The following is a 54,699-nucleotide window of genomic DNA, read 5'->3' on the forward strand; positions in this document are numbered from 1 at the left end:
CAGGCATGGTTGGTCCTTTCCCACGCCTGTGAGGTGAGCTGTCGGGCTAGGGCTGGAAGGTGCCCCGCCACCTCGCTCCCGTCGTGTGACGAGAACTGGGCGGCTTCGCCCCGAGCCGGTCGAGGACCGGCGGTGGAACCTGTGGGTCCCCCACTCCTGCCCCGGTGTGTCTCGGGGGTCGTCCCGGCCGGGCAGGACTCGGCGTAGTCCGGGACGGTTCGGTCTCTCGACCGCTCACCAAGGTGACAGACGACCCACGCACACGCAAGCCGGCCACGGACCCGAGCGTGGGGCCGTGGCCCGGGATCACGTCCGGAGCGGGCTCAGCCCAGCTTGCGCCCGCCGTCGACGTAGAGCGTCTGACCGGTGATGAACGACGCCTCGTCGCTGCACAGGAACGCCGCCGCGGCGGCGATGTCCTCGGGCTGGCCGACGCGCCGCACGGGGGTCGCCTCGGCGTTGAGCCGCTGCAGCTCCTCGGGCTCCATCTTGAGCCGGCGCGCCGTCGCGTCGGTCATCTCGGTGACGATGAACCCCGGGGCGATGGCGTTGGCGGTGATGCCGAAGGGTCCGAGCTCGATGCCGAGCGTCCGGGTGAGGCCCTGGATGCCCATCTTGGCCGCGGAGTAGTTGGCCTGCCCGCGGTTGCCGAGCGCGGAGACGCTGGAGAGGTTGAGGATCTTGCCGTACTTCTGCTCCACGAAGCGGGACTGGGCCGCCTTGGTCATGTTGAAGACGCCCTTGAGGTGGACGTTCATCACCAGGTCCCAGTCCTCCTCGGTCATCTTGAAGAGCAGGTTGTCGCGGGTGATGCCGGCGTTGTTGACCAGCACGTGGATCCCGCCGAGCTCGTCGACCACCCGCTGCACGGCGGCCTCGGCTGCCGCGGAGTCGACGACGTCGCACCCGATGCCCACGGCGCGGGCGCCCTCGGCCAGCTCGAGCCGGCCGGCGGCCTCCTGGGCGGCGGCCTCGTCGAGGTCGAGGATCGCGATCGACGCGCCCTCGCTGGCGAGCCGCTGCGCGATGCCGAAGCCGATGCCTCGCGCTGCTCCGGTGATGACGGCGACCCGGCGGTCGAATCGACCCATGGCGATGACTCCTCAGCTCGGTGACGGTGTGCCTCGTGAGGGTAGTGCGTGGGGCCGGGGGGCTTTCACCCGACTTGTGGAGATCCCGTGCTGCACGCTCGCGCGGACGCCCCGCGTGGCCTAGCGTGCCCACATGGGACGGGGGGACTTCCGCGGCGCCATGGGCGTCGCCGTTGCGATGGCTGCGGCGACCTGGGTCGTCGCGGTCAGCTACGACCTGCCGGTGCGCGACCCGGACGGCGTCTCCGTCCCGACGTGGGTGCGGCTGCCGCTGATCGTCCTGGCCGCGGTGCTCCTCGACGTGGCCGCACGGTGGGCGGCCTGCGTCCGCGCGACTCCGCGGCCCGGCGCCTGGGAGGCACTGCGCACCGTCGTCCGGCAGCGATGGACCCGCGATCAGGTGTGGTTCACCGTGAGCGGGCTCGCTGCCTGGTACGTCGCCTACGTCGCGTTCCGCAACCTCAAGGGCTACCTGCCGTTCGTCACCGACCGGCTGTGGGACACCGAGCTGGCGCGCCTCGACCGCCTGCTGTGGCTGGGTCACGACCCGGCCGGTGTCCTCCACCAGGTGCTCGGCACCGGCTGGGCCGCCTGGGTGATGTCCGGGGTCTACGTGCTGTGGATCGGTCTGGTGCCGGCCGCGCTGGCCATCGCGCTCGTGTGGACCCGGCGCTCGATCGCGGGCGCCCTCTACGTCACGGCCGTCTCCTGGAACTGGCTCCTCGGCGTGGCCCTCTACTACCTGGTCCCCTCGCTCGGACCGATCTACTCACGACCGCAGCAGTTCGCCGACCTGCCCCGCTCCTTCAACACGGGCGTCCAGGAGCTGCTGCTGCGCGACCGCGTCGCGGTGCTGGTCGACGTCTGGGACACGCGGGCGGTCCAGACCATCGCCGCCTTCGCGTCGCTGCACGTGGCCATCACCATCACCACCTGCCTGGTGGCCGAGCTGCTCCGGCTCCCCCGCTGGGTGCGCCTGTCGGGCTGGGTCTTCGCGGGGCTCACCTGCCTGTCCACGGTCTACCTGGGGTGGCACTTCTTCGTCGACGTCATCGGCGGGGTCGCCGTCGGCACGCTGGCCCTCGTGCTCGCCGCCTGGACCACCGGCCACCCCCTCCGGCGCCGGGAGCGGCCGTGGTCGCTGCGCGAGGCGCGGGCCCGCGAGGAGCAGCAGGTCGGCTCCTGACCCGCCGTCACGGCTGGTCGGACGCGAGCGCGTCGCGCAGCTTGTCGGCGTAGCCGGCCGCCTCGCCGTCGTCGTACTTGGTGCGGGGCCAGAAGAAGCCGCGGAGCCCGTCGCCCTTGGTGCGGGGCACCACGTGGAGGTGCAGGTGCGGGACGGACTGGCTCACCGTGTTGTTGATCGCCAGGAAGGAGCCCTGGGCGCCGAGCGCGTCCTTGACCGCGGTCGCGAGGCGCTGCGCCGCGGCGAGGAACCCGTCGCGCTGGGCGGCCGGGAGGTCCGGCAGCGTCTCCAGGTGGGTGCGCGGCACGAGCAGGACGTGCCCCTTGAAGAGCGGCCGGGTGTCCAGGAACGCCACCAGGTCGTCGGTCTCGAGCACGAGGTGACCGGGCAGGTCACCGGCGATGATCTGGCAGAACACGCATCCGTCCACGTCACGGATGGTGCCACGCCGTCGCGTGGGGCACCGACCGTCGGGGTGGGGCGTGACCACTCGCGCCCTGCCTAGCCTCGACCGCGTGCAGACGTTCCTCCCCTACCCGGACTTCGAGGAGTCGGCGCGCGCACTCGACCAGAAGCGGCTCGGGAAGCAGCGCGTCGAGACGATCCAGGTGGTCCGCGCCCTCACGGTCGCGGGCTACGGCTGGGCCAACCACCCGGCGGCCCTGATGTGGAGGGGCCACGAGGAGGCACTCGGCCGCTACGGCCTGGTGTGCTGCGAGGTGTGGCTCGACCTCGGCTTCGGCGACACCTGTGCCGCCACCATCGCCGCGGACCTGGCCGCGGCCGGTGTCAGCTCCATCCGCACGCAGGCCGAGCTCGCCGACGCGGGCGCGCTGCCTCCCTGGCTCGGCGACCCCGAGCTGCACCTCAGCCACCGGTCGGCCCTCGTGCGCAAGGACCCGGAGCTCTACCGCCCCCGCTTCCCGGACGCTCCCGCTGACCTGCCCTACGTCTGGCCGGTCCGCTCCCCCGCCGTGGTCGAGGCCGAACGGCGTCGCGCGGAGAACGCCGTACGACGGGAGCAGCGCGCCGCGGAGCGCCTGCTGGAGGAGGCCGAGCGTGCCCGCCGCCGTCGCAGCCGCGCGGCGAGGAAGGGGTGGGCCACCCGCCGGCAGTCGGGCCCCGGTTGACGCGACCTTGCCCGTTCCGCCAACGTCGAGGCCGCCCCGGTGTGACGCTTGCGTGTCAGCACACCAGATTCCGTGGGGGAACACATGCACCACCAGCTCGTCGGTGCGCTCGCGCTCGCCGTCGTCGCCCTGGGGCTCGCCGCCTCGGTGCAGGCTCCGGCGACCGCCGTCGTCGACCGCGACTGCGGCGACTTCGCGAGCCAGGCGGCCGCCCAGAGCTTCTTCCTGCAGGCCGGCGCGGGCGACCCGCACCGGCTCGACGACGACGGTGACGGCGTCGCCTGCGAGTCCAACCCGTGCCCGTGCACCGGCCGCGGCAACACCGCGCCCCAGCAGCTCGCCAGCACCGGCTCCGGCCAGGCGCAGCAGGGCGCCGTCACCTTGCGCGAGACCGGCAACGTCGTCCGCGTCACCGACGGCGACACCCTCCGCGTGCGGCTCAGCGGCGGGGCCCACGTCTCGGTGCGGATGCTCGGCATCGACACCCCCGAGCGGGGCGGCTGCGGGGCCGCGGGCGCCACCGCCAACCTGCGCAGGCTCGCCCCGGTCGGGTCGACCGTGCACCTGGTGTCCGACCGGACGCAGGCCGCGAAGGACCGCTACGGCCGGCTGCTGCGCTACGTGCAGCGCCAGGGCGGCTACGGCGACCTCTCGTTCCGGCAGGCCTGGGACGGCTGGACCCGGCCCTACGTCTTCGGCGGCAGGCCCGTCGCCCGGCACCGGGAGTACGTGCGCGCGATCGGCGACGCCCGCGACCACGCGCGCGGCGCGTGGGCCGGCTGCTGGTAGCCGGCACTCGGTGCGGGGGCGTCTGTCGCGGTCAGGCGACCGGACGCCCCCGCACCGCCGGGTCAGAGGTCGGCCGGGCGCAGGACGAACGTGATGCCGTGGGCGATCTGGGCGTTGCCCCGGTTGATGTCGAGCGCGAACGGGTTCACGACCGGGTCGACGTCGTCGGGGTCCTGGTCGCGCAGGACGATCAGCGGGAGCCAGCGCCCGAGCACCTTGACCCCGATCGTGGGGCCGAGGGCGGTCGTCAGCTGGGCGCCGTTGGACCGCACGGCGTCTCGGGACGTGATGGTGGCGCCGGGCACGACGTGGTAGAGCAGCACGTCCTCCACTGTGTCGAGGCCGAGGCCCGCGACCGCGGCGAAGACGTCCTGCTCGCTCCGCACCCACTGGCCGGTGAGGTCCTTCACGAGGACCTGGAACGCGCGGTCGTTGGGGATGAACGCCGTCAGGGCGGTCGACCCGTCGGCGAGCAGGCGGACCGGGCTGTTCCCGTCGGTGTCGGCGGCAATGACGGCGAGCACCGCCTCGGTGACGATGTCGTAGTCGTACCAGTCGCGGTCGAACTGGTTGCCGTCCGCGGTCAGCACGGAGGCCAGGCTGGTCGTGCCGGTGGCGTCTGGTCCGGCGGCTCCCGCAGCGGTCGGCGCGACCAACGCCGTCGTCAGGGCGAGCGCGAGTGCTGTGGTGGTGCGGCGGAGAAGTGTCATGGTCCGGTCCTCTCGTCGGTGACCGCGGGCTGCGGTCACCCCCTTCTCCGTCCGGGGCCGCCTGACGGATGCACCCGCGTCGGTCCCTTTTCGCGGGCGAGCGCCGCGTCGCCGACGACGCCGACGTCTAGGCTCGCCGGATGCGCATCGTCTCCCTCATCCCGTCGGCCACGGAGATCCTGTTCGCAGTCGGGGCGGGTGACGACGTCGTCGGGGTGACCTTCGAGTGCGACCACCCGCCCGCTGCCCGCGAGCGTCGGGTGGTGTCGACCTCGGCCATGCCAGAGGGCCTCGCCCCACAGGAGATCGACGACTTCGTGGCCGCGGCGCTCGCCGCGGGCGAGGACCTCTACCGGCTCGACGCCGGGGCGCTCGCCGAGCTCGACGCCGACCTCGTCGTCACGCAGGACCTCTGCGCCGTCTGCGCCGTGGACGTCAGCACGGTCGACGACGCCTTGGGCTACCTGGGGTGCCGCGCGGACGTGGCGACGCTCGACCCGCACTCCCTCGACGACGTGCTGGCCACGATCACCGAGGTCGGGCGCCTGACCGGCACGGACGAGCGGGCGGCCGAGGTCGTGGCGGGCCTCGAGGCGCGCCTGGCGGCGGTCGCCGACCGGGTCGCCGGTCGCGACCGGCCGCGCGTGCTGGTGCTGGAGTGGACCGACCCGCCCTTCGCGCCCGGGCACTGGATCCCGGAGATGGTCGCGCGCGCCGGCGGCGAGCCCGCGCTCGGCGTGGCGGGCACGCGGTCGGCCCGCATCACCTGGGACGAGGCGCTGGCGTCGCGGCCCGACGTCGTGGTCTGCGCGCCGTGCGGCTACGACCTCGACGGCAGCACGACGCTCGCCGAGGAGGTGCGCGACCGCTTCCCGGGCGTGCCGGTGTGGGCCGTCGACGCCGACGGCCACTTCGCGCGCCCCGGCCCGCGGCTCGTGGACGGGGTCGAGGCGCTCGCCGGGATCCTGCACCCGGGAGCGGTCGAGTCGTCGGCCCACTGCCGTCAGGTCTGAGCAGGCTCCGCGCGCACCAGGACGTCGAAGGGCCGGCCGTCGCGCCGCGCGGCGAACGAGCCGACCCGCTCGAAGCCGAGGGACTCCACGGTCCGGCGTGCGCGGGCGTTGAAGGACGCGACCGTCACCCGGAACGCCGCCGGCGCGAAGGTGGCGCGGCCGAAGTCGAGGCCGGCCGCGATGACGGCGCGCCCGAGCCCCTGCCCGGTGAGGGATGGCCGGAGCCCGCCCCCGGTGTCGAGCGCCGAGTCGTCGTAGTCCCAGCCCGAGACCTGGCCGTCCGGCCCGAACGACCGGAAGCCGATCAGCCGGTCGCCGGCCAGCACCGCGTGGAAGCCGAGGGCGGGGTCGAGGAGCTCGTCGGGGTCGGCGCCCGCGAGGTCGTAGACGTCGTAGGGCGGGTCGTAGCGCCAGGTGGCCAGGTCCTCCGCGTGCGCCCTCGTCAGGGGTGCGACGCGGATCGAGGTCGGGTCGATCATGGTCACGGACCGTCGGTCCAGCGGTCCATCGGGTCGGGGGCGGGGAACTCGGTGACCTCGTCGAGCAGGTCGCGGGCCGAGTGCGCGTTGCCCGCCGTGGCCGCGGCCAGCAGCGCCTCTGCCCCCTGGTAGTCGGTGAGCCCGGGCGGCACGACGAGGACGCGGAGCACGACGTCGTCGGAGGTCGTGAGGTCGACCTGGTGGACGTCGTCACGCTCGAGCGAGCCGACGGTCACGAGACCACCGGCCGCGGGTACGGCGTGGGGCACGCGGTCCCAGTCGGCCGGCGAGACCATCGCGTGGACGACGCGACCGAACCCGTCCGGGAAGCGGTCGACCAGGTCGGCGAGCTCCACCGCCAGGTCACGGCTCCGGGGCCACCAGCCCCCGTCCAGGTGGTTGGCGTCGCGGTGCGCCGCCATGCGGAGGCGCAGCAGGTCACGGGGCGAGACGTCGTCGGGCGCTGTCTCGTCGTCGGCCGTCGGCATGCATCCGCCTCTCGACCGGGGGCCGGCCTCCGCGCGGAGACCACCTCGCCGGTCAGTCACGAGGGAGCCTAGCCGGGGGCGGTGACCGCCGGACGGCACGCCGACCGGCCGAGACCCGGATCAGGACGTGAGCAGTCCGACGACCTTCTGCGCGGCCTCGGTGCTGGACGCCGGGTTCTGCCCGGTCACCAGCTTGTCGTCGACCACCACGAAGGGCGCCCACGCCTCCCCCGAGGAGAAGGTCGCGCCGGCCTCGCGCAGGCGGGACTCCAGCAGCCAGGGCGCCTTGTCGGCCAGCCCGGCCTGCTCCTCCTCCGCGTCGGTGAAGGCGGTCAGCTTGCGCCCGGCGAACAGCCAGGAGCCGTCGGCGCGCCTGGCCGGCAGGAGACCGGCAGGACCGTGGCACACCGAGGAGACGACCTTGCCGCCGTCGAGCATGGACACGAGGATGCGGCCCAGCTCGTCGCTGACGGCGAGGTCCTCCATCGGGCCGTGGCCGCCGGGCACGAAGACGGCGTCGTAGGAGTCGAGGTCGACGTCGGCGAGGACCAGCGGCGACTCGAGGCGACCCGCGAGGGCGTCGAGGGCCTTGCGCTGCTTCGCCGACTCCTCCTCGCCGATGGCGTCCGGGGCCAGGCTGCCCTCGTCCACGACGGGCGTCCGGCCCTCGGGGCTGGCGAGGTCGACGTCGATCCCGGCGTCGGAGAACACCTGCAGGGGGGCCAGCAGCTCCTCGGCCCAGAAGCCGGTCGGGTGCTTGGTCCCGTCGTTGAGGGTCCAATGGTCGGACCCGGTGAGGACGATCAGGATCTTGGACATGGGGGGTACTCCTCGATGCGGGGGCTCGGGCGCCGTACGGCGACGTCCCCGACGCTACCCACGAGGTGGTCGCCGGCACGACGAGCGCGAACAGACTGCTGGCACCATGCGACTCGTGGACATCACCGGCGATCTCGCACCGACCGGCACCCTGCGTGCGTCGATCAACCTCGGCAACCCGGTCCTGGCCCAGGGCACGCCCGAGGCTCCGGAAGGCGTCACCGTCGACATCGCACGCGAGCTCGGCTCGCGGCTCGGCATCCCGGTCGAGCTGGTCTGCTTCGACGCCGCCCGCGACTCGTTCGAGGCGATGGCCACGGGACGGGCCGACATCTGCTTCCTCGCCGTCGACCCCGCCCGCGAGGAGACGGTCGCGTTCACCGCGCCCTATGCCGTGATCGAGGGAGTCTTCGCGGTCCCGACGGAATCGACCCTCACCTCGAGCTCCGACGTCGACCGGCCGGGGGTCCGCGTCGGCGTCAAGCAGGGATCCGCCTACGACCTGTTCCTCTCCCGCACCCTGGCCCGTGCGGAGGTGGTCCGTGGCGGCGACGGGACGTCGGTGTTCGTCGAGCAGCGGCTCGAGGTCGCGGCCGGGATCAGGCAGCCGGTCGTCGACTTCGTCGCGGACCACCCCGGTCACCGACTCCTCGAACCGCACTTCATGGAGATCCGGCAGGCGGTCGGCACGACGCGCACCCGCAGCGCGGAGACGGTCGCGTTCCTGCGCACCTTCGTGGAGGACATCAAGGCCACCGGCTTCGTCGCCCGCTCCTTGCACCGCTCCGGTCGGAGCGACGCGACGGTCGCCCCACCCGCCTAGCCGGACCGGCGCACGGAGCCCGGACGCACGACAGCCGCCCCGACGGGTGTCGGGACGGCTGTCGTCAAGAGGGCTGCGCGCGTGGAGCTGCGGGGAATCGAACCCCGGTCCTCGAGCGTCGATCCAGGTCTTCTCCGGGTGCAGTCAGTGATGTCGCTTTTCTCGGCCCCGGCGCTCCCACAGACAGGTCGCCGACAGGCCCAGTCAGGATCAAGTCCCGGTCACCCCTCCTGACAGAGAGTGACCAGCGAGTCTCCTAGATGAGGCCTGGGTCCGGGACGGAGACGGGTGCCCGGTCAGACCCTTCGATCACTGCTCAGGCAGCGAGAGCGAAGTCGTTGCGATTGGTGTTGGCAACTATGGTTTTCCAGCGGTCGTTTACGAGATGACGCTGGCTTCTCGACCCGCTTCCCCTGGAACTAACGTCCCAAGTCGAAACCGATCAGCCCCTCTTGTGTTGTCAAGCAGGCCCGAGCCCGCGGCTCCAGCCTACTGGTCCCAACCGACAGGGGGCCAACCCTATTCCGCCGGCCGCAGCGGCTCGGAGTGCCACACGTCGTCGTCGAGGCGCCACAGCTGGTGCTCGTTGCCGACCGCGAGGTCGCCCGGGACGTCGTGGTCGAAGTCGAGCCCGGCCGCGTGGACGGCCTGCGCGTGCTCGGTCCACGCAGCCGCGTGCCTGGCCTTCGCGTCGGCCTTCTCGGCCTCGGTGGCGCCAGCGGGCGCGAACACGCCGGCGTGCGGCGCCTCGATGCCGGCCGGTACGTCGCTGCCGTCGGGCGCGATCGCGTAGATCCGCTCGTCGGTCATCCGGTGGTCGGCCCGCACCAGGAGCGTGCCGTCGTCGCGCCAGCGGAACCGGACCGACCAGCCCTGGCCCTTGAGGTGGCCGTCGCGGTGCGTGGCGACGGCGTCGTCGGGCAGGAAGAGGCCCCACGTCGCGAAGTGGGCGGCGAAGGTCTGCTGCTGGGGCGTCGGACCGCCCGGCTGCTCCCCCGGCTCGCCCGTCCGCGCGGGCGCGGCGTGGAGGCGTACGCGCGTGATGCGGTGACCGTCGAGCTCCACGACCTCGAGGCGACGGTCCTCGACCACCACCGAGTCGCCGAGCTCGCCCATGCGCGCGAGGCGGTGGAGGACGTAGCCGGCGACGGTCTCGTAGGGGCCGTCCTCGAGGGCGACGCCGGTGCGCTCGGCGAACTCCTCGATCGTCAGGCCGGCGTCGACGGTCGTCGGGTCGGCGGCAGCGGCGATCGCGGCGTCGGTGTCGTACTCGTCGTGGATCTCGCCGACGAGCTCCTCCATGAGGTCCTCGAGGGTGACGATGCCGTCGGTGCCGCCGTACTCGTCCACCACCAGCGCGATGTGAGCGCCGAGGCTGCGCAGCTGGTCGATCGAGGGCAGGACGCGGTTGGTGCGCGGCAGCACGGGCAGCTCCCGCGTGATGTCGGCGACCGTCGTCGAGCGGTCGTCCGCGCGACCGAGCACGTCGCGCAGGTGGAGGTAGCCGAGCACCTCGTCGAACGACTCGCCGGTCACCGGGTAGCGCGTGTACGGCTGGTCGACGATGACCGCCACCGCCTCGGCGAGGGTGAGGTCCCCGGCCAGGAAGACGACGTCGCCGCGCGGCTTCATCACCTCGCTGAGCGACCGGTCGCCGGCCTCGAAGACGTCGTCGACGAGCCGGCGCTCCCCCTCGGGGATGTCCTCGTGCCCGGAGATCATCATCCGCAGCTCCTCCTCGTCGACCTCGTCGCCGGCGGCGTCGGGGTTGCCGCCGAGGAGGCGGACGAGCAGGTTGGTCGAGAGCGACAGCAGCCAGATCACCGGCGTCATCACGGTGGCGAACTTGCCGAGCGGCGGGGCGAAGAGCTTGGCGACCCCGACCGAGCGCTGGAGGGCGAGCCGCTTGGGGACGAGCTCGCCGAGGACCAGCGAGAGGTAGGACACGACCAGGGTGGTGACCACCAGCGACACCGTGTCGGGCGCCGGGGCGCCGATGCCCTCGAAGACGGGCGCGAAGGAGGGAGCGAGCGTCGAGGCGCCGAAGGCGGCGGAGAAGAAGCCCGCCACCGTGACGCCGATCTGCACCGCGGAGAGGAACCGGTTGGGGTCGCGGGCGAGGGTGGCGACCGCATGCCCACGCCCGCCCTGGGTGTCGAGACGCTCGACCTGGCCGGAGCGCAGCGACACCAGCGCGATCTCGGTCGCGGCGAACACACCGCCCACCAGGATGAACGCGAGCACGAGCAGGACGTCGATCCACGTACCGGCTTCCACGGCGACAACCTACCGAGCGGCCACCAATGCGGCCCCGACCGCGGCGACGGGGTAGTGGAGCGGGACGATGCTGAGCCGGTCGGCGAGGCCGAGCGAGGCGAGGAAGGGTGAGCCCTCCCCCAGCGTGCGCAGCTGGCGCACGACCTGCTCCCGCAGCGGCTCCCCGACCTCGGCGACGCCTCCGCCCAGCACGATGCGCTCGGGGTCGATGGTCAGCCCGAGCGCGCGGACCGCGCTCGCCACGCCCCAGCAGAAGCGGTCGCGCACGGTCACGGCCGCGGGGTCGCCAGCGGCGGCGGCCGCGAAGAGTGCGGCGGCCGGCGGGCCACCGGGCGTGGGCCAGGCGCGGGCGAGCGCCCGGCCCGACGCGATGGTCTCGAGGCAGCCGGTCTGCCCGCAGCCGCAGGCCTCGCCGGCGGGATCGACCGGGAGGTGGCCGATCTCGCCGGCCGCTCCGTGCTCGCCACGCCTCAGCCGGCCGTCGACGACGAGCCCGGCCGCCAGTCCGGTGCCCACGCTGAGGTAGACCACGTCGTCCGCGCCGACGAGCGTCGTGGCGGCGAGGGCGGCGGCGTTGACGTCGTTCTCGACGACCACCTCGAGCCCCAGGCGTGCGGACAGCAGGTCGCGCAGGGGCAGGTCGTCGCCGTTGACGCCCAGGTTGACCGCATGCCGGAGGATGCCGCGCTCCCCGTCGACCAGGCCGGGGACACCGACCCCGACGCGGCACTCCAGGGTCCCGCCGCTCTGGCGCGCGAGGGCCTCGAAGACCAGCTGGGCGGTCGCGACCACGCCGTCGGCGCCGGGACGCGTGGACTCCCTGACCTGGGCCAGGATCGTGCCGTCCTCGCCGAGCACGACGCCGTGCGTCTTGGTGCCGCCGATGTCCAGCCCGACGGCCCGCATCCCCGCCCGTGCCACGCTCACCGCCTCCACCCGGCCCCTCGCAGCAGCTCGGTGACGGCGGCGACGCCCGGTGCGGACGAGCCGCGCGTGCTGATGGCGGGGAGGCCCGTGCCGTGGGGTGACGGCCAGCCCCACTCGACGACGACCGCCGGGCGACCGCTCGCCGCGACCGATTGCAGGAGGTCCAGCACCTCGGGCCGCCGGGCCGCGTCGCGCACCTGCACGACCACGGGTACGTCGTCGGGCACCTCGCCCGGCAGCCCGCCGGCCAGCGCTCCCGGGTCGAGGCGGTGGTCCGGCGCGATGCCCCACGCGACGTCGCCGACCGCGATGTTGGCCACGGTCTCGACGCTGACCACGACGGCGCCGGCGAGGTCCGGCAGGTCGCCGTCGACGCGGATCGCGGACGCCGCCGCACCGGCCTGACGCGTCGCGTCGGCGACCTCGGGCGTGGTCGCGGTGGGGGTCACCCGCATCGCCGTGATGCGACCGGCCGCGGCGACGAGCCGCTCCCGGTCGAGGCGCCCGGACTCGACGGCCGCGACGATGGCGTCGCGCACCTCGAGCACCAGCGGTGCCGGCTTGTCGGGGCCGAGGCAGAGCAGGTCGCACCCGGCGACGAGTGCCTGCACGGCCGCCTCGGGGATGCCCAGCGCGGCGGAGGCCCCGGCCATGTCGAGCGCGTCGCTGACGACCACGCCGTCGAAGCCGAGCACCTCGCGCAGCATGCCGAGGACGAGCGGGCTCAGGGTCGCGGGACGGTCGGGGTCGAGGGCCGGTACGACGATGTGGGACGTCATCACCGCCGCGGTGCCCGCCTCGACCGCGGCGTCGAACGGCACCAGCTCGCGCGCGGCGAGCGTGTCGGGGTCGACGTCGATGCGGGGCAGGTCGAGGTGGCTGTCGGTGGCGGTGTCGCCGTGGCCGGGGAAGTGCTTCGCGCAGGCCGCGACACCGGTCGACTGGAGCCCCCGCGTCCAGGCGGCCACGTGGGCGGCGACCTGCTCGGGGTCGACGCCGAAGCTCCGGGTGCCGATGACCGGGTTGTCGGGGTCGCTGTTGACGTCGGCGTCCGGGGCCAGGTCGAGGGTGACGCCGACGGCGGCGAGCTCGTGGCCCACCCAGCGACCGACCGCCTCGGTGAGCTCGAGGTCGCCGACCCCGCCGAGGGCGGCGGCGCCGAGCACCGGGCTGGGCTCGCGGGTGTGCAGCCGGCTGACGTCGCCGCCCTCCTCGTCCACCGCGATCACGGCGCCGGGGTTGGCGGCGCGGATGGCGGCGCTCAGCGCGGCGAGGGCCCCGGGGCCGTCGGCCGTGTTGGAGCCGAAGTAGCAGACGCCGCCGAGCCCCGCCTCGAGGAGCTCGCGGTAGGCGGCGGGCAACGTCGTACCGGTGAAGCCGGGCAGCAGCACCCGCAGCGCCAACGTGCGCGTGTCCTCGGTGATGTTCATCCCTTCACGGCACCTGAGGTGAGTCCGCTGACCATCCGGCCCTGCACGACGAGGAAGAAGATGATGACGGGCACCGCGATGAGCGTGGAGCCGGCCATGATGCCGCCCCAGTCGGTGCCGCGGTTGACGTCGGTGAAGGTCGAGAGCCACAGCGGCAGGGTGCGCTGGTCCTCACGCGTCATCACGACCAGCGCGAGCGTGAACTCGTTCCACGCCTGGATGAAGCCGAAGACGCCGGTGGCGACGAGGCCGGGAGCGAGCAGCGGGAGGGTGACGCGGAAGAACGCCTGGGGGCGCGAGCACCCGTCCATCATCGCGGCCTCCTCGAGCTCGTAGGGCACTCCCGCGACGAAGCCGCGCAGGGTCCAGATGGTGAAGGGCAGCACGCCGGCGACGTAGACCAGGGTCAGCCCGACGACGGTGTTGAGCAGGTCCATCGCCTCAAGCATCTTGTACTGGCTGATGAACAGCCCCTCCACCGGGATCATCTGGATCACCAGCAAGGTGACGACGAAGGACAACCGGCCGCGGAAGCGGAACCGGCTCACCGCGACCGCGGCGACGAACGCGAAGAGCAGCGCCACGGCGATCGTCAGGCCGGTCACCATGAGGCTGACCTTGAGCGCGTCGAGGAACTGGTCGGTGCCGAAGACGGTGCGGTAGTTGTCGAGGTCGCCGCCGAAGGGCACCCACGTCGGGGTCGGGCTGCGGATCTCGTTGCGGGCGAGGAACGAGCTGTTGACCATCCAGTAGACCGGGAAGGCCGCGACGAGGAAGGCGATCACGCCCACGGTGTTGGCGGTCGTGCGCAGCGCGCGCGGGGTCGGGCGGCTCATGTCTCGCCCTCCTGTCGGAGCATGGCGCGCACGTAGGGCGCGGTCAGCACGACGGTGAGGGCGAGCATGAAGATCGCCACCGCCGCCGACATGCCGAACTCCCCGCCGCCGATGCCGAGCCGGTAGATGTAGGTGCCGAGCAGGTTGGTGTCGCGCGCACTGCCGCCCGCCTCCTGGAGGATGTAGATCTGCGTGAAGACGCGCAGGTCCCAGATGACCTGCAGCAGGCCGACGACGAGCAGCACCGGCCGGATCGTCGGCAGCACGACGTGGCGGAAGCGCGAGCCCGCGCCGGCGCCGTCGATCTCGGCGGCCTCGACGAGCTCCTCGGGCAGCTGGGTCAGCGCGGCGTAGACCGTGAAGGCGACGAACGGCACGCTCATCCACACCACGATCACGGTGGCGACGAAGAAGAACGACAGCGGCCGCAGCAGCCACCCGTGGCCCTCGTAGTCGAGGCCCAGTCCGGTGAGGACGTGGTTGACGACGCCGTACTGGGTGTCGAAGAGCCACTGCCAGACGGTGAGCGAGGCGACCACCGGCATCGCCCACGCGAGCAGCAGCCCGGTCTGCACGAGCAGCCGTACGCCGCGCGACATGTGCCGCATCAGCAGGGCGAGGCCCACGCCGATGGCCATCGTGAGCGCCGCGTTGACGAGGCAGAAGGCGATGGAGCGGGCGGTGACCCGCCACAGGTAGCCGTCGGTGACCAGCTCGCGGTAGTTGTCCAGGCCGATCCAGTCCGGTGGCCGGCCGAACTGCTGTGCGAGGCCGAAGTCCTGGAAGGACAGCACGACCTGGCGGACGAGCGGGTAGCCGAGCGCCAACGCGAGGGCGAGCACCGCGGGGACGAGGAGGGCGTACGGCAGCGGGCTGGTGCGGGTGCGTCGGGGTGCCGGGCCGTGCGGGACGTCCGTCACCGGCCGGTGCTCCACGTCGCTCAGCGTCCTGCTCACTGCGTCCTCCTCTCCGGTCCCAGTGTGGTGGTGGCGCGGGCGTGCCGCGGTGGGGGCAGCGGCCGGCGCCGCCCCCACCTGTGGTCGACGCCTCAGCCGTTGAGCTGGCTGTTCATCTGCTCGTCGGCGTCGGCGGCGAGCTCCGCCACGTCACCGCCCTGGGCGATGGCGCTGAAGAGGTCCTCGAGCACCCGCGAGCCCTCGACGGTCGCCCACCCGGGAGCGGCCGGCGTGAGCTTGGCGTTGGACGCGGCGGCCTGGGTGGCCTCGGCGTACTCGTCGTCACCGAGGAGCGAGGCCAGCGAAGTGCGGGCAGGCGTGAGACCGGCGTCGGCCATCAGCGTCTGGTAGTCCTCGCTGAGCATCAGCTCGACCGCCTCCTGGGCGAGGTCCTGGTGCGCCGACTTGGCCGCGATGGCGATGTCGGAACCACCGAGCAGGACCGGTGCGGGATCGCCGTCCGGGCCGGGCAGCGCGAAGACGCCGACCTGCTTGGCGTGGCCGTCGGGACAGCCGGTCTCGGGGTCCTCGAGGAGTCCCTTGACCCAGCCGGGCGTCGACATCATGCCGACCTCACCCGCGCAGAACGGCGTCCACGGGTCGGCCTCGTTGCCGTCCTTGGGGGCACCGGACGCCTCGGCGAAGAGCTGCTGCGCCATCTCCAGCCCGGCCACGGACTCGGGCGAGGACAGCGAACCGGTCCACTCGCCGCCGTCCTCGACGGCGAGGTCGCCGCCGGCGGACCAGATGAAGGCGGCGCCGTTGCGCCAGTCCTGGCCGGGGAACCAGAAGCCGGAGAAGTTGGCCGGCTTGGGGTTGTCCTTCTTGAGGGTGATCGCCGCCTGGACGAACTCGTCGAGCGTGGTCGGCACCTCGAGGCCGGCCCTCTCGAAGAGGTCCTTGCGGTAGAAGATGTACTTCGAGCCGGCGTAGTAGGGCACGGCGTAGGTCTCCCCGTCGACCGTGGCGCCCTCGACGAAGCCGGGCAGCAGGTCGTCGCCACCGAGGTCGTCGAGCTCGTCGGTGAGCGGCGAGAAGGCGCCGGCGGAGGTGAAGGTCGGCGCCTGCGTGTTGCCGATCTCGACCACGTCGGGGGTCTCGGACTCGCTGGAGAGCGCAGTGGTGAGCTTCTCGACGAGGCCGTCCCACTCCTGCTGCTCGATGGTCAGCGTGGACCCCGGGTTGTCCTCCTCGAAGGTCTTCTTCAGCCAGTCGCGGGCTTCCTGCGGGGTGTCCGTGCCGTTGAGCCAGACGCGGATGTCGGCCGACTCGGCGCCGCCGTCGTCGGTGGACGATCCGTCGTCATCGCTGCCGCACGCGGCGAGCGTCGTCAGCGCGAGCGCGGCGACCGCCACCCCGGTCAGTGACTTCTTGATGCGCACCACAGTCTTCCTTCCATCGATCTCTTCAGGTGGGTTGGAGGCGCTCACGAGACGCCCAGCTCCCCGGCGAGCACGAGCACGGCCGCTCCCACGACCACGACGTCCTCGCCGAGCTTGGAGGTGCGGACGGCCAGTCCCGTGGAGCTGATCGGCATCGTCCGCTCGCGGATGGTCCGGTCCGTCGCGTCGAGCAACGGTCCGTCGAGCAGCTCCGCGGGGCCGCTCAGCACGATCTCGTGGAGGTTGAGCGCGGCGACGACCGGCGCCAGCACCTCACCCAGCCGGGTCCCGACCTCGGCGAGCACGGCCGGGCCGTCCGCCCCGGGCTCGGCCACGCGGCGCCTCAGGCGGGGCGCGGCCAGCAGGGTCTCCAGGCAGCCGGTGCGCGAGCACGCGCAGCGCTCCCCCGCGGGGTCGACCACCACGTGGCCGATCTCGCCGGCGGCGCCGAGGTGGCCGTGGAGCAGCGACCCGCCGAGGACGAGGCCAGCGCCCACACCGGTGCCGACCCGCAGCACCATCAGGCCGCCGTCACCCGACTCGCCGAAGGTGTGCTCGCCCAGGACTGCCGTGTTGGCGTCGTTGGCGACGAAGACCGGGACGTCCAGCGCCCGGGCCAGGCGCTCGGCGAGCGGGGTGTCGGTCCACGCGAGGTTGGGCGCGTCGACGACGGTGCCGGTCGCGTCGACCACGCCCGGGCTCCCGACGCCCACGCCGAGGACCGGCCGGTCCGTCATCGCCATCAGCTCCGCGGCCAGTCCCAGCACGAGCTCGACCGCCTGCTCGCCCTCGGCGCCGTCGACGTGCACCTCGTGGCGCGCCCGGACGGTGCCGGCGAGGTTGACCACCGCCCCCGACATCCGGTCGGTCTCCGACAGGTCGAGGCCGATGATGTGGTGCGAGTCGGGCGCGAGGCCGACGAGCGTGGGCGGCTTGCCGACGCGGGTCTCCGCGGGCGCGCCCAGCTCGGCCAGGAAGCCCTCGGCCAGCATCTCCCCCACCAGGTCCGACACCGTGACCCGGGTCAGGCCGCTCGAGCGGGCGAGGTCGGCGCGGCTGGCCGGGCCATCGCGGAAGAGCTGCTGGAGCAGCAGCGAGCGGTGGTGGCGGCGGGCGTCCTCCTGGAGCAGCTTGCCCCGGGGACGGAGCGGGCGGCCGACGGGCGTGTGCGGGGTCACATTAGTTAGTTCAGCGCACTTACATATCCGCCGTCAAGAGCGCCCTGATGCCCCTGAGCCGTGGTCCAGACCACCAGCGGTGGCTGAGGAGGATCCCGTCGCTCCGCAATCCGCTTGGGCCACCCCCGCTGGCGCGTCGGCGTACGGCGTGCCGCCGGGCGGTGCCTGAGGAGGGTTTCGGCGACGCGAGATCCCCCTCGCGCACCGCTCGACCGGGCGGGAGTCAGCCGAGGAGGGCGGCCGAGCTGTCCCAGCACACGGCGCGCAGCCACTCCTCCCCCAGGTCGAGCCGCTCGAGCGCCTCGAGCTGGACGACGTAGGGGTAGGGGATGTTGGGGAAGTCGCTGCCGAGGTGGACCCGGCCGGCCAGGCCGAGGTCGCGCAGCCGGGGCAGCAGGTCGCCCGGGTAGGCGCCGCCCATCTCCTCGAAGAAGGGCGTGAAGGCCATCGTGGTGTCGAGCGCGACCCGGGGATGGGACTCGGCCAGCGTGAGGAACTCGGCGTACTCCGGGGCGCCGGCGTGCGCGATCACCAGCCGGAGCCGCGGGTGTCGCGCCAGCAGCGCGGCGACCGGCGCGGGGCCGGTGTGCTCGGTCGCGACGGGTCCGCTGCCGGCGTGGAGCACCACGGGCGTCCCGGCGTCCGCGACGATCCCCCACGCCTCGTCGAGCAGCGGGTCGGTGACGTCGAAGGCCCCGACCTGCACGTGCACCTTCCAGACCTCGACCCGGTGGGAGGAGTCGGCGGTGCGGGAGGCGACGTACGACGCCGCGCCGGGCTCGGGGAAGAACGTGCCGCACACGGCGGCTTCGGGCACCCGCTCCGCGAAGCCGGCGGCCCAGTCGTTGAGGAACTCGGCCATCCCGGGCCGGTGGGCGTAGGGCAGCGCGGTGAAGCGCCGCACGCCGAAGGAGCGGAGCACGTCGACGAGTACGTCGTCGTCGTCGCGGTAGTGCAGCGGCCACGGCCGGCCGATGAGGGGCCCGGCGGCGTCGAACTGGGCGCGCACCTTCGCCATCACCCGCGGCGGCAGGAAGTGCGTGTGCAGGTCGATGAGGCCCGGGAGGCCGAGGGCCCGGGCGAACTCGACGGGGGTCAAGCCCGCCCTCAGTCCCGGTGGCCCTTGAGCCGGCGCTGGACCGCCTCGACCTTCTCGCGGTTGGCCGTGCGCTCGGCCAGCGTGTGGCGCTTGTCGTAGGACTTCTTGCCCTTCGCGAGGGCGATCTCGACCTTGGCGCGGCCGTCCTTGAAGTAGAGCGACAGCGGCACGACCGTGTAGCCCTTGTCGGTGAGCTTGCGCTCGATCTTGTCGATCTCCGACCGGTTGAGCAGCAGCTTGCGGCGCCGGCGGGCCGAGTGGTTGGTCCACGTGCCCTGGCTGTACTCCGGGATGTGCACCCCGAGCAGCCAGGCCTCGCCGTTGTCGATCTCGGCGAACCCGTCGACCAGCGACGCGCGACCCTGGCGCAGCGACTTCACCTCGGTCCCCATCAGGACGAGGCCGGCCTCCCACGTGTCCTCGATGTGGTAGTCGTGGCGCGCCTTCTTGTTCTGCGCGACCATCTTCTGGCCCTGCTCCTTCGCCATGGGTCCATTCTCCCAGAGCGTGTCCAATCGGATCGACCGAGGTGGACGGCGCTCAGAGCCAGTTCATCGGGTCCACGGCCTGGCCGTTGGCCATCACCGTGAAGTGGAGGTGGCAGCCGGTGGACCAACCGGTGCTGCCCTCGAAGCCGATGACCTGGCCCTGCTGGACCTGGTCGCCGACGCCGACGTTGTAGCCGCTGGCGTGGTTGTAGATCGTGGCGACGCCCTTGCCGCCGAGCACGCCGTGGTCGATCACCAGCCGGTTGCCGTAGACGCCGCTGAAGTAGGACGACACGACCCTGCCCGGGGCGGCCGCCCGCAGCGGGGTGCCGCAGCCGCCGCCGAAGTCGACACCGTCGTGCAGGCCCCAGTAGTGGTAGATCGGGTGGGTGCGGTAGCCGAACGGCGAGGTGACGTAGCCGTCGACCGGGTAGGCCAGCAGGCCGGGGCTCGGGGTGGAGGCCTGCGACCGCGCCGAGGCGGCCTTGGCGGCCTCGGCGGCGCGCTGGCGTCGCAGGGCGGCGAGGGCGCGCTTGCGCAGCATCTCCTCGATCTGCTGCTGCTCCCGCTCGAGCTTGCGCAGCTTGGCGAGGTCCTTGGCGCGGGCCGCGCTCGCCCCGGCCCGGGCGTCGCGGCGCTCGATGACGAGCGAGACCACGGAGTCCTTGGCCGCCTGCTCCTCGGCCTCGAGGGCCTGCATCAGCTCGAGGTGCTCGGCGGCGGCCTCCCGCTTCACGGCCACGGCGTCGCGTGCCTCGGCGACCTGGTCCTGGCGCACCTCGAGGAGCACCTCCGAGGCCTTCAGCTCGTCGTACTCCCGCGCCTCCTGGCCGATGACGACGTCGCGTACGCCGTCGCGGCGGGTGAGCTCCTCGGTCGACTCGGCGTCGATGAGCGAGGAGAACGCGATCAGCTCGGGGTCGCCCTCGGAATACATGTCGGCGACGGTGCTGGCGACCTTCTCGCGCTGGGCGTCGCGGTCGACCTGCCCCTGGGCGAGGGCGGCCTCGGCGGCGGCGAGCTCGGCCTCGGCGCTCGCCAGCTCGGCCTGCATCTGCGCGTCGCGCTCGCGGGCGACCTCCACCTTGCCGCGGGCCGTGGCGAGGCGGGTCTTGGCGACGTCGAGCTGCTGCTGCGCCGCCTCGAGGCGCGCGGCGGCCTTGCGCAGCTGGGCGCTGGACTCGTCGAGGTCCTGGTGCGCGCCCTTGAGCTCGCGCTCGACCTTGTTCTTCTTGTCGTCGAGGTCGTCGGCATGAGCAGCGGACACGCCCAGGGCCATGACCGCGACGAGTGCTGCGGCCATGCGTCGATGAGCGGCACGGGGGAAGGTACGCACCGGGGGAAGCCTTTGCGTCGGGGAAGCGGGGAAGGGTGCCCCTCCCGACGTGACGGCGGGCGAGACGCCTAGACGCTAACCCCCGCTGCTCAGACTTTGAGGTATTTGCGCGTCAACACGAGTGTCGGCAGCAAGGTGAGCACGGGCCCGAGGATCGCGATCGCTCCGAAAGCGACCCAGAACTCGTCCCAGCCGATCCACGGCACGAAGCGCAGGTTGTCCGCGAGGTCCCCGATCGCGAAGCGCAGGAACGCCGCCAGGGCCCCGCCGGCGAGGGCGACGCTGACGAGAGCGGTGACGAGCGCCTCGAGGAGGAACGGCAGCGCGATGTAGAGCGTCGAGGCGCCGACGAGCCGCATGATGCCGATCTCCTTGCGGCGCGCGAACGCGGCGAGGCGGATCGTGTTGGCGACCAGCAGCAGGGCGGCGAGCACGAGCAGGCCGGCCGTGCCGAGGGCGTACGTGCGCATCTTGGTGATCGTGGCGAGGATCGGGCCGACCTGCTCGCGCAGGTCACGCACCCGCGAGACGCCGTCGAGGCCCTGCACGGCGCTGCTGATGCCCTCGTACTGCTCGGGGTCCTCGAGCGTGATCCAGATGGTCTGCGGCATGTCCTCGGCGGTCAGCGCGGGGTTGTCGCCGGAGAACAGCTCCTCGCCGTAGAGCTCCTTGGCCTTCTCCAGGGCGACCTCGCCGGACTCGAAGCGATAGTCCGCGACCTCCGGGTTGGCCTCGACCACGGCCTCGATCTCCGTCTTCTGCGCCTCCGTCACCGGGTTGGGGCAGACCGGGTTGGAGTCGTTGAGCCGGCACAGGTAGACCGTGATCTGGAGCTGGTTGCCGAAGTGCTCGGCCGCCCGGGTCGCCTGCTGCTGGAAGAGCAGGCCGATGCCGACCAGCGTCAGCGAGACGACCAGGGTGAGGATCACCGCCAGGTGCATCGTCAGGTTGCGTCGCAGGCCCTGGCCGAGCTCGGAGTAGACGTAGCGCAGCTGCATGGAGTGGGGGTCTCGATTCGTTCGGGGAGGCGGATCGGGTCTGGGCCGGGCCGGGTCGGGGGCGGGCCGGTGTCAGTTCTGGTGGCCGTAGACGCCCTGCGCCTGGTCGCGCGAGACGTGCCCGTTCTCGAGCTCGATGACGCGCTTGCGCATCTGGTCGACGATGCCGGCGTCGTGGGTGGCCATCACGACGGTGGTGCCGGTGCGGTTGATCCGGTCGAGGAGCTTCATGATCCCGACCGAGGTCGTGGGGTCGAGGTTGCCGGTGGGCTCGTCGGCGATGAGGATCATCGGCCGGTTGACGAACGCCCGCGCCACGGCGACGCGCTGCTGCTCGCCACCGGACAGCTCGTCGGGCATCCGGTCACCCTTGCCGCCGAGGCCGACGAGCTCGAGCGTCTCGGGGACGACGTCCTTGATCTCCTTGCGCGACTTGCCGATGACCTGGAGCGCGAAGGCGACGTTCTCGGTGACGGTCTTGTTGGGCAGCAGCCGGAAGTCCTGGAAGACGGTGCCGATGTCGCGACGCAGGCGCGGCACCTTCCACCCGGCCAGCCGGTTGATCTCCTTGCCGGCGACGTAGACGCGACCGGTGGTCGGCCGGTACTCGCGCAGCACGAGGCGCAGGAAGGTCGACTTCCCCGATCCCGAGGAGCCCACGAGGAAGACGAACTCCCCCTTCTCGATGTCGACGGTGACGTTGTCGAGAGCGGGGTGGGGGTGGCCGGGATAGGTCTTGGTGACCTTCTCGAAGCGAATCACGGCGTCGAGGCTACGTGAGGGGTGGACGCGATCGACGAATCCCGGCGGCGCTGTGGCCTGTGAGGTGCCTGACGCCGTTCGGACGGACCGCCTAGCGTCCCTCGGGCAGCTCGAAGTCCGTCGACGCGCGCTCGCCGGTGGCGGCGTCCCACGCGAGTACGCCGTCCTCGTCCGACACGGAGTAGAGGACCGAGCCGTCCGGCGACCAGGCGACGGCGCCCGGGTCGCTCGTGTGCCCCTCGAGCCGCGTCGCCCGGCGGGGGTCACGAGCGGGGTCCCAGAGCGTCACGGAGGTCTCGTCCACCGACGTGAGCGCGATGGTGTCCCCTGCGGGCGCGAACGCCGCCTCGTGGAGACGGGTGCCCCGGAGCTCGGCCACAAGCTCCCAGGTCTCGGCGTCCCAGACCGACGGCTGCCCGTCGGCTCCGGCACCGAGCAGCAGCTCGCCGTCCGGGCTCCAGGCGACGGTGCCGCCGCCGCCGGACGGGAGCTCCAGGGTGTCGCCCTTGACGAGGTCGTGCACCTCGACCGGGCCGTTGCCCGCGGTGGCGATCCGGTTGCCCTCGCGCGAGATCGAGATCCGGTGCACCTCGCCGCTGGTGTCGAGGGTGGCCACCTCGTCGCCGTCGGCCGTCCACAGCACCAGCCGCTGGTCGCCTTCCTCGTCCTGCCCGGCAGCCGCGACCAGCCCGCCGTCGGGGCTGTAGGCCACGGCGGTCACGGGTGAGCCGTCGGTCACGTCGGCGTCCGCGAGCCCGGTGAGCTCGGCGGTCGTGTCGCCGGAGTCGAGGTCCTCCAGCACGACGGTGCCGTCGTCGACCGTCGCGACGGTCGACCAGTCGGGCGCCACGGCGACCGTGCCCCGGTCCGCGACGAGGTCGAGCGTCCCAGCGGCGGCGTCCCAGCGGCAGATGCCGTTCCAGCAGTCGGCCAGCACCTCGTCGCCGTCCGGGCTCACCGAGAGGTCGTCGGTGGCGACGAGCTCGAAGGCGGCGCTGCCGCCGGTGGCGCCCGCGCTGCCCGTCCCGCCCCCGGCGCCGCCCGTCGAGGGCTCGTCGGACCGGTCGTCGGAGCAGCCCGCGACCGCAAGGGCGAGCAACGTCGCGATCGCGGCGACGACGCGCGGCTCAGGCACGGACCGCGGGACCGGGGACCCGGCTGACGTCGAAGTGGAACGTGCGCCCGTCCTGGCACTCGAGCCGGTCCGTGCGGCGCGGCCCGTCGACCAGCAGCCCCTGGCTGACCGGTCGCGTGCCGAGGCTGTCCACGACGTCGTACTCGTCGCTGATGCGCAGCACCGACCAGGGGTGCTCGGCGGTGCCGTCGCCGGTGGCCAGGATGCCGTCGAGCGCGGCCCGCGCGAGCCGGGCGTGCCGGGCGGCGGCCCCGGCGCGGCCGGTGCGCCTGAGGGCGGTGGCCAGCATCGCGTGGACGGCCGGGCTCATCAGCGACCCGGGCATGCTCGCCTCCAGCGCGGCCACCGCGTCGTCGTGGCGGCCCTCGCGCAGGAGGGCGCCGGCCTGCTCGCGCACCCGCAGCTCGGGGTCGAAGCCGGGCGCCGACCGCAGGGCGTCGCGCAGCGGCTCGAGCGTCTCGACGGTCGGGTCGGCCAGGTGGGCGTCCACCAGGTCGGCGTAGGTCGTCGCGGTCATCGCTGTCCCTCCTCGAGGAGCCGCTCGAGCTCTTCCTCGGTCATGTCCTCGAGCTCTTCCTTGCCGATCCGACGTGCGTCGACCTCGACCGGTTGCTCGAAGTACTCCTCGTAGGTGTCACCGTCGCCGGTGGACTTGTAGTCGTCGAAGTTCTCGTCCCACTCCTCGGCCTGCTCCTCGGTGATCCCGTCCTCCTCGTGCATGTCGAACGGGTCGTCCTGCCACGGCCAGTGCCAGGCATCCTGGTCGTCGATGGCCTCGAACTGGCGGGCGTGCCGCATCTCGTGGGCCACGGTGTTGAGGATGAAGGGGTCGTCGAGGATGCCCTCGTTGAGCGCGATCTCCGAGCCGCCGCCGCGCGCCTGGCCCCACAGGTCCCAGGTCTCGGGCTCCCAGGTGATGGTCGGGGTGGGGATGCCGGCCTCGGCGGCCTGCTCCTCGATCATCTCCTCGATCGCCGCACGCCGCTCCGCGTCGGTCATCGTGGCCCACTGCTCGGCGACCTCGGGGCTGGCGGCGCCGTAGTCGTCCAAGGAGTCCACGTAGCCCGGTGGGACCCCGCCCGCGATGGTCGCGTCGGCGGCGGCCGCCCGGCCGAGGATGGTGTAGACGTCGTCGGCCAGCCCCTGTGCGGTCTGCTGGCGGATCCGGGACCACTCGTCGGCCTCGTAGCGGTTGTCGAAGGTCGGCGGGTCGCTCACGTCGCTGACCGTGCCGTCGGAGCTGATCGAGAAGTCCTTGGCGCGCGCCTCCCCCTCGACCTCGGTGACCAGGCGCTCGACCTCGGCGACGATGGTCTCGGCGTCGTAGAGGGCGCGCTGCATCTGGCGCTTGCCGTCGATGTGGCGGTCGAGCTGCTTGACCAGCAGCGTGCGGCGCGCGACCGCGAAGGTCACGGCGATTCCGGTCCACGCCTCGGGCACGCCCTGCGTCTCGAGCAGGTCGCGCGCCCCCTCGAGCGCGTCGAGGTCCTTCTTCAGGCTGTCGCCGGCGGTGCCGAGGGGTCCGGACTGCCAGCGCTTGGCGTCGCCGTAGGTGACGGTCATCAGCCACCGCCCAGCAGGCCGCCGAAGAGGCCACCGGTCGCCTCGTCGACGGCTCGGTAGTCCTCGCCGGCAGCGGCGAGGTCGACGCCGAAGTCGTTGGCCGCGCTCACCCAGGCGGCGACCTCGTCGTCCCAGCTGTCGCCCAGCTCACGGAGGTGGTCGACCGACGACGCCCCCGGGATGCCGCCGGCCGCCCAGGTCAGCGCATCGGCCGACCCGTGGTCCTTGGCGTCGGCCGCGGCGGTCTGCGCGGCGTTGGCCGCGTCCTGCATCGCGGCGACCTGCACCTGCAGCTGCGACATGTGTCCCCCCGGGCTCAGCGTGTCAGTGACAGGCGTCTACCCCCGTTCCGTCGGGCGAAACCCGGGCGGCCAGCAGGACCTCACGCGGGCGGCGCACCACCGGCAGGAGAACTGCGGCCGTACGACGCCCTTGGCGCCCGTCCAGCCGTCGCCCCGCCGCAGTTCCTCGGGCCAGGCTCGTGACCGAGGGACGTCAGGCGTCGACCTTCTCCGCTCCCCGGCGCCAGCGGATGCCGGCCTCCATGAAGTCGTCGAGGTCGCCGTCGAAGACCGAGCTCGGGTTGCCGGACTCGTGACCGGTCCGCAGGTCCTTGACGATCTGGTAGGGGTTGAGGACGTAGTTGCGCATCTGGTCGCCCCAGCTGGCGGCGACGTCGCCCTTGAGGTCCTTCTTGAGCGCGGCCTCCTCGGCCTTCTTCTTCGCCAGCAGCTTGGCCTTGAGCACGACCATCGCCGAGGCCTTGTTCTGCAGCTGCGACTTCTCGTTCTGGCAGGACACGACGATGCCGGTGGGGATGTGGGTCAGGCGGACCGCGGAGTCGGTGGTGTTGACCGACTGGCCGCCGGGACCGCCGGAGCGGAAGACGTCGGTGCGGATGTCGTTCTCGTCGACCTCGATCTCGTCGGTCTGCTCGAGCACGGGCACGACCTCGACGGCCGCGAAGGAGGTCTGGCGACGCCCCTGGTTGTCGAAGGGGCTGATCCGCACGAGGCGGTGGGTGCCGGCCTCGACCGAGAGGGTGCCGTAGGCGTAGGGGGCGTGGATGGCGAACTCGGCGGACTTGATGCCCGCCTCCTCGGCGTAGGACACGTCGTAGACCTCGACGCCGTACTTGTGCTGCTCGGCCCAGCGCGTGTACATCCGCATGAGCATCTCCGCGAAGTCGGCGGCGTCCACGCCACCGGCGCCCGAGCGGATGGTCACGATCGCCTCGCGCTCGTCGTACTCCCCGGAGAGCAGGGTTCGGATCTCGAGCGACTCGACGGACTTCTTGATACGGCTCAGCTCGGCCTCGGAGTCGGCGAGCGTGTCCGCGTCGCCCTCCTCCTGGGCCATCTCGACCATCAGGCCGAGGTCCTCGATGCGGGACTCGAGACCGGTGAAGCGGTCGAGCTCGCCCTGCAGGGCCGAGAGGCGGCCGGTCACCCGGGTGGCGTTGGCCTGGTCGTCCCAGAGGTCGGGCGCCGCGACCTGCTCGCCCAGGTCGGCGATCTCCCCGCGCATCTTGTCGAGGTCGAGGACCTGACCGATGGTCTTCATGGTCGCCTGGAGCTGCTTGATCTCTTGGTCGAAGTCGATGCCTGCCACAAGGAGCAACAGTACGGCTCCCGCGCGAGAGGTGTCGAAAGCGGCCGGACGACGGCAACGGCGGGCACTCCCGGGCCTGTGACCCCGGTCGTGCCCGCCGCTGCGGATCGGATGCGCGTCAGCGCGTGCAGAGCACCTCCGGCGTCGCGACAGCGGCGACGGCGGCGGGCGTGGCGGTGGTGGAGAGGTCGAACTTCAGGCGGAAGACGTCGGAGACGTCGAGGACCTCGTCGGCGACGACCGTGCCGACGGCGAGCGAGTGGACGGCGAGCACGGCACCGTCGGCGGTCACCGTCGCGGCACCGCTGGAGCCGGTGGCCGAGCTGTCGGTGAGGGCGTAGGTCGCACGCAGGTCGGTGCACTTGCGACCGAGCGTGTACTCGATCGACGACGGCGTGCCCGACACGGTGGTGGCGAGGCTCTGGCCGTAGTACTCGGCGCCGATCAGGACGCCGGCGGGCTCGAGGTTCACGCTCGGGCCGCTCGGGCGGTTGATCAGCTTCTCCCAGCGGTAGACCTGCACCTGCACGGACTTGCTGTAGCCCTTCTTGATGCCGCCCTTGCCCGGCTTGAGCACGCGGTACTCACGCGCGCCAGGAGTCGTCGGCTTGTCCTTGAGGACGTAGGTGCCGTTGCCCTTGACCTTCGCGTTGCCCGTGCGGACCCACTTCTTCTTGTTCCCCACGCGCTGCTCGAGGAAGACCTTCTGGCCGGCAGCCTTCGGCTTGACGCGACCGCGGACCTTGATGACGTCCTCCTTGGCGATGGCGACGTCCATGTTGGCCTTGGCGGTGACCTTGTAGGTCCGGGCCTTGGCGGGTGCGGCCTGCGTCGGAGCGGTGAGCGCCAGCGAGCCGGCGGCGAGGGCCACGGTGGCGGCGATTGCGGTGATGCGGTTCATGTGATGTCCCCGTCGTGTGGGCCCGGGTGCGGGCCGTTCAGGAGGGAGACGTCGCGTGCCGGCAGAAAGTTGTCGGCGGATCCCCGAGGATCCGCCGACACGTGCTCTGGCCGCACGATCAGGGCAGGCAGAGCACCTCGGGGTCGCCGACGGCGGACGCGCCGGCCGGCGAGGCGGACCCGGACATGTCGAACCGGATGCGGAACGCCCCGGTGACGTCGACGACGTAGTCCCCGATGATCGTGCCGGTGGCCAGGGCGTGGGTGACCTTGGCGACGCCGTCCACCGAGACCGTCACGAAGCCGGACGCCCCGGTGGCGGAGCCGTCGGTCAGGGCGTACGTCGCCCGCAGGCTGCGGCACTTCCGGCCGAGCGTGTACTCGACGTAACCGGGCTTGCCCGGCGTCTGCAGGAGGAGGCTGTCGTCGAAGAACTCGGTGCCGAACTCGGTGCCGGCGCCGATGAGGACGCCCGTGTTGGCGCCGGGAGTGCGCCACGTCAGCTGCTCCCAGCCCCACACGTCGAGCTGGAGCTCGCGACTCGTGCCGGCCTTGACGCCGTCGGCGGCGGGCTTGAGGACGCGGTAGAACCGGACGCCGGGCCGGCTGGGCTCGTCCTCGAGCACGAACTTGCCGGACGACTTGATCTTCGCCGTGCCGGACTTGCGCCAGCGCTTCGAACCCTCAGGGCGCTGCTGGAGGACGACCTTCTGCCCTGCAGCCTTGGGCTTCGCCTTGCCGCTGACGCGGACCGTGTCCTCGCCGGCGACCGCCTCGGACGTGTTGATGCTGGCCGTGACCTTGTAGGTCTGGGCCGCCTGGCTGGCCCCCTGGTCCGTCTGGTCCGGGGCCGAGGAGGCGGGGGCGACCAGCGTCGGTGACGCCAGTGCCAGGGCGGCGGCCGCGGCGCAGGCGACGCGGGCGATGCGGTTCATGACGGGCTCCCTTCTGGTGCGCGCCACAGCGGGTCCGTGACGCGCGTGGGTTCACCCTCAGCCTGCGTCTTCCGGGCTCGCCCGTGATGGGTCCAAGTGCCCGAGCTTGCCGGGAAGCTGCCCTGTCAGCGCAGCAGCGCGCCGGCACCGGCCGGCACCGACAGCACCCCGTCGCGTACGACGACTCCCGCAGGGGTCTCGAAGAGCACCTCGCGCTCCCCCACGTCGGTCGTCGCCGGCTCGTCACCGGCGTTGACGACGACGAGCAGGTCGCCGCGGCGCATGGTGAACAGCCGCCCCTCGACGGTGCAGGACACCGACCCGAAGGACGGGTCGGTGAGCTGGGGCAGCTCACGACGCAGCCGGCCCAGCCGTCGGTAGCAGTCGAGGAGCACGGCGTGGCGCCCCTCGGTGAGCTCGTCCCAGTCGAGGCGGGAGCGGTGGAAGGTGGCCTCGTCCTGCGGGTCGGGCACCTCGGCCGGGTCCCAGCCCATCTTCTCGAACTCCGCGATCCGGCCGTCGGCGGTGGCCTTCCCCAGCTCGGGCTCGGGGTGGGAGGTGAAGAACTGGAACGGCGAGGACGCCGCCCACTCCTCCCCCATGAAGAGCATCGGCGTGAAGGGGCCGGCCAGGGTGAGCAGCGCGGCACAGGCCAGCTGGTCGTCGTCGAGGTGCTCGGCGAGCCGGTCGCCGCGCGCGCGGTTGCCGATCTGGTCGTGGTTCTGGCTGGCGACCACGAGCCGCCAGGTCGGCATGTGCTCGGTGTCGACGGGCTTGCCGTGGTCGCGGTCGCGGAACGACGAGAACGTCCCGTCGTGGAAGAAGCCCTTCTCGCAGACCTTGGCCAGCGCCTCGAGCGGCTCGAAGTCGGCGTAGTAGCCGGCCGTCTCGCCGCTCAGCGCGACGTGGACGGCGTGGTGGAAGTCGTCGCTCCACTGGGCGTCGAGCCCGTGGCCGCCGGCCTCGCGCGGGCGCACGAGCGTGGTGTCGTTGAGGTCGGACTCGGCGATCAGCGTCAGCGGGCGGCGCAGGTGCGCCGACAGCGCCGCGGTCTCGACGGCCATCTCCTCGAGGAGGTGCACCTCGGAGGTGTCGCTCAGGGCGTGCACGGCGTCGAGGCGCAGCGCGTCGACGTGGTAGTCCTCGAACCACATCCGCACGTTGTCGAGGATGTAGCGGCGCACCTCGGCCGAGCCCTCGCCGTCGAGGTTGACCAGGTCGCCCCAGGTGTTGCGGCCCGCCTTGAGGTAGGGACCGAACAACGGGAGGTAGTTGCCCGAGGGACCGAGGTGGTTGTGCACGACGTCCTGCACGACCCCGAGACCCTTGGCATGGCAGGCGTCGACGAACCGCTTGTAGGCGTCGGGGCCGCCGTACGGCTCGGCGACGGCGAACCAGGCGACGCCGTCGTAGCCCCAGTTGTGGGTGCCGTTGAAGGCGTTGACCGGCATCACCTCGACGAGGTCGACGCCGAGGTCGACGAGGTGGTCGAGCCGCTCGATGGCGGAGTCGAGCGTGCCGGTCGGGGTGAACGTGCCGACGTGCAGCTCGTAGACGACCGACCCGGCGAGCTGGCGCCCGGTCCACGCGGCGTCCTGCCACTCGAACGTCGTGAGGTCGCGCCGCGACAGCTCATGCACGCCGCCGGGCTGGCGGCGCGAACGCGGGTCGGGGCGCGGGTCGGGGTCGTCGTCGAGGAGGTAGCCGTAGTCGACCGGACCGTCGGTCGGCACAGGCGCCGTGGGCGTCCACCAGCCGTCGTCGCCGCGCGCCATCTCGACGACGTCGCCGGCCACGCTCAACCGCACGCGCTCCGGGCGGGGCGCCCAGACGTCGAACGGCCCTCTCGACAACCGAGACATGTCAGTCCTTCCTCACCAGTAGGGCGACGGGGTGGACGGCGAGCAGCTCGGCGAGCCGGCCGTCGGTGTCGAGACCGGTGAGCACGTCGTGCCACCGCCCCTCGGGCAGGTCGAGCGCGGTGTCGCCCCAGCCGTCGGCCGCGAGCCCGACCGGGAGCCGGGTGGCGACGGTGATCGCACCGCCGCGGTCGAAGGCGACCACGTGGCCCGCTGCCGCGCCGGTGGCGTGCACCGGGGCGTACGCCGTGAACAGCTCGGGTCGCTCGCGGCGCAGGGTCAGCGCCGTGCAGGTGACGTGCAGCTTGGTCGCGGCGTCGTCCTCGGCGGTGCCGGCGAGGACCGCGGCACGGTGGTCGAAGTCGACCGGGCGGCGGTTGTCGGGGTCGACCAGGGAGGTCTCCCACAGCTCGCTGCCCTGGTAGACGTCGGGCACGCCCGGCATCGTGATCGCGAGCAGCTTGGCCGCGAGCGAGTTGGCCTGGGCCGGCTCGTCGATGCGGGTCGCGAGGTCGAGCAGCACGGCGCGCACGTCGCCTGCGTCGAAGACGGCGTCGACGGCGGCGTGCACCTGCGACTCGTAGTCCTCGTCGGGCTCGGTCCACGTCGTCCGGTCGCCGGCCTCGCGCATCGCCTTCTCGGCGTAGCCGTGCAGGCGCTCACGCAGGTCGGGGAGGTGGTCGGGCGTCCACGCGCCGAGCACGGCCTGCCAGAGCAGCGAGCCGAAGGCCGGGTCGGGCACCGGCGCGAGCCGGAGCAGCTCGTCGAGCGCCCGCTCCCAGTGGCCCGGCTCCTCGGCCAGCACGGTGATGCGGGCGCGGACGTCCTCGCCGCGCTTGGTGTCGTGGGTGGAGAGGGTGACCATCGCGTCGGGCCAGTCGCGCTGGCGCGCGGCCATGGCCTCGTGCCACTCGTCGACGCTGATCGCGAAGATCGACGGGTCGCCGCCGACCTCGTTGAGGGAGGTCAGGCGCGACCAGCGGTAGAACGAGCAGTCCTCGACACCCTTGGCCATGACCATGCCCGAGGTCTGCTGGAAGCGTCGGGCCGGCTGGCTCCACTCGTCGTGCAGCAGCGGCTCGAGGACGTCGTACGTCGTCGCGAGGTCGGGGCGCGTCTCCCGCGCCCGGGCGAACGCCTGGTCGAGGTGGTCGCGGCCCTCGGGCAGGTAGGAGCGGTAGACCGGGAAGCAGGCGAGGAGCTCGCCGATCGCGTCGGCGACGGCGTCCTCGTCGGTGCCCTCCTCCGCCCCGTCCTGCTTGGTGTGCAGGACGCGCTCGACCTCGCGGGTGATGCGCCGGACCTCGGAGTGCAGGATGCCGTCGGCGACGGCCCGCTTGTTGTCGTGGACCATCTGCTCCCAGTCCACGGGCGCTCCGCGGAGCCGGTCCTCCAGCGCGGTCAGCGGCGCCTCGCCGGCCGGGTCGGTGAGCACCCGGTCGATGAGGGCGAGCGCGTCGTAGCCGGTGGTGCCGTCGGTCGCCCAGTCGGTGGGCAGGAGCTCGCCGGGCTCGAGGATCTTCTCGACCAGCACGTAGGCGCCGCCGGTGAGGGCGGCGAGGTCGTCGAGGTAGCGCTTGGGGTCGCGCAGGCCGTCGGGGTGGTCCACGCGCAGGCCGTCGACCAGGCCCTCGTCGAACCACCGCTTGACCTCGACGTGCGTCTCGGCGAAGACCTCCGGGTCCTCGACGCGCACCGCGGCGAGGGTGTTGACGGCGAAGAAGCGCCGGTAGTTGAGGTCCTCGTCGGCCGCGCGCCAGTTGACCAGCTCGTAGTGCTGCTCCTCCAGCGTCGAGGTGCCGGGGGCCAGCGGGAAGCGCTGGTCGTGGTAGCGCACCTCGCCCTCCCCGTTCTTCGACCGGGCGATGCGGATCGCGCCCTCGTCGTCGTCGCCGATGACCGGGATGACGATGCGACCGTCGCCGGCCGCCCAGTCGACGTCGAAGGCCGCCGCGTGCTCGGACTCGCGCCCGAGCTTGAGGACGTCCCACCACCACGGGTCCTCCGACGGCGTGGCGACACCGACGTGGTTGGGCACGATGTCGACCAGCACGCCCATTCCGAGGCGGCGTGCCTCGGCCGACAGCGCGGCCAGGCCGTCCTCGCCGCCCCGCTCGGGGTCGACGTGGTCGAAGGCGACGACGTCGTAGCCGTGGGTGCTGCCGGGCTCCGAGGCCAGCAGCGGCGACAGGTAGACCCAGTCCACGCCGAGGTCGTGCAGGTAGGGCAGCACCTGCGCGGCGTCGTACAACGTGAAGTCGGGGCTGACCTGCAGCCGGTAGGTGCTGTGGGGCGTACGTCGCTGGGCAGCGTCGGCTCGGTGTGCGTCGGTCACGTGACGTCCGTACCCGAGCGCGCCGCGAGCGATGCAGCCACGGAGTGGTCCGGGCTGACCTCGGGCTCAGTGTGCTCCCGGAGCACGACGAGGCTGTGCGTGCCGAGGTCGAACGTCCCCCCGGCCTCGAAGGTCGGGCCGGCGTCGGCGTCGCCGCCGGTGTCGATCACGACGTCCCACGCGGCGGCGTACTCCTCCGGCGGCAGCGTCACCTGCGCCGGGCCGTCGGCGTTGAAGTAGAGGAGGAAGTGGTCGTCGGTGATCGTGGCGCCGCGGGCGTCCTTGCCGGCGATGCCGTTGCCGTTGAGGTACATCCCGATCGCCTTGCCGCCCTCCCAGTCGCCGTCCTCCATCGGCTCGCCGTCGAGGTCGAGCCAGACGATGTCGTTGAGGCGCTCGCCGTCACCGGTGCGCACGGTGTTGCCGGTGAAGAAGCGCTTGCGGTGGAAGGTCGGGTGGTCGGCGCGCAGCTTGGCCACGGCCGCGGTGAACTCGATGAGCGGCTTGTCGGCCTCGTCCCAGTGCACCCAGCTGATCTCGCTGTCCTGGGCGTAGGTGTTGTTGTTGCCGTCCTGGGTGCGGCTCAGCTCGTCGCCGTGCAGCAGCATCGGCACGCCCTGGCTGAGCAGGAGCGTCGCGATGAAGTTGCGCTGCTCGCGGGCCCGCGCCTCGAGGATCTCGGGGTCGTCGGTCGGTCCCTCGACGCCGTGGTTCCACGAGCGGTTGTGGCTCTCGCCGTCGTTGTTGTCCTCGCCGTTGGCCTCGTTGTGCTTCTCGTTGTAGGACACGAGGTCGCGCAGCGTGAAGCCGTCGTGGGCGGTGACGAAGTTGATGCTGGCGAACGGCCGGCGCCCGGAGTGCTCGTAGAGGTCGGAGGAGCCGGACAGCCGCGAGGCGAACTCGCCCAGCGACGGCTCACCACGCCAGAAGTCGCGCACGGTGTCGCGGTAGGCGCCGTTCCACTCGGTCCACTGCGGGGGGAAGCCGCCGACCTGGTAGCCGCCGGGGCCGATGTCCCACGGCTCGGCGATCAGCTTGACCTGGCTGACGACCGGGTCCTGCTGCACCATCTCGAAGAAGGTGGACAGCTTGTCGACGTCGTAGAACTCGCGGGCGAGGGTGGCGGCGAGGTCGAAGCGGAAGCCGTCGACGTGCATCTCGGTAACCCAGTAGCGCAGCGAGTCCATGATCAGCTGCACCGAGTGCGGGTGGCGCACGTTGAGGGTGTTGCCGGTGCCGGTGTAGTCCATGTAGTAGCGCTGGTCGTCCTCGACGAGGCGGTAGTAGGCCGCGTTGTCGATGCCCTTGAAGCTCAGCGTCGGGCCGAGGTGGTTGCCCTCGGCGGTGTGGTTGTAAACCACGTCGAGGATGACCTCGATGCCGGCGGCGTGCATGGCCTTGACCATCGCCTTGAACTCCTGGACCTGCTGGCCCTGCTGGCTCGACGCGTAGTCGGCGTGCGGGGCGAGGAAGGCCAGGGTGTTGTAGCCCCAGTAGTTGCGCAGGCCCTGGTCGAGCAGCGTCGAGTCCTGCACGAACTGGTGCACCGGCATCAGCTCGATGGCGGTGACGCCGAGCTTCTTGAGGTGCCCGGTCACCGACGGGTGCGCCAGGCCGGCGTAGGTGCCGCGCTGCTCCTCCGGCACGTCGGGGTGCAGCTGGGTCAGACCCTTGACGTGCGCCTCGTAGATGAAGGACTCGTTGTAGGGGATCGAGAGGCGGCGGTCGCCCTCCCAGTCGAAGAACGGGTTGATGACCACGCCGTGCGTCATGTGCGCGGCGGAGTCGTCGTCGTTGCGGGAGTCCTCGTCGCCGAAGTTGTAGGCGAAGAGCGACTGGTCCCAGTCGATCTCGCCGGCGGTCGCCTTGGCGTAGGGGTCGAGCAGCAGCTTGTTGGGGTTGCAGCGCAGGCCCTGCGTCGGGTCCCACGGGCCGTGGACGCGGTAGCCGTAGCGCTGGCCGGGCTGCACGGTCGGGATGTAGCAGTGCCAGACGTAGGCGTCGACCTCGGTGACCTCGACCTTGGTCTCGGTGAACGAGCCGGGGTTCTCCGGGTCGGGGTCGAACAGGCACAGCTCGACGCGCTCGGCGACCTCGCTGAAGAGGGCGAAGTTCGTGCCGGTGCCGTCGAAGGTGGCACCCAGGGGGTAGGCGGTGCCGGGCCAGGTCTCGGTCATGCGAAGAAACTACCGGCGAGGGGCGGGTAGCCGTTCTTCCTGACCATCCAGCGGGGTGGGGGTCGTGACGACCGTCACCGCCTCGCCTCAGCCACTCGGCAGCACCGTCACGGCCGCCGTGCTGCTGGCCCCGACCGTCGGGTCGCTCGGCGAGCCGGGGATCCTGAGCGGCAGGTCGAGCGGCGCGCTCAGCCGGACCGTGACCGAGCGCCCGACCGGGTCGACACGTACGCCGACGTCGATCCCGGGGTATCTCGCGCCGGCGTCGGCGCGGGCTAGGTAGTCGCGCACCGCGGCCTCGACCGCGGCCTCCTGCTGGGTGAGGCGCTCGCCGTCGAGGCCCTGCTCGTAGATGCCGGCCGCGCCGAGGTCCGCCCCGTAGAGGGCGGCGCCGTCGGCGAGGTTGTCGAGGCCCTGGCGCTGGAGGTAGGCGGCCGACGCGTCGACGACCACGACGATCGCCATGAGCAGGATGCTCGCGAAGCCGATGATCAGCAGGGTGACCTGCCCCTGCTCGTCACGGCGCCTCACCGCTCGGCCCCGTCGTCGGACGCGTCCTCGGACCCGCTCTCGACGTACTGCCCGAACGGCACCGTGTGTGTCGCGTCGAGCGAGAAGACCGCGCTGCCCTTGCCGAGGATCGCCGGGAAGAACGGCAGCTCCACCCCGGAGTCGACGCGGACCGTGATGACCGACGTGCCGACGTGGCAGTTGCCCGCAGGGGCGTCGCACGTGACCGTCACGCGGGCGCGCTGCCCGGGGACGCCCTGGTCGGCGAGGACCTGGCGTACGACGGCGTCGGCGCGGGCCGCACCGGTCGCGTCGTCGGGCGCCAGGGCGTAGGCGCGTCCGGCGGCGCGGGCGGCCGCGCTGGTGGCGAACGCCCCCTGCTGCACCTCGAAGACCGAGATCACGATCCAGACGAGCGGGACCAGCAGGATGATCGCGAGCCAGCTGAACTCGACGAGGGCCGACCCCTGCTCGTCGCGGGGGCGGATCGTGCGCCGCCGGCTCACGGCGGCGCCACCTCGGCGACGGCGTGGCCCGACACCCGCACCGGCACCCCGGCACCGCCGAGCCCGAGCAGCCCGACGTCGGCCGTGACGACGGCCTCGTAGCCCGGTGCGCCGCCGACCAGCGTCGGGCGCACGCTCACCGAGCGCACGAAGTCCTGCGAGAGGGCACCGCTGACGAGCTCCTGCACCTTCGCCCGGCCGGCCGGCGCCGACGAGCCGGCGACCGCGGCGTGACGGGCGCCCTCGGCCGCGGCGGAGGCGAGCGTGTTGCGCACGTGGAGGACCAGCGCGAGCTGGAGGATGCCGATGACCAGCGGCAGGAGGACGAGCAGCACGAGGACGAAGTCGACGACCGCTGCCCCGCGCTCGCTGGTGCGGGCGCGGCGAGCCACGTCGGGCCTAGCCGCTGACCATCGCGAAGGCCCGCGCCAGCAGCGCGCGCAGCTCGTCGCTGACGAACGGGGTCAGAGCAGCGACCACGATGGCGGTCATCAGCGTGACCATCACCCAGCCGGGCACGTCCCCGCGCTCGTCGCGCGGACGCGCGGCGAGGTGGAGGAGGAGTCCCGAGACGGACGGATGCATGGTGTGTCCTTTCGTTGGAGGCGTCAGGGGGGTCAAGGAGTGGTGAGCCGCAGGCCCAGCACCCCGGGGTAGAAGGCGAACAGGATCGTCACCGGCAGCACGAAGAACACGACGGGCGCCATCATCGCGATCTCCTTGCGGGCAGCGGTCTCGATGAGCAGGCGTCGGCCGGCCTCCCGTACGTCGGCGGCCTGGGCGTGGAGCACGTCGGCCAGCGGGGTGCCGCGTTCCATGGCAACGGTGATGCCGGTGGCGAACCGGGCCACGATCGGCAGCCCGGTCGACCGGGCGAGCGACTCGAAGGCAGTGCCGACCGGCTCGCCCGTGCGGATCCGGGCGAGCACCTGCGCGAGGTCGTCGGAGAGCGCGCCGTTGCTGCGGCGTACGACCCGGTCGAGCGCCGACACCGGGCTCTCGCCCGCCGCGACCGACAGCGCCAGCAGCTCGGCGACGGTGGGGAACTCGACGAGGACCTGCCGCTCGCGGTCCTTCACCTGGGTGCTGAGCCGGTTGTCGCGCAGGAACACGCCGCAGACGAAGCCGAGCAGGCAGAAGACCACGCCGGACCCGACGCTCCCCACACCGGCCAGCGCGCGCAGCAGCACGACGGCGGCGGCCGCGGCGAAGCCGACGAGCCCCCAGACGACCTGCTCGATCCGGAAGTCCTGGACGGTGCGGTCGAGACCGGCACGCTGCAGCCGGCGCCGGACCGACGCGCTGCCGCCGAGCACCCGCTCGACCAGGTCGGCGGCCTGGCGCAGCAGCGGGCCGAAGATACCCGCGGCGGCCGAGGTGGGGGCGGAGATCGGACGCAGGACGGCGCCCTCGTCGAGGCGGGGCACGTCGCGCAGGTAGGGCAGGACGCGGACCGACAGCTGCGGTCGGCGCAGCACAGCGATCCGCAGGCCGACGAGGAACAGGCCCGCGCCGGCCACGCCGCCGAGCAGGGCGCCCCACACGGTGGTGCTCACGACAGGATCCGCTTCTCGGTCGGCAGTCGGCCGATCCGCATCATCGCCACGTAGGCCAGCACGCACACCCCGAACCCGATGCCGAGCACGAGCACGCCGCCGGGCGAGGCGTACTGGCGGATCGCGGTGGTCTGGAACGACATCAGCAGCAGGACGATCCACGGCGCCGAGACGGCCAGGCGCGCGCCGTTGACCGTCCAGGCCTGCCGTGACTCGAGCTCGGAGCGCGTGCGCGCGTCGTCGCGCAGGAAGCCGGACAGGTTGCGCAGCAGGCGGCCCAGGTCACCGCCGCCGACCTCGCGCGCCAACCGCAGCCCCTCGATCACCCGGTCGCCGACCGGGTCGGCCAGGCGGCCCTTGAGCCGGTCGAGGCACTCCCCGAACCGGCCGGTGACCTGGTAGTCGAGGGCGAACTGGGCGAAGTCGGCGCGCAGCGCCTCGGGGCCGTTGGTGCCCAGGGCGGCGACGGCGTCGGGGAGGGAGAGGCCGGCCCGCACCGCGCTCGCGAGGTTGTCGACCGCCTCGGGCCAGACCTCGGCGAAGTCGCGCAGCCGCCGGGCGGCGCGCTGGCGGAGGACGGCGATCGGGAGGTAGGCCGCCATCGCGGCGAACGCGACGGCCACCGGGACGGTCCGCGACACGGCCTGGACCAGCGCGAAGGCGACGGCGAAGAGCACGGCGCACAGCGACAGCACGCTCGCGGGCGTGACGTCGGACAGGCCGGCACGGCCGAGGAGCCGACCGAGCGCCGTCGAGGTCGGCGCCGTCGACCTCGGCTGACGCGGCAGCGCGAAGGCGGACCAGATCAGCAGCAGCCCGACGCCCACCCCGAGGCCGACGAGCGCGCCCATCAGCGACCGACCTCCTCGGGCGCGAGCACCTGGTGGACGTCGATGCCGACCCGCTCGTAACGCTCGATGCGGGCAGGCACTCCCCCCGTGCGCCGCAGCTCGCCACCGTGCCGCACGAAGATGGGCTCGACCTCGATGACGTCGGCCTCCACCCGCCCCGGCACGGACACGATCTCGTTGACACGTCGTACGCCATCGGCGCCGAGGCCCAGGTGCACCACGAGGTCCACGCTGGTGGCCACCGTCGGCACCACGAAGCGCGCGGAGATGTTGTCGCCCGCGAGCAGCGGCAGGGTGCACATCTTCACCAGTGCCTCCCGCGCGCTGTTGGCGTGGAGGGTGCACATGCCGGGGAGACCGGAGTTGAGGGCGAGCAGCAGGTCGAGGCACTCAGCGGCGCGGACCTCACCGACGATGATGCGGCTCGGCCGCATCCGCAGCGCCTCCTTGACGAGGTCGCGCAGGACGATCTCGCCGGTCTGCTCGAGCCCCGCCTGCCGGGTCTGCATGGCGACCCAGTCGGGGTGCGAGAAGCGCAGCACAAACAACGCAAAGATGCAGACTAAGGAGCGCCCCAATGCAGACCCCCGAAACCGTGGCCCCCAGCGGCCCCACCATCACCGTTCGCGGTCACGAGTATCTCGTGGCCGAGGCTCGGTCCCTCGCGCTCGAGCTCCGAGTCGCGGCAGACTGCGTCGAGCTTGCCGACGCCGGCGCGCTGGACGTGCTCCGCGCGGCCGCGGATGTTGCAGGCACCAACCTCGTCGACCTAGCCAAGGCCGCTCATGTTGGGAGCGATCCGGACTGCTGGACGAAGCACGACGCGCGACGTGTGGCCGTAGCGCTGGGCCAACGGCTCTTCTGAACGGTTACCGCAGCCCGCCTTCGACCCGCCGGTCGGAAGCGGGCTGTGCGTTCTCGACCCTTCGCTTCCGACTCATTGATGTCAGTCCGGCAGCGCGTTGTGGATGGCGCTGCAGTGCGGGCATTTCGGCATGTCCTTGTGGTCTTGGCGTGGAACGAAGAACGAGCCGCACAGGGCCTTCACGCCCTCGCCCTCGACCATGCTCTCGACGAGCCTGCCGCGGTGGGCGAAGTGCGCCGTATCGCCGGGGTCGAACACACCTGGGGCCGCGCCTCTACCCATCGCGTCGTGGGCCGCATCGGCCTCTGCACCTTCGAGTACGAGCGAATGAGTCGGCATGCCGGCCACGGGCAAGGAGCGCCAGGCCTGCTCTCGACCATCGATCGCGCTCAGGACGACGAGCTCGGACCACTGCACTAGGGGGAAGTGGGCATAGTCGAGGCACTCGACACTCACGACCACGTCGACGACCGTGACATCGTCGATGCTCTCTGTCGAGATGGCTAGGGTCACCCGGGCGATGGCCAGATCCTCGATCGTCGGGTGGAGGATCTCGAAGCTCGACTCGCCGAGCTCTGCACCCCACAACTCCAGGGCGATACCTCTTGCATCCGCCTGGATCGTGTAGGACCAGGCGTCCAGCCGCACGGCCCTCATCTCACGATCGAGCTGTTCCCGGTCTTCATCGGTCGGAAGGAACGCCGACGCCCCCTTGGCGGCGACCGTCGCCATGAACTCCTTGTAGAAGTCCGTGGCTTCACCCTCCCGGCGATACCCAGCCGCGCACAGCCATGCCTGTCCGGTGTCGGGGTCCTCCCAGACCGCACCTCGCCAGCGCGCGCCGATCTTCACCTTCCACCAGACCGGATCTGAGAGTCCGGAGATGCTCTCGCGTGCCGTCTCTGCGTCACCGCTCGAGGCAGGGAAGTCAGCAGCTGCCTTCCTGATGATGGGGTGCGCGAACTCCGGCAAGGGCTTCTCGGGACGGCCCTGCACTGCAGCAGCGTGGTCGGAAGCGTCTTCCCAGTCGTTGGGCAGGTCATCCTTAAGGCACCGCATGGTGGGCCGTCCGTCCGAGTTCACTCGGTGAATGTTAATCACCGCTCGGACGGACGGCCGACGAGACGCGCCTAGACGTGCAGCGAGTCCAAGGCGGCCTGACGTGCGTCACCGGACCGGGCGAGGCGCTCAGCTAGATCCTTGCTCGCGGCGTCTCGCTCGTTCAGAAGTGCCTTCACGTCGCCGAGCTTCAAGCGGCGGTCACGGCCAACCTGAACCCACGGGATGTCACCGGCATCCATCACCTTGTAGAGATGAACGCGCGAGATGCCCAAGAGCTTCGCCGCCTGCGCCGGGCTCACGAGGTCGGCCTCCTGGCCAACAATCACGTCGCTGCCGTGCCGGACTGCGGCTGCGACAGATGCCAGGAAGAACGCGAGCTCCGAGTCAGGGTGCATCGCCTTGACGGTGTCCTCAAGGCGGCTCAGATCATCGTTGCGTACGGTCGATGCGTCGAGAGTCTTCATGACGGTTCCTTTGAGAGTGGCGGGCCGTCGCTCCGGCCCGCGATTAAAACACCTGCGACATCTCTGTCACAGATGTCATGACAGTAACGTCCGACGCGCCAAATATCCAAAGTATTGATGATGTGCAGTCCCGCACATCTTGACTCTCTCTATACCGGCCCCGGCTGAGATCTTGCCGGTCTCGTCAGGGCACGCTCCGCCGCTGAGTGGCATCCTTCGCCCTCATCATCAGCTCGAGCTGGTCGAGTCGGTACCAGCGGCGCCTGTCATGCATGGTCGACGGCACGCGCCCTCGGCGGGCGCGCGCGCCGAGCGCCACCACGGAGCACCCCAACAGTGCGGCGGCCGCCGGAGTCAGCAGCCACTCGTGATGCCGGTCCGGCGGCCGCGGGCTCGCCGGCGCCGATCGACTGCGCTCGCGCTCGACCGCCCGATGCGCTCGGGCCTGCGCGAGTTCGAGGACCGCAGCGCGTGCCAGCGAAGGCCGCGCTGTCCGTGGCGTCAGGTCGCCGCGTCGCACCAGCTTGGGAATCAGGCTGACGTGCACGCCAAGGAGTTTGGCTGCCTCCCGCTGCGTCACCCAGTCCGCCATGCAGGGAGGCTAACGGCAGTGCCACCCCGGCGAAGTGCTGTGAACGTTAGGTTTCAACCATGGATCTTGACTGGGACTGGCAACTCTTCCTCGAGTACCTCGACGTGCTCGCGTGGCCGCTCGTCGTGGTGTTCATGGTCGTCATCTTCCGGGGCCGCCTCCACGAGCTCATGGGTCGCATCACCCAGGCCGAAGGGGCGGGGTTCAAGGCGCAGTTCACAGAAGCTCGCGCGAAGGCCGAGGTGCTCGAGTCCGCCCAAGACTCGGCTGTTGTTGGCGAACTACGCGGCGAGCTACCCGCCATCACGGGCACCCTCGAAGGCACCTCAGAAGGACCGCCGGAGGCGCCGACCTCGGTTGCGACGAAGCGCCTGGGCACAACTCGTATGAAGGCTTTCGACTTCGGGGACCTCGTTGATGGGTTCCACCTGCTGGAGGCCTATGACGAGGTGGTGCTGGACCTCTCGCACATGAGGAGCGACATCTCTCGATCGGGCGCACAGATGTGGGGCCTCGGCGTGGAGATGGGATCGCGCGCTGGAATCAGCATGACCCAGGACGACGATCGCAAGTTGATGACCCTGAGCCACGCCAACCCATCTATGACCTCTTGAGCGATAGAGGTGGCCGGGGAGCGCGCGAACATCGCGATCCCCGGCCGCTCTCCCGGCGGCCTCATGCGGCCCCAGACCCATCGGCCACCGCCGAGAGAGGTCTAGCTACGCCGCCGAGGCGACGTCGAGCATCCGGAACGCGTTGGTGACCAGCACGTCCGAGCCGGTCCTGAACCAGAGGAACGCGCCCCTCTGGCCGGTCGGGCGGCCATTGGCGCCGAACAGGTGCGGGACCAGCTCGAGGGTGGTGCCGATCCGGTCGACGATGACGAACTGCTTCCAGTCGCCGTACGCCAGGATCATGTTCGACGTCGCACCCGAGGTGGTGACGGTCGAGTCCATGTTCGAGCACTCGTACAGCGGCCGGTTGAGCAACCGGCCGTCGTCGACGGAGGCGAACACACGCGAGCCAGCCGCCGACTCGAACTGGCCGATCGTGTTGATGATCGGCAGCGACGCAACCCACGCGGCGTTGGCCTGGAACCGAGCGGGGAGCTGGTTCTGCAGGTTGTACACGTCGCCCCTGGCGAACGTGTCGTCCGCGGCCGCGTTGACCTCCGAGCTGGTGCCCGTCAGGGCCGTCACGAAGCCCTTGGGCTGGCCGGTGCCGGATCCGGTGGTGAACGCCGTCGCCTGCAGCTGGTCGGCTGCGTCGCGCAGGACCACGGACAGCTCCTCGGTGAAGCGGGCCGCGTCCATGCCGACCTCGAAGGAGTAGGGCACGAACACGTCACCGAAGTGCACCGGGATCGGCTGGTCGTCGATCGTCGGGGAGCCGTCGGCGGCCTGGGCGGCCTCGGCCTTCCACTCGGCGGTCGCACCGGCAGACGTGATGCCCGTCCAGCTCTCGGTCGCGGTCTGCACGACGCGGGCGACCTGGCGCAGAGGGTTGATGCTCCCTGCGTTGGTGAGGTTGATCGCGGGGTCGAGGGTCAGCGGCACCATGTAGCCGCCGTTGGCGTCAGTGAGGCTCATGGCGCGGAACTCGGACTGCACCTCCTCGACGCGCTGGTAGGCCGCGCGCTCCCGCTCGTCCCACATCATGTGGCCGCGCACCGGGTCCGCGCAGACCTTCGCGAACGCCGTCAGATACGCCGGCGAACCCGTCGCGACCGCCCACTTCGCAGCGAGCGACCGCTCGTGCTGGCGGCCGTGGTCGACCAGGTGCTGCGCCTTCTCCGCGGCGTGGTCGGCCAGCAGCCCCGAGCGGACCGCGGCGTCGATCGTGCGGGACGCCTCGTCACGGCCGCGCGAGGTACGGACGTCGTCGTCACCATGCGAGCCGGGCTCGACGCGGCCGCTGTCAGCGGCCGCGAGGACCTCGTCGTAGCCGTTCGCGCGAGCGATGCACTGCGACTCGAACTTCAGCTCGTCGAAGCGCTCCTCCTGCGAGCGCGTCATCTTGTCGTGGCCGAGGAGCCGCTCCAGCTCGTCGGCGATCGCGCGAACGCGCTCGTTGCGCTCGTTCACGCTGAGGCGGCGGGCCGCCTCCAGAGAGTCGATCTTGATGGTCATCGGGGGTCCTCCTGTGGGACGCGTCGAAACAGGGACGTGGGGTGAAGCCCGCTATCCGTGTCGAGGCGAGTCCCGCTGGACCGCGACGTCCCCACCGATGGGGCAGTCGTTCTCGACGGCTGCGAAGCCGTGCCGGCCACCCAGCTGGGCCAGACCGACACCACGATTGTGGCAGAGCCTTCGGACATCACAGCGCATCTCGCACCGTGTGCAGGACGAGCCCGTCGCCGTACACGTCGACGCTCTCGGCCGCGCCGCCGTCCGCAGCCGACCGAGCGCGCCAGTACGGGCACGTTGGGTCGTGAGCCACGGAGACGACGCGCAGCGGCGCACCCGTGACGCTGCTCCGGCCAGCCGTCTCGGTAGCCTCCGGTACGCAGTCCGCGCACGGTGCCTTGTCGAGCTCAGTGGTCATCGTGGGTTCCTCTCGGTAGGAGCTGTTCACTCGTTCGCCGGCGTTTCCGCCGCCGAAAAAAAGGGGCGACTGCTGGGGTCTTCCGGGTGTCGTCGTTCTCGACGGCACCCCCTCCCCCGGTGGTGTCGTCGACGCGCTGGGCGTCGAGGTCGTCGAGCTCGGCGAGGTGCTGGCGGTAGGCGTCGCGTGCCCGGATGACGCCAGCGGTGTACCTAGCCAGGGCCGCGGCGCGGTGCGGGTCGCCTGTGGCTGAGGCAGGGGGAGAAGAGAGAAGGGTTGAGCGTGAAGCGTCCGGGTGGGAGCAGGACGCTTGGGGCGAAGTGTCCGGGTGGGGCCCTGACGCTTTGGCCGAACCGTCCGGGTGGGGGCAGGTCACTTCGACCTCCGCCTGTGGACGGGACACGCAGCTTTCGGCTCACCGATCGGGCCCTTGTCGACGGCGTGGAACGGCACGACCAGACACATCGAGGTGCTGCCCTCGGCGAGCCAGCCGAACTCAACTGCCATCTGGATGTGCTCGTGGAGCCGGCGCCGGTCGAGTGGTTGGCCGGGGAGCCCGAGGGTTGCGGCCACGTCGCCACGCTTGAAGGTGGCGTGGCCGTTGTTGCCGTGCGAGCCGTAGGCGAGGGCCGCGACGCGTAGCCACTTCGGCAGGCGAGGGTCTCCCGAGCGGCGATGCCACTCCTCCTGCGAGTGGCGGGCGTGGTCACCGACGATGGGGTTGTCCACTCGGGTCACCACAGGCCGGGCTCCTGCTCGGGCGGAGCGGGCTCCGGCTCGTCGCCGGCGGCCGCGGCGACGTCGACGGACTGGGCCGCAGCGATCGTCACGGCATAGCCGCGTGACTCGGCCAGAGCGATGAGGTCGCGGGCGGTGTGCTGCTGGGCGACCCAGCGACGCGATCTCGTGTTGAAGACCGGCGGGCGGCCGCGGAGCTCGAGGTAGAGCGACCTGCTGCCCCAGCCGGCGAACTCTGCCCATCCGTCGCCGATGACGACCTCGAGGGACCGGGCCATCTCAGAAGAGCTCCATGCCGTCGCGCAGAGCCGCGACCCAATGGCGAACGGCGTGAGCCGTGCCCTGGACGTCGATGTCGTGGTGGCGGGCGCGGGCTCGCAGGACGTCGACGCCGGCCGGATCGGGCCTGATGGCGCCAACGACGAGGACCACGCGGGCGCCGTGGGGTGCGTGCTCGATCGCGGCACAACGGCCCTTGATTCGTTCCTGGTCGACGTCGCGCAGGTCGATAACCACGGTCCCGCTGATCACGAGCCACCACCTGCAGTCGGGCGCAGCAGATGAGTGAGGCGTGCGCGCTGCTCGTCAGTGAGGGGCGGCGCCTCGTCGACGGTGCGCTGGATGTAGGCCGCGAGCTTTTCGGCCGCGTAGTCGCGGCGAGCGTCGAGGACGTCGGCCGCGTTGCCGGCCTTGACGGCGCGCGCGACTGCTGCGCGCTTCAGGACGACGGGATCCTGAGTGGACATCGGAGGGGACCTCCGGGCACGGGTACTCCCTCGCCCGGTGGGGCGAGATTTCCTCCGTGTAGGCCCGGCGGCCCGCTCGCGTGCGGCTACTTGCTAGCTGTCCGCCCCTGAGCTGTTGGGACTGACATTAAACCCAACCGCTACAGAGCTTCGGTGACAACTCGCCGACCACCTGGACCGGCTTCGTCTTTCATCCGCTCAAGGATCGGCACCAGCTTGTCGTGCCGCAGTGGAACGTTATGGCCCTTCCTGCAGCGCAGCACGGTGGAGGTGTTGAAGCCTCCCGGCTCGACCCCGGGACCTTCGAACCATGGCTCGCCGTCGTCGCCCTCGAACGTGTAGAGACCGATCGTGCCGAGGCGCCGGTTCTCACTGCTGCCGCACGCTCGGCAGGTCACGCGGATCCCGACGTACTGCTCGGATGGCGGCCGGGTCACGGTGTCCTCCACCCGATCCGAACGGTCTCGGGGTCGAAGTCACGGCGCCCGGACTCGGGCTTCAGCAGGGTGACGGTCATCAGCGCGTCGACAACCTGCCGGCGTTGCGCGATGTCGAGCCCCGACCAGGCCTCAACGACGTCCTGGGCGGCCACCAGCGGCCCCAGGGCGTCCGTGTGGACGGCCGCCGCGATCTCGGCCTCCGTCGCCTCCAGCTCCGCCTTGAGGCGGGCGCTTGACTTCCTGACGGCGGCCAGGGTCAGGATGCCCTCCTCAAGGCCGGTGGCGAGGTCGTCGAGGCGCTCACGAATACCGGAGGCGCGGCTCTGGAGGCCGCGCAGCTCGTCTGTGTCGCTGCTGCGGAGAAGGTCGGCCGCGTCGGGACGGGAGAGCCGCTCGACGACCACAGCCTCGACGAACTCGTCCACCGGCTCGGCCTTGCGGCTGATGCACTTGTTGGCTCGGCAGACGTAGACGCGTCTCCCGTGGCGGGTGTGCCCGGTCATGACGTCGCTCCCGCACTTCCAGCACAGGGCGATGCTGGGCAGCAGGTACTTCCGAGCCGTCGTGAGGGTCGTACGACGCTCGGGGACCGACAGGATCGCCCGGACCGTCTCGTGGGTGCCCGCTTCGACCAGGGCTGGCCACACGGCGGGGCCGACGACCTCGCCGCGGTAGGTCCGCAGGCCGGCATAGCGCGGGTTCTGCAGCATGCGGCGCACCGTGGTGTGGTCCCACGCGTTCCCGGCCGTGGTCAGAGCACCGGCGTCGTTCCAGCGCTTGGCAATGCTCTTCAATGAGGCGCCGTGCATGACGTCGGCGTACGCCTGGCGCACGTGTCGGGCCTCGGCTTCGTTGACCGTGACGCCGTCGCTGGCGTACCCGAACGGTCGACGGCCGCCTGCGGGGCGTCCCTGCTCGGCGGCCTGCTGCTGGGCGCGCTTCTGGCGGGCGCCCTTGCGCTCGACCTCGCCGCGCGCGACGGAGGCGAGGATCCGGCCGACGAGCCGACCAGCGTCGGTGGACAGGTCGACGTCACCCGTCACAGTCGCGATGCGGAGGCCGGTGCGCTGGGCGAGGTCGATCAGCCCCTCGAGCTCGGTGAGGCGGCGCGTGAGCCGGTCGACGTGCCAGGCGACCACAACGTCTGCTCCCCCGGACTCGACCGCCTCGAGCATGCGCCCGTACTCCGGGCGCGGCTTGCGGGAGGAGGCCGACACGTCGTTGTCGACGAAGACGCGCGCGACGTCCCAGCCGCGCTCGGCGCACAGCTTCAGGCAGTCCTCGCGCTGGCGCTCCACCGCGGCGCCAGAGCCCGTGCGGTCCAGGCTTTGGCGGAGGTAGACGAAGGCCCTTTGTGGGGTGTTGACAGTCCCGGCCATGTCTGTACTCTAGCAATGTTCGATAGCTCGAAGACCTCCTCCGCGCTCACCACCCGCTCGCCACCGGGCACCGCCGCGGCGAGGCAGTTGAGCATCGTGGTCTTGCCCGCCTGCGTCCCGCCCGCGACGAGGACGTTGAGGCCGGCGCGCACCGACGCCTCGAGGAACCGTGCCGCCTGGGGCGTCAGGCTTCCCAGCGACACCAGGTCGGAGAGCCGGTGGGCACGGAGCAGGAACTTGCGGATGTTGACCGCGGTGAAGCCACGCGTGATGCCCTCGAGGACGACGTGGAGACGGTGCCCCTCGGGCAGCATCGCGTCGACGAAGGGGGTGGAGATGTCGAGCCGGCGCCCGCTGGACTTGAGCATCCGCTCCACGAGCTCGTTGACGTGCGCAGCGTCGAGGCGCAGGTTGGTCAGCTCGTGACGGCCGCGGCGGGCGATGAACACCCGGCTGGGGTCGTTGATCCAGATCTCCTCGACCTCCGGGTCGTCGAGGAACGGCTGCAGCGGCCCGAACCCCGACACCCGCGCGACCAGCTCGCCGACCATGGCGCTGTCGTCGGCCACCGGCGCCACCGCGCCGGTCAGGCTCAGGTCGTCGTGGTCTCGGACCACGTCCTCGGCGATGCGTCGCACGAGCGATGCCTCGCGCTGCGGGTCGACGCCCTCGCGCCGCACCCGCTCGCGGACCTGGAGGTCGAGCCGCTCGACCAGGTCGTCGACGTGCGGTCGCGTGATGCGATCAACAGCCATCGTCCAGCACCTGCTTCCCCGAGAACGTGCACCGTCACGCTACCCACGCCCGGCGCCGGCAAACAGTGGTCTGGACCGACCTGTGGATGAAGGTGGCGGATGCGGGACGTTCGGCACTGGTGCGCCCACCCGCGGAGCCGAAAGGCTTGTGGCAAGACGACCACGAGGCGTGAGCAACCGATGAGCACTCTGCTGATGACCGGGTTCCCCGGCTTCCTGGGATCCGCCCTGCTCGGCCGACTGCTGGCGCGGCGCCCGGGCACCACCGCGACCTGCCTGGTGCAGCAGCAGCACCTGGCGGAGGCCCGGGAGCGGCTCGCGGCGATCGAGGACGAGGAGCCGCACGTCGCAGGCCGCGTCAGGCTCGTCGTCGGCGACCTCACCGCACCGGGCCTCGGGCTCGACGCGGGCGACGAGGGGCTGCTCGAGGACGTCACCGAGGTGTGGCACCTCGCCGCGGTCTACGACCTCACGGTGGGCGAGGAGGTGGCCCACCGGGTCAACGTCGACGGCACCGACCGGGTCCTCGACCTGTGTCGCAACCTGCCCGGCCTCCGGCGGCTGCAGTACGTCAGCACCTGCTACGTCAGCGGCCGCTACGACGGTGAGTTCCGCGAGGACGACCTCGACGTCGGGCAGGCCTTCCGCAACCACTACGAGTCGACGAAGTACGAGGCGGAGATGCTGGTCCGCAAAGCGATGGCCGCCGGGCTGCCTGCGACGATCTACCGCCCCGGCATCGTCGTCGGCGACTCCCGCACCGGGGAGACCCAGAAGTACGACGGCCCCTACTTCCTGGCGACCTTCCTGCGCCGCCAGCTCCCGGTCGCCGTCGTGCCCGCCGTGGCCGACCCCGACGCCGTCCGCTTCTGCCTGGTGCCCCGCGACTTCGTCATCGACGCGATGGACCGGCTGTCGGTGCTGGAGGCGTCGGAGGGCAGGACGTACGCCCTGACCGACCCCGAGCCGCCGACCGCCCGCCAGCTCGTCGACGCCTTCGCCCGGCGCCTGCACAAGCGGGTCGTCTGGGTGCCCCTCCCCCTGTCCCTGACGCGGGCCGCGGTGTCGCTGCCCCTGGCCGAGCGGTTGCTGGGGCTGCCGGTCGAGGCGCTCGACTACTTCGCCTCGCCCACGACGTACGACACGACCCGCACCACGGCCGACCTCGCGGGCACAGGCGTCACCTGCCCGCGCTTCGAGGACTACGCCGACCGGTTGCTCGACTTCATGCTCGAGCACCCGGAGTACGACTCCGCGGCCATGGCGTGACCGCGACACCCCCGACGTCGGGAGGAACGACATGACAGCCAGAGCACCCGTGGTCCTCGAGGTGAGCCTCACCGGCCCCGAGCAGGACCACGACACACGCGTCACCTTCCTCGGACAGCGCTTCCGGATCGTCCGCCGCGGCACGTCGGGGGACGTCGACGCGGCCCGCGAGCTGGTCCGTCAGTGGGCCCCGACCGCACGGGCCGTCGCGCTCACCGGCGTCCGTGAGGCCCAGGTGGCGGGCCTCTACCGCGGCCCCGCCGCCGCGGCCCGCACGCGCATCGCGGACGAGGCGGGGTCGACCCCGGTCACCGAGGGCGACCAGCTCCTCGAGGTGCTGCAGGAGTGGGCCGTCCGGCGCGTCGACACCGAGCTGCCCGGCCACCTCACCAACGCGCGCACCGTCGTGCTGGGCGGGCGCAACCACGCGCGCACCACCCGCGTCCTGCGCGAGCACACCGACAACATCGAGTTCGCCGACCCGCGCCTGCGCCTCGACCTGGGCGACCGGCTGCACGCCAACCCGGTCGTCGGGCTCGCCGCCGACGTGCTCGGCGAGGTCGGTGCCGTGCCGGCGCGGATGGTGCCCTACGCGCTGCGCACCCGTCTCGGCTCGCCCGCCCGGCAGGCGGCCCACGCGCTGGCGCGCCGGGCCGCGCGCGACTGCGACGTGCTGGTGGCGACGTACGCCGAGCTGGCGGGGTTCGGGCTCGAGGACCTGGCCGGCAAGACGCTGCTCACCTCCGCCATCGACGAGGACCGCCTGGCCGAGCTCGGCGGGCGGGGCGTCGACCTGGTCGTCGACATCACCCCCCAGCCGTTCGCCGTGGTCGTCGAGGCGGCCGTGCTCGAGGCGCTGATGGTCGCGACGGTCGAGGGCAGCGCGATGACCGACGACGACCTCCTGGACATGATCGTCGGCGCCGACCTGCAGCCCCGGCTGCTCCACCCCAACGGCCCGCGCCGCAAGAGCCGGTTCGCCTTCGTCATCCACCCGCTGTCGCAGCAGTACTTCCGCAAGATGGAGCCCCTGCGCACGGTCTCCCGGTTGGCCCCGCAACCGGTGATGGACCTGGTGGAGAAGGCGGTGGCCTACAGCCCGCCGTTCACCTACAGCCACGTCACCGGGATCACGTCGCCGACCGGCGCGGAGGCGGAGGGCTGGCTCATCACCGTGGGCGGCACGCCACGCGAGATGATGGCCCACGACCCCGAGTTCACCTACCGCCGGCTGCTGACGGCGGCCGAGACGGCCCGCAAGCTCGGCGCCCAGATCATGGGGCTGGGGGCCTTCACCAAGGTGGTCGGCGACGCCGGGGTGACCGTGGCCCGCCAGGCCCCGCTGCCCGTCACCACCGGCAACAGCTACAGCGCGTCCGCAGCCCTCTGGGCGGCCCACGAGGCGCTGGGCCGGCTCGGTCTCGTCGAGGTCGACGCCTACGGCGCCCTCGCCGGCAACGCGATGGTGGTCGGGGCGACGGGAGCGATCGGCTCGGTCTGCTCGCGCCTGCTGGCGGTCGCCGGCGCCCGGCTGTGGCTGGTGTCCCCGGAGTCGGCCAAGCTGCTGGCGCTCAAGGCGCTGATCGAGCGGGAGCACCCCGGGTCGGAGGTCCACGTCGCGACCAGCCCCGACGCTGCGCTCCCCGCGATGGACCTGGTCGTGACGGCCACGTCGGGTGCCGGCAAGCGCGTCCTCGACATCACGGCCGTGAAGCCGGGTTGCGTCATCACCGACGTCGCCCGCCCCCTGGACCTCTCCGCGGAGGACGTCGCGAAGCGGCCGGACGTCCTGGTGATCGAGTCGGGCGAGATCGAGCTCCCCGGTGACGTGCACATGCGCGACATCGGCCTGCCGAAGGGCGTGGTCTACGCCTGCCTCGCCGAGACCGTGGTGCTGGCCCTCGAGGGGCGCTACGAGTCCTTCACGGTCGGGCGCAACATCGAGTGGGAGAAGGTCAAGGAGATCTACCGGCTCGGCCTGAAGCACGGGATGCGGCTGGCGTCGATGTCGGGCGTGAACGGCGTCGTCACGGACGAGGACCTCGAGCGGGTGCGCTCGCTCGCGGTCGCTGCCCGCGCCGGGACGGCGCCCCGCGACCTCGCCGAGGCGCTGCCGTGAGCAGCACCCGGCGGCCGGCCCGTCACACCCGGCCGCGCAGGATCCGCCGCCAGTAGACCTGCGGCAGCGCGTAGCGGTCGACCCACCACGTGACCGCCCGCGGCTTCGTCAGGTCGAGCCAGGGCACGGTCGGCTGCGGCCGGCCGTCGCGGTCGACCTCCACCAGCATCAGCCGGTGGCGGGCGGTCGTGATGGGCATGACGGTGTAGCCGTCGTAGTGCCCGAGCGGGCGGTCGAGGCGGGCGGCGAGGAGGTTGGGCGCGAGGACCGCCACCTGCTTGCGCAGCGCTCCCCCGGACGGCCGGGTGCGCAGGTCGGCCACGTCACCGAGCGACCAGACGTCGGGGAACCGGCGGTGCCGCATCGTCAGCGGGTCGACGTCGACCAGGCCGGCCGGGTGGTCGCCCGCCAGCCCGGCGTCGACCACCCATCCCGGCGCCCGGTAGTGCGGGACGACGTGGGCGAAGGCGACGTCGTCGGCGACCTCTTCCCCCGTCGGCGTGGCCAGCGTGACGCTGCGGCCGTCGAGCCGGGCGACGGTCGCCTCGCGGTGGACGTGGACGTCGTACGACGCCAGCGCGTCCTCGAGCCGGCGGTCCGGGCCGTCGAGCCCGAGCGGCGACCGCCCCGGCAGCACGAGGTGCACCTCGACGTCGGCGAGCACGCCGGTGCGGCGCCAGTGGTCGCACGCCATGAACAGCGGCTTGAGCGCGGTCGCCGCACAGGGCGCCGGCTCGGGCGGCACCGTGAAGACCACCCGCCCGGACCGCATCCCGCGCAGCGCCGGCCAGACCCGCGCGGCGGTGTCGTCGTCGAAGGTCGACGCGGCCCACCCGGCGTCGTAGGCCTCGCGCAGGCCCGGGGTGGCCGCCCAGTCCTCGTCGAGGCCGGGGCACACGACCAGGGTCCGGCAGGTGAGGCGGCGCCCGGACCGGGTCTCGACCGACAGGTCGCCCGGGTCGACGGAGACCACCTCGTCGCGGAGGGTCGTGCACCCGTCGGGCACGACGCTCGCGGCAGGGCGGGAGAGGGACGCCATCGTCGCCTCGCCGCCGCCGACGTAGCTCAGGAGCGGCCGGTAGCGGTGCACCGGCCGCGACTCGACGACCGCGACGTCGGGGGCGCCGTCACGCAGCAGCCGGGCGGCGAGGGACGTCCCGGCGTTGCCGCCGCCGACGATGAGGACGTCGTGGTGCTGCGGGGTGTCGGGCACCCACCCAACGTAGCCGCCGGGTCAGACCCCGGTCTCGAGGCGGAAGCCGACCCCGCGGATCGCCACGACCTTCTCGCCGGCCGCGGCGGCCTCGAGCTTGCTGCGCAGGCGCCCGATGGTGACGTCGAGGGTCTTGGTGGAGCCGTACCAGTTCTGGTCCCAGACCTCGTTCATCAGGGTCTCGCGCGGCACGACCTTGTCGTGGTTGTTGGCCAGGACGGCCAGCACGTCGAACTCCTTGGCGGTCAGCGCGATCTCGCGGTCGCCGAGGTGCACGCGCCGCGAGCCGGCGTCGATCTTCAGGCCGGAGGACGTGGTGACGGTCGTGTCGTCCTGGGCGGGGGTGCTGCCGCTGCGCCGCAGCAGGGCGCGCACGCGCGCGAGGAGCTCGGCCAGGCCGAACGGCTTGGCGAGGTAGTCGTCGGCGCCGACGTCGAGGCCGACCACGCGGTCGAGCTCGCCGGCCCGGGCCGTCACCATGATGATGCCGCCGAGGAAGCCGCCGGAGCGCATCTGGCGGCACACGTCGATGCCGTCCATGTCGGGCAGGCCGAGGTCGAGGATGACGACCGCCGGTCCCTCGTCGACGGCGAACGACACGGCCTCGGCCCCCACGGACACGCGGTTGACCTCGTAGCCCTCGCGCTCGAGCGTGCGCATGAGGGGGACGGCGATGTCTTCCTCGTCCTCAACCACCAGCACGTCGTGAGCCATGGCGACGAGCATAGATGCAGGTCGCGACGCTGGTGAGTCGAATCCCCGCGCTGGTCGGGGCGGGACACACCCGCACGGAGGGGTCAGGCCTCGAAGACGTCGCCCAGCGCGGCCACCCGCTCCAGCACCTGGTCCATCGTGAGCTGCTCGAGCGCCAGGTCGTCCGCGGCGCCCTCCTCGACCTCGTCCCACGTCAGCGGGGCCGCCACGGTGGGTCGCTCGCGCCCGCGGAGCGAGTAGGGGGAGATGGTCGTCTTGGAGCCGGAGTTCTGCGACCAGTCGAGGAAGACCTTGCCCGGCCGCTTGGCCTTGGTCATCACGCTCGTGACGAGGTCGGGGTGCTCCTTCATCAGCTCCTCGGCGACCTCCTTGGCCAGGGCGGTCGTGCCGTCGCTGTCCAGGCTGCCGCGACCGGTGGGCAGCGGGGCGTAGAGGTGGAGCCCCTTGCTGCCGCTCAGGACCGGGGTGCAGCCCAGGTCGCGCTCGGCCAGCGCGTCGCGCACCATCAGCGCCACCTGCGCGCACTCGTGGAGCCCGGCCGGCTCGCCCGGGTCGAGGTCGATGACGAGGCGGTCGGGGTTGCGGGGCCGGCCCTTGGCATCGACGGTCCACTGGTGCACGTGCAGCTCGAGCGCGGCGAGGTTGGCCAGCCAGGTGAGCGTGGCGAGGTCGTCGCAGATCGGGAAGCGGATCGTGCCGTCCCCCTTGCCGGAGCGCGATCCCGTGGTCGGCACCTCGTGCGTGCGCACCCATGACGGCGTGCCTGCCGGCGCGTTCTTCTCGAAGAAGCTCGCCCCCTCCACCCCGTGCGGCCAGCGGATCCGGGTGACCGCGCGGTCCTTGAGGTGCGGGAGCAGCACGGGCGAGACCTGGGCGTAGTAGTTGAGCACCTCGCCCTTGGTCGTGCCCGTGCGCGGGTAGAGCACCTTGTCGAGGTTGCTGATCGTGAGCGTGCGGCCCTCGACGTCGACCTGGACCTCGCTGCCGGACGCCGGGCTCATCGCCCGATCCCGATGACGGGGACGCGGGCGGGGTCGAGCAGCCGCACGAGCGAGCGGATGAAGCGCCGCGGCGCGCTCACGCAGCCGGCGGTCGCGCCGCGCCCGTTGACGTGGAGGAAGATCCCCGAGCCGCGGTGGCGCACCTGCTCGAGGTTGAAGTCGGTGACGATCGACCACTCGTACTGCCTCGGGTAGTCGGTGAGCCGCTCCGAGGCGTCGGGGTCGGACGGCGGCAGCCACCAGCGGAAGCCGCCCTGACGCTGGTTGCGCAGCCGGTTGTAGAAGTCCGAGGCGTTGTCCTGCACCCAGTGGTCCCCCTTGCGGATCCGGTGGTGCGGCAGCCGCGCGCGCCGGTCGGCGGCGTGGGTGCCGAAGGTGGAGGTCAGCCCGTAGGTGCCCAGCGGGGTCGTGCCCGATCCCTGGCGGCGGCGGTCGCCGTCGACGAGCCCGCCGTGGCCGGTGCGGCCGTCGGCCGTGGTGAGCTGCCGCTTCCAGCCCTCGGCGGTCAGGCGCCACAGCGAGACGCGGGCGCGGACGCCGCGGGTGTGGTCGACGGTGACGACCTGCGCGGTGCCCTCGCGCAGCTCCACCCGTACGCCGTCGAGGCGCACGACGTCGGCCGGCCGGGTCCCGGCCGGGGCCTCGGCCGCCGCGCCGGTCGGT

At 72.0% G+C, this 54,699-nt stretch carries 61 protein-coding genes, 1 other RNA gene and 1 riboswitch (2 of these 63 running past the window's edge); of the genes, 9 read left to right on the forward strand and 53 right to left on the reverse strand.

Annotated features, from left to right (window positions below; all coding sequences use genetic code 11):
* Both NCI01_RS12855 and NCI01_RS12860 read right to left on the reverse strand, forming a co-directional pair.
* Positions 1–7: the 5' portion of a C40 family peptidase gene (locus NCI01_RS12855; RefSeq protein WP_254181879.1), read on the reverse strand. 536 nt of this gene lie to the left of the window's left edge; 7 of the gene's 543 nt are visible here — the first part of the coding sequence; it begins with the start codon at positions 5–7; the stop codon falls past the left edge of the window.
* Between the two features lie 3 nt (positions 8–10).
* Positions 11–214, reverse strand: a riboswitch (cyclic di-AMP (ydaO/yuaA leader).
* Between the two features lie 109 nt (positions 215–323).
* A complete protein-coding gene (locus NCI01_RS12860; protein WP_254181880.1) occupies positions 324–1,091 on the reverse strand; it encodes an SDR family NAD(P)-dependent oxidoreductase in 768 nt (255 codons plus the stop codon).
* Between the two features lie 133 nt (positions 1,092–1,224).
* Between NCI01_RS12860 and NCI01_RS12865 the strand changes: the two genes are divergently transcribed.
* Entirely contained in the window at positions 1,225–2,277 is a 1,053-nt protein-coding gene (locus NCI01_RS12865; RefSeq protein WP_254181881.1) for a phosphatase PAP2 family protein, read from the forward strand.
* A gap of 7 nt (positions 2,278–2,284) precedes the next feature.
* Here NCI01_RS12865 and NCI01_RS12870 read toward each other — a convergent pair whose 3' ends face one another.
* Entirely contained in the window at positions 2,285–2,707 is a 423-nt protein-coding gene (locus tag NCI01_RS12870) for an HIT family protein (protein WP_254181882.1), read from the reverse strand.
* Positions 2,708–2,792: 85 nt separating this feature from the next.
* On the opposite strand from NCI01_RS12870, the gene NCI01_RS12875 reads away from it, so the two are divergent.
* Entirely contained in the window at positions 2,793–3,407 is a 615-nt protein-coding gene (locus tag NCI01_RS12875) for an MSMEG_6728 family protein (RefSeq protein ID WP_254181883.1), read from the forward strand.
* Positions 3,408–3,491: 84 nt separating this feature from the next.
* Complete coding sequence (locus NCI01_RS12880; protein WP_254181884.1) at positions 3,492–4,196, forward strand: excalibur calcium-binding domain-containing protein; 705 nt, start codon at positions 3,492–3,494, stop codon at positions 4,194–4,196.
* Positions 4,197–4,258: 62 nt separating this feature from the next.
* Here the strand turns inward: NCI01_RS12880 and NCI01_RS12885 are convergent, their stop codons facing one another.
* Positions 4,259–4,906: a fasciclin domain-containing protein gene (locus NCI01_RS12885; RefSeq protein ID WP_254181885.1), complete on the reverse strand. Its 648-nt coding sequence runs from the start codon at positions 4,904–4,906 to the stop codon at positions 4,259–4,261.
* 140 nt (positions 4,907–5,046) lie between these two features.
* Between NCI01_RS12885 and NCI01_RS12890 the strand changes: the two genes are divergently transcribed.
* Positions 5,047–5,919 (forward strand): cobalamin-binding protein, encoded by an 873-nt coding sequence (locus tag NCI01_RS12890; protein WP_254181886.1) that lies wholly within the window; start codon positions 5,047–5,049, stop codon positions 5,917–5,919.
* Here NCI01_RS12890 and NCI01_RS12895 read toward each other — a convergent pair.
* From NCI01_RS12895 to NCI01_RS12905, 3 genes are all read right to left on the reverse strand, one after another.
* Positions 5,910–6,398, reverse strand: a complete 489-nt coding sequence (locus NCI01_RS12895; RefSeq protein WP_254181887.1) for a GNAT family N-acetyltransferase — start codon at positions 6,396–6,398, stop codon at positions 5,910–5,912. The genes NCI01_RS12890 and NCI01_RS12895 overlap by 10 nt on opposite strands.
* Before the next feature lie 2 nt (positions 6,399–6,400).
* The gene (locus tag NCI01_RS12900) at positions 6,401–6,886 is read right to left on the reverse strand and encodes a DUF5994 family protein (RefSeq protein WP_254181888.1); all 486 of its coding nucleotides are present in this window, start codon (positions 6,884–6,886) and stop codon (positions 6,401–6,403) included.
* A gap of 120 nt (positions 6,887–7,006) precedes the next feature.
* Positions 7,007–7,705: a type 1 glutamine amidotransferase domain-containing protein gene (locus tag NCI01_RS12905; protein ID WP_254181889.1), complete on the reverse strand. Its 699-nt coding sequence runs from the start codon at positions 7,703–7,705 to the stop codon at positions 7,007–7,009.
* Between the two features lie 106 nt (positions 7,706–7,811).
* Between NCI01_RS12905 and NCI01_RS12910 the strand changes: the two genes are divergently transcribed.
* Positions 7,812–8,528 (forward strand): transporter substrate-binding domain-containing protein, encoded by a 717-nt coding sequence (locus NCI01_RS12910; RefSeq protein ID WP_254181890.1) that lies wholly within the window; start codon positions 7,812–7,814, stop codon positions 8,526–8,528.
* Between the two features lie 79 nt (positions 8,529–8,607).
* Here the strand turns inward: NCI01_RS12910 and ssrA are convergent.
* From ssrA to NCI01_RS13060, 30 genes are all read right to left on the reverse strand, one after another.
* Positions 8,608–8,978: a transfer-messenger RNA gene (gene ssrA, locus NCI01_RS12915) on the reverse strand.
* Positions 8,979–9,047: 69 nt separating this feature from the next.
* The gene (locus NCI01_RS12920) at positions 9,048–10,805 is read right to left on the reverse strand and encodes a hemolysin family protein (RefSeq protein ID WP_254181891.1); all 1,758 of its coding nucleotides are present in this window, start codon (positions 10,803–10,805) and stop codon (positions 9,048–9,050) included.
* A 9-nt stretch (positions 10,806–10,814) separates the two neighbouring features.
* Positions 10,815–11,726 (reverse strand): ROK family protein, encoded by a 912-nt coding sequence (locus NCI01_RS12925; protein ID WP_254181892.1) that lies wholly within the window; start codon positions 11,724–11,726, stop codon positions 10,815–10,817.
* Between the two features lie 2 nt (positions 11,727–11,728).
* Entirely contained in the window at positions 11,729–13,162 is a 1,434-nt protein-coding gene (locus NCI01_RS12930; RefSeq protein WP_254181893.1) for a glycoside hydrolase family 3 protein, read from the reverse strand.
* Complete coding sequence (locus NCI01_RS12935) at positions 13,159–13,998, reverse strand: carbohydrate ABC transporter permease (RefSeq protein ID WP_254181894.1); 840 nt, start codon at positions 13,996–13,998, stop codon at positions 13,159–13,161. Before NCI01_RS12935 ends, NCI01_RS12930 begins: the two co-directional genes overlap by 4 nt.
* Positions 13,995–14,954: a carbohydrate ABC transporter permease gene (locus NCI01_RS12940; RefSeq protein WP_254181895.1), complete on the reverse strand. Its 960-nt coding sequence runs from the start codon at positions 14,952–14,954 to the stop codon at positions 13,995–13,997. Before NCI01_RS12940 ends, NCI01_RS12935 begins: the two co-directional genes overlap by 4 nt.
* A gap of 92 nt (positions 14,955–15,046) precedes the next feature.
* A complete protein-coding gene (locus NCI01_RS12945) occupies positions 15,047–16,336 on the reverse strand; it encodes an extracellular solute-binding protein (RefSeq protein WP_254181896.1) in 1,290 nt (429 codons plus the stop codon).
* A gap of 44 nt (positions 16,337–16,380) precedes the next feature.
* The gene (locus NCI01_RS12950) at positions 16,381–17,514 is read right to left on the reverse strand and encodes an ROK family transcriptional regulator (RefSeq protein WP_254181897.1); all 1,134 of its coding nucleotides are present in this window, start codon (positions 17,512–17,514) and stop codon (positions 16,381–16,383) included.
* A 223-nt stretch (positions 17,515–17,737) separates the two neighbouring features.
* The gene (locus tag NCI01_RS12955) at positions 17,738–18,613 is read right to left on the reverse strand and encodes an amidohydrolase family protein (RefSeq protein ID WP_254181898.1); all 876 of its coding nucleotides are present in this window, start codon (positions 18,611–18,613) and stop codon (positions 17,738–17,740) included.
* Between the two features lie 8 nt (positions 18,614–18,621).
* Positions 18,622–19,101 (reverse strand): SsrA-binding protein SmpB, encoded by a 480-nt coding sequence (smpB, locus tag NCI01_RS12960; RefSeq protein ID WP_254181899.1) that lies wholly within the window; start codon positions 19,099–19,101, stop codon positions 18,622–18,624.
* A 52-nt stretch (positions 19,102–19,153) separates the two neighbouring features.
* A complete protein-coding gene (locus tag NCI01_RS12965) occupies positions 19,154–20,404 on the reverse strand; it encodes a M23 family metallopeptidase (protein ID WP_254181900.1) in 1,251 nt (416 codons plus the stop codon).
* A 122-nt stretch (positions 20,405–20,526) separates the two neighbouring features.
* A complete protein-coding gene (gene ftsX, locus NCI01_RS12970) occupies positions 20,527–21,435 on the reverse strand; it encodes a permease-like cell division protein FtsX (protein ID WP_254181901.1) in 909 nt (302 codons plus the stop codon).
* Positions 21,436–21,507: 72 nt separating this feature from the next.
* Positions 21,508–22,197, reverse strand: coding sequence for a cell division ATP-binding protein FtsE (ftsE, locus tag NCI01_RS12975; protein ID WP_254181902.1), 690 nt, complete (start codon positions 22,195–22,197; stop codon positions 21,508–21,510).
* Between the two features lie 91 nt (positions 22,198–22,288).
* Entirely contained in the window at positions 22,289–23,332 is a 1,044-nt protein-coding gene (locus NCI01_RS12980) for a WD40 repeat domain-containing protein (protein ID WP_254181903.1), read from the reverse strand.
* The gene (locus NCI01_RS12985) at positions 23,325–23,849 is read right to left on the reverse strand and encodes a DUF4919 domain-containing protein (RefSeq protein WP_254181904.1); all 525 of its coding nucleotides are present in this window, start codon (positions 23,847–23,849) and stop codon (positions 23,325–23,327) included. The genes NCI01_RS12980 and NCI01_RS12985 overlap by 8 nt, the downstream gene beginning before the upstream one ends.
* Positions 23,846–24,895, reverse strand: a complete 1,050-nt coding sequence (locus NCI01_RS12990; protein WP_254181905.1) for a hypothetical protein — start codon at positions 24,893–24,895, stop codon at positions 23,846–23,848. The genes NCI01_RS12985 and NCI01_RS12990 overlap by 4 nt, the downstream gene beginning before the upstream one ends.
* Positions 24,895–25,197 carry a hypothetical protein gene (locus tag NCI01_RS12995; protein WP_254181906.1) on the reverse strand — a complete coding sequence of 101 codons (303 nt, stop codon included), beginning with the start codon at positions 25,195–25,197 and terminating at the stop codon, positions 24,895–24,897. The genes NCI01_RS12990 and NCI01_RS12995 overlap by 1 nt, the downstream gene beginning before the upstream one ends.
* Before the next feature lie 193 nt (positions 25,198–25,390).
* Positions 25,391–26,506, reverse strand: coding sequence for a peptide chain release factor 2 (prfB, locus tag NCI01_RS13000; protein ID WP_254181907.1), 1,116 nt, complete (start codon positions 26,504–26,506; stop codon positions 25,391–25,393).
* A gap of 118 nt (positions 26,507–26,624) precedes the next feature.
* A complete protein-coding gene (locus NCI01_RS13005) occupies positions 26,625–27,407 on the reverse strand; it encodes a hypothetical protein (RefSeq protein ID WP_254181908.1) in 783 nt (260 codons plus the stop codon).
* 118 nt (positions 27,408–27,525) lie between these two features.
* Positions 27,526–28,341 carry a hypothetical protein gene (locus NCI01_RS13010; RefSeq protein ID WP_254181909.1) on the reverse strand — a complete coding sequence of 272 codons (816 nt, stop codon included), beginning with the start codon at positions 28,339–28,341 and terminating at the stop codon, positions 27,526–27,528.
* A 125-nt stretch (positions 28,342–28,466) separates the two neighbouring features.
* Complete coding sequence (gene treZ / locus NCI01_RS13015; RefSeq protein ID WP_254181910.1) at positions 28,467–30,203, reverse strand: malto-oligosyltrehalose trehalohydrolase; 1,737 nt, start codon at positions 30,201–30,203, stop codon at positions 28,467–28,469.
* 1 nt (position 30,204) lies between these two features.
* Positions 30,205–32,535 carry a malto-oligosyltrehalose synthase gene (gene treY / locus NCI01_RS13020; RefSeq protein WP_254181911.1) on the reverse strand — a complete coding sequence of 777 codons (2,331 nt, stop codon included), beginning with the start codon at positions 32,533–32,535 and terminating at the stop codon, positions 30,205–30,207.
* The gene (glgX, locus tag NCI01_RS13025; protein ID WP_254181912.1) at positions 32,532–34,712 is read right to left on the reverse strand and encodes a glycogen debranching protein GlgX; all 2,181 of its coding nucleotides are present in this window, start codon (positions 34,710–34,712) and stop codon (positions 32,532–32,534) included. Before glgX ends, treY begins: the two co-directional genes overlap by 4 nt.
* Positions 34,713–34,799: 87 nt before the next feature.
* Positions 34,800–35,243: a Tad domain-containing protein gene (locus NCI01_RS13030; RefSeq protein ID WP_254181913.1), complete on the reverse strand. Its 444-nt coding sequence runs from the start codon at positions 35,241–35,243 to the stop codon at positions 34,800–34,802.
* The gene (locus NCI01_RS13035) at positions 35,240–35,728 is read right to left on the reverse strand and encodes a hypothetical protein (RefSeq protein ID WP_254181914.1); all 489 of its coding nucleotides are present in this window, start codon (positions 35,726–35,728) and stop codon (positions 35,240–35,242) included. Before NCI01_RS13035 ends, NCI01_RS13030 begins: the two co-directional genes overlap by 4 nt.
* The gene (locus NCI01_RS13040; RefSeq protein ID WP_254181915.1) at positions 35,725–36,120 is read right to left on the reverse strand and encodes a TadE/TadG family type IV pilus assembly protein; all 396 of its coding nucleotides are present in this window, start codon (positions 36,118–36,120) and stop codon (positions 35,725–35,727) included. Before NCI01_RS13040 ends, NCI01_RS13035 begins: the two co-directional genes overlap by 4 nt.
* Positions 36,121–36,127: 7 nt before the next feature.
* On the reverse strand, positions 36,128–36,313 hold the full coding sequence (locus NCI01_RS13045) for a hypothetical protein (RefSeq protein WP_254181916.1): 186 nt from the start codon (positions 36,311–36,313) through the stop codon (positions 36,128–36,130).
* Positions 36,314–36,345: 32 nt separating this feature from the next.
* Complete coding sequence (locus NCI01_RS13050; protein WP_254181917.1) at positions 36,346–37,284, reverse strand: type II secretion system F family protein; 939 nt, start codon at positions 37,282–37,284, stop codon at positions 36,346–36,348.
* A complete protein-coding gene (locus NCI01_RS13055) occupies positions 37,281–38,135 on the reverse strand; it encodes a type II secretion system F family protein (protein ID WP_254181918.1) in 855 nt (284 codons plus the stop codon). The genes NCI01_RS13050 and NCI01_RS13055 overlap by 4 nt, the downstream gene beginning before the upstream one ends.
* Positions 38,135–38,677: an ATPase, T2SS/T4P/T4SS family gene (locus NCI01_RS13060; RefSeq protein WP_254181919.1), complete on the reverse strand. Its 543-nt coding sequence runs from the start codon at positions 38,675–38,677 to the stop codon at positions 38,135–38,137. Before NCI01_RS13060 ends, NCI01_RS13055 begins: the two co-directional genes overlap by 1 nt.
* Before the next feature lie 35 nt (positions 38,678–38,712).
* Between NCI01_RS13060 and NCI01_RS13065 the strand changes: the two genes are divergently transcribed.
* Positions 38,713–39,000 (forward strand): hypothetical protein, encoded by a 288-nt coding sequence (locus tag NCI01_RS13065; RefSeq protein ID WP_254181920.1) that lies wholly within the window; start codon positions 38,713–38,715, stop codon positions 38,998–39,000.
* Positions 39,001–39,081: 81 nt separating this feature from the next.
* Here the strand turns inward: NCI01_RS13065 and NCI01_RS22765 are convergent, their stop codons facing one another.
* The 3 genes from NCI01_RS22765 to NCI01_RS13080 form a co-directional block, all read right to left on the reverse strand.
* Positions 39,082–40,083: a DUF3039 domain-containing protein gene (locus tag NCI01_RS22765; protein WP_254181921.1), complete on the reverse strand. Its 1,002-nt coding sequence runs from the start codon at positions 40,081–40,083 to the stop codon at positions 39,082–39,084.
* 47 nt (positions 40,084–40,130) lie between these two features.
* Entirely contained in the window at positions 40,131–40,526 is a 396-nt protein-coding gene (locus NCI01_RS13075; protein WP_254181922.1) for a helix-turn-helix domain-containing protein, read from the reverse strand.
* A 184-nt stretch (positions 40,527–40,710) separates the two neighbouring features.
* Positions 40,711–41,118, reverse strand: a complete 408-nt coding sequence (locus tag NCI01_RS13080; RefSeq protein WP_254181923.1) for a hypothetical protein — start codon at positions 41,116–41,118, stop codon at positions 40,711–40,713.
* Between the two features lie 59 nt (positions 41,119–41,177).
* Here NCI01_RS13080 and NCI01_RS13085 point away from each other — a divergent pair, with 59 nt between their 5' ends.
* Positions 41,178–41,732 carry a hypothetical protein gene (locus tag NCI01_RS13085; RefSeq protein WP_254181924.1) on the forward strand — a complete coding sequence of 185 codons (555 nt, stop codon included), beginning with the start codon at positions 41,178–41,180 and terminating at the stop codon, positions 41,730–41,732.
* Positions 41,733–41,837: 105 nt separating this feature from the next.
* Here NCI01_RS13085 and NCI01_RS13090 read toward each other — a convergent pair whose 3' ends face one another.
* From NCI01_RS13090 to NCI01_RS13130, 9 genes are all read right to left on the reverse strand, one after another.
* Positions 41,838–43,247 (reverse strand): phage major capsid protein, encoded by a 1,410-nt coding sequence (locus tag NCI01_RS13090; RefSeq protein WP_254181925.1) that lies wholly within the window; start codon positions 43,245–43,247, stop codon positions 41,838–41,840.
* A gap of 187 nt (positions 43,248–43,434) precedes the next feature.
* Positions 43,435–43,662: a hypothetical protein gene (locus tag NCI01_RS13095; protein ID WP_254181926.1), complete on the reverse strand. Its 228-nt coding sequence runs from the start codon at positions 43,660–43,662 to the stop codon at positions 43,435–43,437.
* A gap of 372 nt (positions 43,663–44,034) precedes the next feature.
* On the reverse strand, positions 44,035–44,400 hold the full coding sequence (locus NCI01_RS13100; protein WP_254181927.1) for a hypothetical protein: 366 nt from the start codon (positions 44,398–44,400) through the stop codon (positions 44,035–44,037).
* A complete protein-coding gene (locus NCI01_RS13105; protein ID WP_254181928.1) occupies positions 44,397–44,678 on the reverse strand; it encodes a hypothetical protein in 282 nt (93 codons plus the stop codon). The genes NCI01_RS13100 and NCI01_RS13105 overlap by 4 nt, the downstream gene beginning before the upstream one ends.
* Before the next feature lies 1 nt (position 44,679).
* Positions 44,680–44,931: a hypothetical protein gene (locus tag NCI01_RS13110; protein WP_254181929.1), complete on the reverse strand. Its 252-nt coding sequence runs from the start codon at positions 44,929–44,931 to the stop codon at positions 44,680–44,682.
* Positions 44,928–45,146, reverse strand: a complete 219-nt coding sequence (locus NCI01_RS13115; RefSeq protein WP_254181930.1) for a hypothetical protein — start codon at positions 45,144–45,146, stop codon at positions 44,928–44,930. The genes NCI01_RS13110 and NCI01_RS13115 overlap by 4 nt, the downstream gene beginning before the upstream one ends.
* Before the next feature lie 140 nt (positions 45,147–45,286).
* Positions 45,287–45,595, reverse strand: a complete 309-nt coding sequence (locus tag NCI01_RS13120) for a hypothetical protein (protein WP_254181931.1) — start codon at positions 45,593–45,595, stop codon at positions 45,287–45,289.
* Entirely contained in the window at positions 45,580–46,965 is a 1,386-nt protein-coding gene (locus NCI01_RS13125; RefSeq protein ID WP_254181932.1) for a recombinase family protein, read from the reverse strand. Before NCI01_RS13125 ends, NCI01_RS13120 begins: the two co-directional genes overlap by 16 nt.
* Entirely contained in the window at positions 46,857–47,720 is an 864-nt protein-coding gene (locus NCI01_RS13130) for a TadA family conjugal transfer-associated ATPase (protein ID WP_254181933.1), read from the reverse strand. Before NCI01_RS13130 ends, NCI01_RS13125 begins: the two co-directional genes overlap by 109 nt.
* Before the next feature lie 180 nt (positions 47,721–47,900).
* Here NCI01_RS13130 and NCI01_RS13135 point away from each other — a divergent pair, with 180 nt between their 5' ends.
* Both NCI01_RS13135 and NCI01_RS13140 read left to right on the forward strand, forming a co-directional pair.
* Complete coding sequence (locus NCI01_RS13135) at positions 47,901–48,989, forward strand: SDR family oxidoreductase (protein ID WP_254181934.1); 1,089 nt, start codon at positions 47,901–47,903, stop codon at positions 48,987–48,989.
* A 31-nt stretch (positions 48,990–49,020) separates the two neighbouring features.
* Positions 49,021–51,108: a DUF8754 domain-containing protein gene (locus NCI01_RS13140; RefSeq protein WP_254181935.1), complete on the forward strand. Its 2,088-nt coding sequence runs from the start codon at positions 49,021–49,023 to the stop codon at positions 51,106–51,108.
* 22 nt (positions 51,109–51,130) lie between these two features.
* Here NCI01_RS13140 and NCI01_RS13145 read toward each other — a convergent pair whose 3' ends face one another.
* The 4 genes from NCI01_RS13145 to NCI01_RS13160 form a co-directional block, all read right to left on the reverse strand.
* The gene (locus NCI01_RS13145) at positions 51,131–52,321 is read right to left on the reverse strand and encodes an FAD-dependent oxidoreductase (RefSeq protein ID WP_254181936.1); all 1,191 of its coding nucleotides are present in this window, start codon (positions 52,319–52,321) and stop codon (positions 51,131–51,133) included.
* A gap of 21 nt (positions 52,322–52,342) precedes the next feature.
* Complete coding sequence (locus NCI01_RS13150; RefSeq protein WP_254181937.1) at positions 52,343–53,035, reverse strand: response regulator transcription factor; 693 nt, start codon at positions 53,033–53,035, stop codon at positions 52,343–52,345.
* An 83-nt stretch (positions 53,036–53,118) separates the two neighbouring features.
* Positions 53,119–54,036, reverse strand: coding sequence for a non-homologous end-joining DNA ligase (ligD, locus tag NCI01_RS13155; protein WP_254181938.1), 918 nt, complete (start codon positions 54,034–54,036; stop codon positions 53,119–53,121).
* Positions 54,033–54,699 carry the 3' portion of a L,D-transpeptidase family protein gene (locus tag NCI01_RS13160; RefSeq protein WP_254181939.1) on the reverse strand. It continues 56 nt past the right edge of the window, so the window shows 667 of its 723 coding nt (coding positions 57–723); its start codon lies beyond the right edge, outside the window; the stop codon is at positions 54,033–54,035. Before NCI01_RS13160 ends, ligD begins: the two co-directional genes overlap by 4 nt.

This window comes from Nocardioides pinisoli, assembly GCF_024199985.1.
GTDB lineage: Bacteria > Actinomycetota > Actinomycetes > Propionibacteriales > Nocardioidaceae > Nocardioides > Nocardioides pinisoli.

Bases quoted from the DNA above. Each gene is read 5' to 3' on its own strand.
- NCI01_RS12900 (WP_254181888.1), bottom strand. From the start codon at position 6,886: ATGCCGACGGCCGACGACGAGACAGCGCCCGACGACGTCTCGCCCCGT.
- NCI01_RS12995 (WP_254181906.1), bottom strand. From the start codon at position 25,197: ATGTCGCAGCTGCAGGTGCAGGTCGCCGCGATGCAGGACGCGGCCAAC.
- NCI01_RS13075 (WP_254181922.1), bottom strand. From the start codon at position 40,526: ATGAAGACTCTCGACGCATCGACCGTACGCAACGATGATCTGAGCCGC.
- NCI01_RS12985 (WP_254181904.1), bottom strand. From the start codon at position 23,849: ATGACCGCGACGACCTACGCCGACCTGGTGGACGCCCACCTGGCCGAC.
- NCI01_RS13095 (WP_254181926.1), bottom strand. From the start codon at position 43,662: ATGACCACTGAGCTCGACAAGGCACCGTGCGCGGACTGCGTACCGGAG.
- NCI01_RS13065 (WP_254181920.1), top strand. From the start codon at position 38,713: ATGCAGACCCCCGAAACCGTGGCCCCCAGCGGCCCCACCATCACCGTT.
- NCI01_RS13140 (WP_254181935.1), top strand. From the start codon at position 49,021: ATGACAGCCAGAGCACCCGTGGTCCTCGAGGTGAGCCTCACCGGCCCC.
- NCI01_RS12930 (WP_254181893.1), bottom strand. From the start codon at position 13,162: ATGAACATCACCGAGGACACGCGCACGTTGGCGCTGCGGGTGCTGCTG.
- NCI01_RS13125 (WP_254181932.1), bottom strand. From the start codon at position 46,965: ATGGCCGGGACTGTCAACACCCCACAAAGGGCCTTCGTCTACCTCCGC.
- NCI01_RS12865 (WP_254181881.1), top strand. From the start codon at position 1,225: ATGGGACGGGGGGACTTCCGCGGCGCCATGGGCGTCGCCGTTGCGATG.
- smpB (WP_254181899.1), bottom strand. From the start codon at position 19,101: ATGGCGAAGGAGCAGGGCCAGAAGATGGTCGCGCAGAACAAGAAGGCG.
- treZ (WP_254181910.1), bottom strand. From the start codon at position 30,203: ATGTCTCGGTTGTCGAGAGGGCCGTTCGACGTCTGGGCGCCCCGCCCG.
- NCI01_RS12890 (WP_254181886.1), top strand. From the start codon at position 5,047: ATGCGCATCGTCTCCCTCATCCCGTCGGCCACGGAGATCCTGTTCGCA.
- NCI01_RS13105 (WP_254181928.1), bottom strand. From the start codon at position 44,678: ATGGCCCGGTCCCTCGAGGTCGTCATCGGCGACGGATGGGCAGAGTTC.
- NCI01_RS13130 (WP_254181933.1), bottom strand. From the start codon at position 47,720: ATGGCTGTTGATCGCATCACGCGACCGCACGTCGACGACCTGGTCGAG.
- NCI01_RS13055 (WP_254181918.1), bottom strand. From the start codon at position 38,135: ATGGGCGCGCTCGTCGGCCTCGGGGTGGGCGTCGGGCTGCTGCTGATC.
- NCI01_RS13150 (WP_254181937.1), bottom strand. From the start codon at position 53,035: ATGGCTCACGACGTGCTGGTGGTTGAGGACGAGGAAGACATCGCCGTC.
- NCI01_RS12895 (WP_254181887.1), bottom strand. From the start codon at position 6,398: ATGATCGACCCGACCTCGATCCGCGTCGCACCCCTGACGAGGGCGCAC.
- glgX (WP_254181912.1), bottom strand. From the start codon at position 34,712: ATGACCGAGACCTGGCCCGGCACCGCCTACCCCCTGGGTGCCACCTTC.
- NCI01_RS12880 (WP_254181884.1), top strand. From the start codon at position 3,492: ATGCACCACCAGCTCGTCGGTGCGCTCGCGCTCGCCGTCGTCGCCCTG.
- NCI01_RS13005 (WP_254181908.1), bottom strand. From the start codon at position 27,407: ATGAACCGCATCACCGCAATCGCCGCCACCGTGGCCCTCGCCGCCGGC.
- NCI01_RS13080 (WP_254181923.1), bottom strand. From the start codon at position 41,118: ATGGCGGACTGGGTGACGCAGCGGGAGGCAGCCAAACTCCTTGGCGTG.
- NCI01_RS13010 (WP_254181909.1), bottom strand. From the start codon at position 28,341: ATGAACCGCATCGCCCGCGTCGCCTGCGCCGCGGCCGCCGCCCTGGCA.
- NCI01_RS12860 (WP_254181880.1), bottom strand. From the start codon at position 1,091: ATGGGTCGATTCGACCGCCGGGTCGCCGTCATCACCGGAGCAGCGCGA.
- NCI01_RS12965 (WP_254181900.1), bottom strand. From the start codon at position 20,404: ATGGCCGCAGCACTCGTCGCGGTCATGGCCCTGGGCGTGTCCGCTGCT.
- NCI01_RS12990 (WP_254181905.1), bottom strand. From the start codon at position 24,895: ATGACCGTCACCTACGGCGACGCCAAGCGCTGGCAGTCCGGACCCCTC.
- NCI01_RS13045 (WP_254181916.1), bottom strand. From the start codon at position 36,313: ATGCATCCGTCCGTCTCGGGACTCCTCCTCCACCTCGCCGCGCGTCCG.
- ligD (WP_254181938.1), bottom strand. From the start codon at position 54,036: ATGAGCCCGGCGTCCGGCAGCGAGGTCCAGGTCGACGTCGAGGGCCGC.
- NCI01_RS12885 (WP_254181885.1), bottom strand. From the start codon at position 4,906: ATGACACTTCTCCGCCGCACCACCACAGCACTCGCGCTCGCCCTGACG.
- NCI01_RS12935 (WP_254181894.1), bottom strand. From the start codon at position 13,998: ATGAGCCGCCCGACCCCGCGCGCGCTGCGCACGACCGCCAACACCGTG.
- NCI01_RS13115 (WP_254181930.1), bottom strand. From the start codon at position 45,146: ATGTCCACTCAGGATCCCGTCGTCCTGAAGCGCGCAGCAGTCGCGCGC.
- NCI01_RS13135 (WP_254181934.1), top strand. From the start codon at position 47,901: ATGAGCACTCTGCTGATGACCGGGTTCCCCGGCTTCCTGGGATCCGCC.
- NCI01_RS12910 (WP_254181890.1), top strand. From the start codon at position 7,812: ATGCGACTCGTGGACATCACCGGCGATCTCGCACCGACCGGCACCCTG.
- NCI01_RS13090 (WP_254181925.1), bottom strand. From the start codon at position 43,247: ATGACCATCAAGATCGACTCTCTGGAGGCGGCCCGCCGCCTCAGCGTG.
- NCI01_RS13085 (WP_254181924.1), top strand. From the start codon at position 41,178: ATGGATCTTGACTGGGACTGGCAACTCTTCCTCGAGTACCTCGACGTG.
- NCI01_RS12905 (WP_254181889.1), bottom strand. From the start codon at position 7,705: ATGTCCAAGATCCTGATCGTCCTCACCGGGTCCGACCATTGGACCCTC.
- ftsX (WP_254181901.1), bottom strand. From the start codon at position 21,435: ATGCAGCTGCGCTACGTCTACTCCGAGCTCGGCCAGGGCCTGCGACGC.